Genomic DNA, 56,592 nt, shown 5'->3' with positions numbered 1-56,592 from the left:
CACCGGCTCCCGGGCGTGATCCTGTCGATGCCTTCCTGTTCGACTACAAGGCCGGCTACTGCCAGCATTTCAGCTCTGCCTTCGTGGTGCTGATGCGCAATGCCGGCATTCCGGCGCGGGTGGTCACCGGGTTCGCCGGCGGCACGCGCAACCGGATCGGCGACTACTGGGTGCTGCGGCGGATGGACGCCCACGCCTGGGCCGAAGTGTGGCTGCCGCAACGCGGCTGGGTGCGCATCGACCCGACAGCGGCCGTGGCACCCGAGCGCATGCTGGACACGCTTGACGACCGCCTGCAGGCCGGCGCCGATACCGGGCTGCAGCAGCGCTGGCTGCAGCTGGGCCAGGTCGGCGACTGGATGCGCAGGGGCTGGAACGAACTGGTGCTGTCCTTCGACGCGCGCCGCCAGCAGCAGCTCCTGCAACCGTTCGGGCTGGACGACCTGCAGCCGGGACAGCTGCTGGCTGGCTTCGTGATGGCGGTGTCGCTGGCGCTGGGGTGGATGGCGTGGCTGCTGGCCCGTGGCGAACGCGAGCGCGACCCGCTGCTGCGCGCCTGGCACCGGCTGGGGCAGCGCTATGCGCGGCTGGGGCTGGGCCGCGAACCGCACGAGCCCGCCCTGCACTGGGCGCGGCGGGTCCACGCGCAGCGCCCCGACCCGGCCCTCATCACACTCAGCCAGCGTTTCGCTGATGCACGCTACGCTGGCACTTGTACCGAGCTCGCCCCATTATTGCGGGACCTGCGCAGGCATCGCCCGACTTCCGGAGCCTCCCCATGAATACCAAGTTCCTCCTCACCGCCGTGGCCGCCCTGGCCCTGTCGGCCTGCGCCACGGCCCCCAAGCCGCTGCAGGGACAATTCAGCCTGGTTTCCCCGCGCGACTCGGTTGCCACCCAGCAGGTCGGCACGCCGGTGCGCTGGGGTGGCCGGATCATCGAAACCAAGCCCGGCCAGGGCGAGACCTGCTTCCAGATCATCTCGCGCCCGCTCAACGGCAGTGGCCGCCCGAACACCACCTCCTCCGATGCCAGTGACGGCCGCTTCATCGCCTGCCGCGCCGGCTTCTACGACCCGGCCGTGTTCGAAGCCGGCCGCGACGTGACCTTCATCGGCAAGATCGACGGCTACGCCAACACCCGCATCGGTGATTACGACTACCGTCTGCCGAAGCTGGCGGCCGACGTGATCTACCTGTGGCCGGAGCAGCGCCAGGTCGATGTGGTGCCCTACCCTTACGGACCGTGGGGCCCGGGTCCCTATGGCCCGTACTGGGGCGGTTACCGCGGCTGGGGCTGGTGGTAGTCCAGGCCCGCTACGCATGATGCAGAAGGCCGCCCCATGGGGCGGCCTTTTTTCATCCATGCATGGTGCGGGTCTGCTCGGGGCGATGTTGCATTGCGACGATTTTTATCCACGCATGGCGTGGATCTACTTTATCCACGCCATGCGTGGACGGCTGCGTCAACGCCCCGGCGTACCGAAGTGACCCAGCGGCGCGCCCGCCAGCAGATGCATGTGGATATGGAACACGGTCTGCCCGGCATCTTCGCGGCAGTTCATCACGATGCGGTAGCCGTCCTGCGCGAAGCCTTCCTGCCGCGCGTACTCGGCGGCGGCCAGGGCCAGCTTGCCGATCAGGTGCGCCTGCGACGGCTGCAGGTCATCCAGGGTCGGGATGATCTCGTTCTTCGGAATGAACAGCACGTGCACCGGCGCCTGCGGCGCGATGTCCTTGAACGCCAGCACGTCCTCGTCTTCATAGACGATGGTGGCCGGGATCTCGCGACGGATGATCTTGCTGAAGAGGGTTTCGCTGCTCATGGTCGGCCTCGGCGGGGGTTTTCCCGCATTGTAGGCCGGTAACGCCGGGGCATGCCCGGCATCGACTCAATCGCGCACTTCGCTGCGGGTACCGAACGCGTGCGACAGCGTGCCGCGATCGACGTACTCCAGCTCACCACCGAGGGGCAGGCCCTGGGCCAGTCGACTCGGCCGCACCTGGCGGGCGCGCGCCAGCTGCGCGAGGTAGTGCGCGGTGGCTTCGCCTTCGACGGTGGCGCTGGTGGCGATGATCAGCTCCTGCACTTCCGCTTCGGCCAGACGCTGTTCCAGCTGCTCCAGACCCAGCTCGCGCGGCCCGATGCCATCCAGCGGCGACAGCCGCCCCTGCAGCACGAAGTAGACGCCGCGATAGCCGGTGGCGTTCTCGATCGCCAGGCGGTCAGCCGGTGATTCCACCACGCACAACTGGCTGCGCTCGCGGCTGCCATTGGCGCAGGTCGGGCACAGCTCGGTTTCACTGAAGTCGCGGCACTGCGCACAGTGACCGATGCGTTCGACCGCCTCTGCCAGCGTCCCGGCAAGGCGTTTGCCACCTTCGCGCTCGCGTTCGAGCAGGTGGTAGGCCATGCGTTGTGCCGTCTTCTGGCCTACGCCAGGCAGCACCCGCAGTGCATCGATCAGTTGTTCAAGCAGCGGTGCGGACACGGCGGTGTGTTCTGTAGAGCCGAGCGCGCTCGACTGGAAATTGCGGACAGCCGAGCACGCTCGACGCTGCACGGTGGGTGGCACCCGGCGGTGCGGGTGCCACGCAGGACATCAGAACGGCATCTTCATGCCCGGTGGCAGCTGCATGCCGGCGGTGGCCGAACCCATCTTCGACTTCGACTCGGCGTCGATCTTGTTGGACGCATCGTTGAAGGCGGCGGCGATCAGGTCTTCCAGCATCTCCGGATCGCTGGCCAGCGACGGATCGATGCGCACCTTGCGGCACTCCTTGGCACCGGTCAGGGTGACGCTGACCATGCCGCCACCGGCGCTGCCGGTCACTTCGATCTTGGCGATTTCTTCCTGGGCCTTCTGCAGGTTTTCCTGCATCTTCTGGGCCTGCTGCATCAGTTGGGCGATATTGCCGCGCATGTCGTCTTACTCGTCAAAAGAACGGATGGAATCGGAAACAACCCGGGCGCCGTGCTGCTGGATCAGCAGCTGGACTTCCGGATCGTCCATGAAAATGGCCTCGGCAGCCTGCTGCCGCTCGCCACGCTGGCGGTCGGCACGCTGGTGCAGGGTCTCGGCCGGGACCTGCTCGGTTTCCACGGTTTCGACCACGATCTTCAGCGCGTGGCCGAGGGACTTTTCCAGCACCTCGCCCAGCGCTGCCAGCGCGCGCTCGGAACGCAGGTACTCAAATCCGGGCGAAAGGCCCAGTTTCAAGACCCCCTGCTGGCAACTGATGAAGGCCGCATTGGCTGCAAGCTGTCGCGATGGACCGCTCAGGCCACTGTTGGCAACCAGGTCGAGCCAGTCCTCGGCACAGGCAAGCTCGCTGATGCTGCCCGCCGCAGCGCGGTCGGAAGCGACAACCGCGACGGCCGGGGCGATCGGGATGCCTTCGGCACGGAACGGACGCTCCGGCACGGCAACAGCCTCTGCAACCGGCTGCGGCGCCGGCACTGGCGGCTCGTGCCACGGGGCGACCATGGCCGCGTCGGGCGTCGCCATCTCGGCCGCCAGCGCTTCATCGCGCGCGCCAGCCTCGTCGGTCGCCCACGGCGGCAGGTCGTCCGGCTCGGCGGGTGTCTTGGGCGTGGCTGCCTCGGCAGCCAGCTGCGTCTTCATCGGCAGGGGTGACCCGGGTTCTTCGACCGGAACCGGTTCAGGTTCAGGGGTCGGATCCGGCTCCGGGGTCGGCTCGGGTTCCGGCTCGGGTTCGCGCTGTGGTGCCGGGGTCGGCGTCTGTGCAATAGCCTCTGCCAGCACCGGTGCCGCGGCCTGGGCGACGGCTGCGGCTGCGGCTTCTGGCGCCGCAGCAGCCGCCGGGGCAGCGCCTTCGTGGCTGCCAGCAACGCCGCCCCCGGTCTGGCCCGTACCGGTCGGTGCGCTGCCACCGGAGGATTCCGGAGTGCGCGGCACCGACGGCACCGCAGCCGCTGGGCGGAACGCCAGCATGCGCAGCACGGCCATTTCAAAGCCGGCGCGCGGGCTGGGCGCCAAGGGCAGATCGCGACGACCGTTCAGGGCCATCTGATACCAGAGCTGGACCACTTCCGGGCGCAGGCGCTCGGCGAACACGCTGGCATCCAGTCCTTCGGCAGCGGCGGACGCGCCCGGCACCAGTTGCTGCACCTGGATGCGGTGCAGGCCCTCGGCCAGCGCATCAAGCACGCCGCTCCAATCCGGCGAGAACTCGGCCAGCGCCGCTACCACCTGCAGCAGGCGCGGGCCATCGCCCTCGGCCAGGGCATCGAGCATGGCCGCCACCTGGGTACGGTCGACCGTGCCCAGCATGGTACGCACCACGTCCTCGCGCAGCGCACCGCCGGCGTAGGCAATGGCCTGGTCGAGCAGCGACAGGCCGTCACGCAGGCTGCCGTCGGCGGCCTTGGCCAGCTGCACGATGGCGGTCGGGTCCGACTCGATCTCCTCGGCGGTGAGGATGCGGGTCATCTGCCCCTGGATCTGATCTTCATCCAGGCGCTTGAGGTTGAACTGCAGGCAGCGGCTGAGCACGGTGACCGGCAGCTTCTGCGGGTCGGTGGTGGCCAGCAGGAACTTCACATGCTCCGGCGGCTCTTCCAGCGTCTTCAGCAGCGCATTGAACGCGGCCTTGGACAGCATGTGCACTTCGTCGATCAGGTACACCTTGTACTTGCCACGCGAGGGCATGTACTGGGCGTTCTCGATCACCTCGCGCACATCGTCCACGCCGGTATTGGACGCGGCATCGATTTCCAGCAGGTCGATGTAGCGACCGGCGTCGATGTCCAGGCAGGCCGCACACTGGCCGCAGGGATCGGCACTGGTGCCCTGCTCGCAGTTCAGCGACTTGGCGAAGATGCGCGCGATCGTGGTCTTGCCCACGCCGCGGGTACCGGTAAACAGGAACGCGTGGTGGACCCGGCCGCTGTCCAGCGCATTGCTGAGCGCACGGACCACGTGTTCCTGGCCCACCAGCTCGGCAAAACGCTTCGGACGCCACTTGCGGGCAAGGACGAGATAGGACATCAGGCCACCGTCTTCCATCGGATGTTCCATTGTGCCACGCCTGTCCAGCCCTCTCGCCCTGCAAACCAGTGCTTGTGTCCTGCCGCTGCGCCCGCTAGAATCTGCGCCCCTGCTGAGGCGTTTGCCGATGGCAGGGATCCGGAGAGGTGTCCGAGTGGTTGAAGGAGCACGCCTGGAAAGTGTGTAAGCGTCTAAACCGCGCTTCGGGGGTTCGAATCCCCCTCTCTCCGCCAGATAAATAAAAAAGGCTGCCCCTCGGGCGGCCTTTTTTATTTATCTGGCTGGGGACGCGAAGTGCGCTGCGCGCGCTTCGCCCCCAGACGTTGCTGCGCAACGTCAGGGCCCCTCCCTTCGCCTGCCTCTCCCCGCCCCTGTCGGGGCAGCCCCTCAACAGAGGGGCTTGTTCCTCCAGATACGTCAATTTGCTCTACGCCATGCGTGGAGGCTTCTCGGCGGCTTCCCACGTGCGATATGCCGCCTTCAAACAAAACTGAACGAACCCTGGAAGTTCGCTAAGGTAGGAGCCTTCATACGACGCTCTCTTCACCGCCGCCAGCCATTGGCTATATGCGCCGCTGTGGCTGGCGGTCCCGGTGTATCTGCTGTGGAAGCTGCAGCGCGTGTATGGCGGCAGCAAGGCTGCTGACCGTGCTGCGCTGTTTCGCCATTGGCGGTGTCTACCCGCTCCTGGTCAGCTTGGTGGTGATGTACGCCGTGCTGGCGGGCATTTCGGCCTGAATGTCGCCAATAGCCTTGAGAGACATCAGTGACCGGTATTCAATTGCGCTCCCCTGAAGGAAACCGCCATGGGCCGCCCGGACCTGATCGCAATCGAGCACGACGACTATCATGCGGAACATGTCGGACAGACCGCTGACGGAAAGCAGTTCTTCCTGACGACGCCCTTCGTCCCCAGCTCCACCGGAGGCGGAGGCGGAGGCGAGTACATTGCTCTCTATCTGTTCGATACGGCTGGCAATCTGCTTGAGGCCCGCATCGACGAGCTTGGCCAGCGTGCAACCTTGGACCGGGCAGAGCGCAGGCGTCTCTACGAGGCACGCCTTCTTGAACTGGGCGAAGTCACCTATCAGAGAATCAATGTCGCACCATTCGCTCTGGAGCGCTTCGGCACTACCTTTGGACTCGTGCTGCGACCGCCTTATGACGATGAAGATGTTTGGGCAGTGGAGATGCAACCGGGCAACTACATGGCGTTCTTCGAGCCTTGGGATAGCGGGATCTATGACACCTGATTTACGCGCATGACCCTGATCTTGAGAATAGAGGCCTCGTGAACCTCCGCCTCTACCGCCCCACAGACATCAGCGCCTGCCTGTCGATCTTCGACAGCAACGTGCCCACCTACTTCGCCCCCCAGGAGCGAGGTGACTTCGAGCGCTTCCTGCACGAACACGCCGCACAGTGCGCATTCCAGGTGATCGAGGTCGATGGCCAGGTGGTGGCCTGTGGTGGTCTCTGGAACTGCGGCGAAGGCAGCGTCAGCTTCTGCTGGGGGATGGTTGAACGAGGTCGCCACAGACAGGGGCTGGGACGCGCGCTGGCAGTGGCCCGGCTGCATCAGGCTGACACAGACCCGTCGATCCAGCGCATCACGCTCAGTACCAGCCAGCACACACAGGGCTTCTATGCCGGCCTCGGCTTCCAGGTGGTACGCGTGGTGGCCGACGGCCACGGCGCCGGGATCGACGCCGTGGAGATGGAGCGGGTGCTGTAGCTTCCCGCTCCCGACGGATTCACGCAGGGCGTGGATCTACCGTTGGCATGCGTCAGCTCAGAAGCCGACGCGCAGGTTCAACTGGCCACCAACATCGTTGCGACCGTCGCCATGCTGGCCCTGCACGAACAGCGACAACTGGCTGCTGCGTCCCAGGCCCACGGCTACGCCGACCTGGCTGACCAGCGCATTGCGCGCCATCACGGCACTGTAGGCATCGAACGCATTGCCACCGACGGCGAAGCTCTGCCGGCTCGCTACGTCGGTGTCACCGGACGCGTGCTGCCAGCCCAGCCCGACCGTCAGCTGTGCCGGATAGCGCTCGCCGCTGCCCACATCCCAGCGGCCGCGAACGCCGACGGTGCTGACATTGAGCGTGTCCTTGCCGCCCTCCAGTACCAGCGCCGCGCTACCGCCCTGCTCCACCGCCCGATCGCTGTCCACCCAGTGCTTGGTGAACTGCACGTACGGCTGCAGCTGCGTCCGGCCATGGGTCCAGGTCCAGCTGCCTTCGATCTGGGCGATGGTGACATCCGAGTCCTGGCGGCTGTGCAGGGTCTGTGCCAGCAGCGGCACTTCACGCGTGGTGCGCGTGCGGTAATCGCCGCGCGACACGCTGCCACCGACCGCAAACCCGTTGTTCCACTCGCCCTGTGCATACAGCCCATAGGTATTGCCACGCAGGCGTGCACGCGACTGGCGATCGTACAGCCGCGTATCCAGCCGCTCGCTGCCCGCCGCCGCACCCAGCACCACATGCTCGCCGAGCTTCCAGTCGACGCCGGCCATCAGTGCATTGCGGTTGGCACGGATCTCGTCACCATTGCCATCGCCGTCCTGCTTGAACACCTTGCCGCTACCGGCCAGCCATGCCGAAGCACGCTCGCCCCGCACCGTCGGCAGCTCGCTGCCCAGACGCTGGCGGATGCCCTCTTCCAGGTAGTTGTCGTACAGCAGCACTGCACGGCTGGCCGCATGCACTTCACCGGAGAGCTGGTTGAAGGCGTTGCGCGCGGTGGCGGTGTCGTAGGCCAGCAGCGTGTTGTACAGGCCCAGCGCCGCGCCGGTCTGCGGCAGGCTGTCCAGCGCCGATGCCACGCCCAGCTGGTTGCGGGTCTGCGCCGCCGTGACGAAGGCCGCTGTCTGCTTCACATCGATCTTCAGCTGCGCAGCATTCGGTGTATACACCGGGCTCAGCGAGAGGAAGGCCGAGGTGGTGGTGGGCGGCACGAACTGCCCGCTGACACCGCCGCCTGCGTTGATGATCGTGTACTGCTGGCCTTGCTGGTAGCTGGTGTTCGGGTTGATGGCATTGACCACCACCGATGCACCGCCGATGTTCGCGCTGCCACCCACCTGCACCACGTCGCTGCCGGTAGCGCCCAGGTCGACCGACAGCGTGCTGCCCGGTGCCAGGGTCAGGTTGCCACCCACGGTGATCGTGCCCGCACCGTTGCCACCACTGCTGCCATTGCCCGGGCCGTTGCCCGGCGACAGCACGCCGCCATTGCTCACGGTGACGCCGCCAGCGCTGCCACCGATGGTGCCGGTACCCGACAACGTGGTGCCGCTGCCGATGGTCCATTGGCCTCCGATGGTGCCGGTGACATTCAGGCCACCGCCGGTGACCTGGCCGGTACCGGTGAATCCGCCACTGTTGCCGCCCAGGTTGAGCGGGCCCGGGCCGGCCTGCACGATGCTGCCCGTGCCACTGATGCTGCCACCCAGTGTCGTGGTGCCGCCGGTGTTGACCACCAGGCCACCGTTGTTGGTGATGTTGCCGGTGATCGCGCCGCTGGCGCCGCCGTTGCCGATCTGCACGGTACCGCCAGCGTTGATGGTGGTGCCGCCGGTATAGGTGTTGTTGCCGGTCAGGGTCAGCGTGCCGCTGCCGGCCTGGGTCAACCCGCCGCTGCCACTGACCACGCCGCCAAGCGTGGTGTTGCCACCGACGTTGAACAGCAGGCTGCCGTTGTTGCTGACGTTGCCGGCGATCGCACCACTGGCACCACCATTGCCGACCTGCAGCGTAGCGCCGGTGTTGATGGTGGTACCGCCGGTGTAGGTGTTGTTGCCGGTCAAGGTCAGCGTGCCGGCACCGGCCTGGGTCAGTCCGCCGCTGCCACTGACCACACCACCCAGCGTGGTGTTGCCACCGACGTTGAACACCAGGCTGCCGTTGTTGCCGACGTCGCCGATGATCGCCCCCGTGGCGCCACCATTGCCCACCTGCAGGGTGCCACCGCTGTTGATGGTGGTGCCGCCGGTATAGGTGTTGTTGCCGGTCAGGGTCAGCGTGCCGCTGCCGGCCTGGGTCAGGCCACCGCTGCCGCTGACAGTCCCACCGAGTGTCGTGTTGGCCGACAGGTTGACCACCAGCGCGCCGTTGTTGGTCACGTCGCCGACGATCGCACCGGTCGCGCCGCCATTGCCGATCTGCAGCGTGCTGCCCCCGTTGATGGTGGTGCCACCGGTGTAGGTGTTGTTGCCGGTCAGGGTCAACGTGCCGGTGCCGGTCTGCACCAGCCCACCGCTTCCACCGATGGTGCCGCCGAAGGTGGTGCTGGCATTGCTGCCGCCGGTGGTCAGGGTGGAACCGCCCAGCACCACGTTGCCGCTGGCAACACCGGCCAGGCCACCGATGCTCTGGTTGCCGGCCGCACTGATATCCAGCGTTCCGGCGCCGGCCAGATTCACCGTGCTGGCCGAGGACAGGCTGCCACCGGCCGCGACGGCCAGGGTGCCGCTGTTGATCGTCGTGGTACCGGTGTAGCTGCTGGCACCGCCCAGGGTCACCGTCGCTGCGCCATCCTTCAGCAGGTTGCCGGCGCCGGCGATGTCGCCGTCCAGCGTCAGCGGCGTACCGCCCAGCAGGGTCAGCGTGCCGCTTGCCAGCTGCACGTTGTTGCCCAGGGTCAGCGGCACACTGCCATCCAGCGTGGCATCACCGCCGACGGTCAGCGCGCCGGTGCCCAGGGCACCATTGCTGCCCAGCGACAGACCACCGGCATTGAGCGCCACTCCGCCACCGAAGGTGTTGCTGCCAGTCAGGCCGAGCACGCCCGCACCGTTCTTGACCAGACCACCGGTGCCGCCGATGTCGCCGGCAAACGTGCTGTTGCCCGCTGCGTTGGTGGTCAGCGTGTTGCCGCCAAGGCTGATCGTGCTGCCGGCAACGCCGGACAGCGTACCGATGGCCTGGTTGCCACCGCTGGAGATGTCAAAACCGGTACCGGCGTTGGCCAGGTTCAACGCGCCGGTTGCGGCCAGGCTGCCACCGGCACCGATCGCCAGCGTGCCGGCGTTGATGGTGGTGCCGCCAGTGAAGGTGTTGGTGCCGGTCAATGTCTCGGTACCCGTGCCTGCCTTGATCAGGCCACCGGTGCCGCCGATCGAACCACTGAACACGCCGTTGGTGGAATCACCGATGGTCAACGTGTTCGCACCAAGGTTGACCGTACCATTGCCGATCAGCGTGCCGAACACCTGCGTGCCACTGCCCGCTGAAAGATCGAAGGTGGCACCCGTGGCGAGATTGACGATGCCGCTTGCGCTGAGGCTGGCACCGGCACCGAGGGCGAGCGTACCCGCGTTGATGTTGGTCCCGCCGGTATAGGTGTTGGTGCCGTTCAACGTGAGAGTAGCAACGCCGTCCTTGGTCAGGCTGCCGGTACCCGACAGATCGCCATTGAGCGTGAGATCGTTGCTGCCAAGTACGGTCAGGCCAGCGTTGAGCACCATGTTGTTGGCCAAGGTCACCGCGCTGCTGGAATCAAGCGTGGAAGCGCCGCCGACCGTCAGCGTGCCCGTACCCAGCGCCGTGTTGTTGCCCACCACCAGGCCGCCGGCATTGAGGGTGACGCCGCCACCGAAGGTGCTGGCACCGTTGAGCGTCTGCACGCCGCTGCCATTCTTGACCAGTCCACCGCTGCCGGTGAGGGCGCCGCTGAAGGTCGCGTCGGTGGTGCCTCCCAGGGTCAGGTTGTTGCCGCCCAGCGACACCGTGCTGCCGGCCACGCCCGCCAGCGAACCGATGCCCTGGTTGCCACCGGCGGAGATGTCGAACGTGCCAGTACCGGCCAGGTTCACCGCACCGGTCGGCGACAGGCTTCCGCCCGCGCCGATCGCCAGCGTGCCGCTGTTGATGACCGTACTGCCGGTGAAGGTATTGCTGCCGGTCAGGGTCACCGTTGCCGCGCCGTTCTTGATCAGGCCACCATCGCCGGTGACCGCCCCGCCCAACGTCAATGCATTGCTGCCAAGCAGGTTGAGCGTGGCGCCGGCCAGTAGGCCGATGTCGTTGCCGAGAGTCGCGGCAATGCTGCTGTCCAACGACGCGTTGGCGCCCACGGTCAGCGCGCCGGTACCCAGCGCGGCATTGTTGCCGACCACCAGGCCGCCACCGTTGAGTGCAACCCCACCACCGAAGACGTTGGCGCCGCCCAGGGTCTGGATGCCGGTACCGTTCTTGACCAGCCCGCCGGTACCACCGATCACGCCATCGAAGGTGCCGTTGTCGGTGCCGCCAAAGGTCAGCGTGTTGCCACCCAGCGCCACAGCGCTGCCGGCGACGCCGTTGAGCGCGCCGATCGCCTGGTTGCCTGCGGCCGAGATATCGAAGCCGGTGCCCGGCGCGGACAGCGTAACCGCGCCTGTTGCCGCCAGGCTGCCGCCGGCACCGATCGCCAGCGTGCCCGCATTGATCAGCGTGCCACCGGTGAAGGTGTTGGTACCGGTCAGCGTTTCAGTGCCGGTCCCCTCCTTGATCAGGCCACCGGTGCCGGCGATGGAGCCGCTGAAGACACCGTTGGTCGGTCCGCCGACGGTGATCGAGTTCGCCCCCAGGTTGACCGTGCCATTGCCGGTCAGGGTGCCGAAGGTCTGGGCACCACTGCCCGCAGAGAGATCCAGGATGGCGCCGGTGGCCAGGTTGACGATGCCGCTGGCGGCCAGGCTTGCACCTGCGCCCAGCGCGAGCGTGCCGGCATTGACGTTGGTGCCGCCGGTATAGGTGTTCACGCCGTTCAAGGTGAGCGTGGCAGCGCCGTTCTTGGTCAGGCCGCCGGTGCCGGAGATCACCCCGTTGAGCGTCAGCGCATTGCTGCCCAGCACCGTCAAGCCGGCGTTGAGCGTGATGTTGTTGACCAGCGTCGCTGCCAGGCTGGTGTCGAGCGTCGCCGCACCGCCCACGGTCAGCACACCGCTGCCCAGCGCCGCGTCATTGCCGAGCACCAGGCCACCGGCATTGAGGCTGACGCCGCCGCCGAAGGTGTTGGCAGCGGACAGGGTCTGCACGCCTGCGCCCACCTTGACCAGCCCCCCGCCTCCGCTGATCACGCCGTCGAACACCGCATTGGCTGCCGTACCGAAGGTCAGAGAATTTCCGCCCAGCGAAAGGCTGCTGCCGGTCACGCCCGCGAGCGCACCGATGGCCTGGTTGCCACCGGCACCGGAGATATCCAGACCTGCGCCGAGGCCGCCGAGCGTCACGTTGCCGCCCGCGGCAAGACTGCCCCCCGCCCCCAGTGCCAGCGTGCCCGCATTGACCAGAGTGCCGCCGGTATAGGTATTGGCACCGCTCAGAGTAAGCGTGGCCGTTCCGTTCTTGGTCAGCGCGCCGGCGCCGGACAGCAGCCCCGCCAGGGTCAGCGCGTTGCTGCCCTGTAGCGCCAGCGTGGCGCCCGATGCCAACCCGATGTTGTTGCCGAGGGCGAGCGCGGCACCAGCGTCCAACGATGCATTGCCCCCCACACTCAGCGAGCCGGTACCCAGCGCCCCTGCATTGCCCAGCGTCAGGCTGCCCGCATTGAGCGCCAGTCCACCGCTGAAGGTATTGGCGCTGTTGAGCGTCAGTGCACCGGCGCCGTTCTTGACCAGACCGCCGGTACCGGACACCACACCACCGAGCGTCAGTGCGTTGCTGCCGATCAGCGTCAGTGCCGAGCCTGCGCCAAGGTTGACCGCATTGGTCAGATCAAGCGCAACGCTGCCGTCCAGGCTGGCGTTCGCAGCAACGTTCAGCGCGCCGGTTCCAAGCGCTCCACTGTTGCCCAGCAGCAGGCCGCCACCCGCCAGGCTCAGGCCGCCACCGAAGGTATTGGCACCATTGAGCGTCAACACGCTGGCGCCATTCTTCACCAGGCCACCGTTGCCGGACACCACGCCGCCCAGGGTAATCGCCTGGCTGCCAGGCAACGTCAGCACAGCGCCCGTACCCAGCCCGACGTTGTTGGCGAGATTCAGTGCGGCCGATCCATCCAGCGACACGTTGCCACCGATGTTCAGCGCGCCGGTGCCGGCCGCTGCACTGTTGCCCAGCAGCACGCTGCCCGCATTGAGATTCAGGCCACCGCTGAAGCCATTCGTGCCGTTCAAGGTCAGCTGCGAGGCACCGTTCTTGGTCAGGCTGCCGACACCGGAGATGTCGCCAGTCAGGGTGATGTTGTTGCTGCCGCCCAGTGTCAGCGCGGCACCAAGATTGACCGCGTTGCCCAGATTTAGCGCGGTGGTTCCATCCAGCGTCGCGGCACCGTTGATGCTCAGCGCACCGGTTCCCAGCGCACCGCTGTTGCCCAGCAGCAGACCGCCGGCATTGAGCGCGACGCCGCCGGTGAAGGTGTTTGCACCGGTCAATGTCTGTACGCCGCTGCCGTTCTTTACCAGGCCCCCGCCAACGCCACTGATCACACCGGCGAACGTCTGGTCGGTCGCACTACCAAAGCTGAGCGTGTTGGCGCCCAATGCCACGGTGGTACCTGCCACGCCGGACAGTGCGCCGATGGTCTGGTTGCCAGCCAGGGAAAGATCCAACGCCGCGCCAGCACCGGACAGGCTGACCGCGCCGGTCGCGGCCAGGCTGCCGCCACTGCCCAGCGCCACCGTGCCGGCGGCAACGTTCAAGCCGCCGGTGAAGGTATTGGCGCCGGTCAGCGTCAGCGTCGAAGCGCCGCTCTTTATCAGGCCGCCGTTGCCACCCAGTGCACCTCCCAGCGTCAGCGGCTGGCCACCCAGCACGTTGAGCGAGCCACCCGCGGCAAGATTGATGTTGTTGCCCACGTTCAACGCCGCGCTTGCATCCAGCGTGGCGGCATTGTTGATGTCCAGCAGGCCGGTACCCAGTGCCGTGTTGTTGCCCAGCAGCAGGTTGCCACCATTGACGACGACACCGCCGCCGAATGTGTTGGCGCCATTCAACGTCAGCAGTGCGGCGCCGTTCTTGACCAGGCTGCCGTTGCCGGAAATCACACCGTTGAACACCAACGGCTGCCCGCCCTGCAGCGCCAGCGAACCTCCGGTACCAAGCGAGACGTTGTTGCCCAGCGAAAGCGCGGTTGTGCCATCCAGAGTGACTTCAGCACCGACGCTCAACGTACCTGTACCCAGCGCGTTGCTGTTGCCCAACAGCAGCCCGCCGCCGTTGAGGGCCACGCCGCCGGTAAGCGCGTTGCTGCCCAACAGAGTCTGTATGCCGGTACCCACCTTGATCAAGCCGCCGGTGGTGCCGGTGAAGTTGCCGGCGAAGCTGGTATTGCCGAGCCCGCCGAGGGTCAATGTGCGGGTGCCCAAGTTGACCGTGCCGCCGAGCCCGGCCAGCGATCCCACGGTCTGGTTGGCTGCAGCGGTGAGGTCCAGCGTCGTACCGGTGGCCAGCGTCAACGCACCGGTGGGCGACAGACTGCCACCCGCACCGAGCGCCAGCGCCCCCCCGGTGATCGAAAAACCACCGGTCAGTGAATTCGCGCCGCCCAGAGTCAGCGTGCCCGTACCGCTCTTGATGAAGTTGCCCGCACCCGACAACGACCCATTGAGGGTGACCGCATTGCTGCCGAGCAGATTGAGGTTGCCCCCGCTGTTGACGACGATGTTGTTGGCGAGGTTGAAGGCCCCGCTGGTATCCAGCGATGCGCTGCCGCCTACCGTCAGGCTGCCGCCGCCAAGTGCACCGGCATTGCCAAGCAGCAAGCCACCGGCGTTGAGGTTGACGCCACCGGAGAACAGATTGGCGCCGCCCAGCGTGACCACGCCGGTGTTGCTGACGGTAAGGCCGCCGGCACCGGTAAGCACACCACTCAAACCAAAGGCGTTGGTGCCGCCCAGCGTCAGCCTGCCCGTGTTGAGCGCGAAGGGATTTGCAAGCGTGAGCCCGGCCGTCGATGCTGCGATGGCACCTCCATTCACGTTGAAGATGCCGGTACCGAATGACGCCGCGTTGTTAAAATTGACCAGGCCATCGTTGAGCGTGGCGCCGGTTCCGACCCAGGCACCTTGCAGGTTCCAGGTGCCACTGTTGACGGTCAGCTTCTGGAAGTTGAGGTACTGGTTCCAGCCCAGTGTGGTCACTGCTCCCCCGGTACCGGATCCCGGGCCGGCGGCATCGTTCTGCAACACCAATGTGTTGCTGGCTGCCCCGGCGCCCACACCGGCGTTGACCGTACCGGCTGCCGCCAGCGAGACCGAGATGCCGCCCAGCACATCAATTCCCGCCGAGGCCCCGGCGCCGGTCGCCACACTGGATCCGGAAACGGCAGTAAAAGTATTTCCCAGCGTCGAATCGCCGAGGTGGACGCTGCCGGTGATCGTGCCACTGTTGGTGACTGAATTGCCTGCCGCTGATCCAGCCAATCCGACACGCCCGGTAATTCCCCCGGTATTGCGCAGAACCGTCTGCGCGCCGCCGTAGCTGACAATGGCCGGCGCATCGGCCGTACCAAGCCCGCCCAGCAGGAAATTCATGTTGACGGTGCCGGCGTTGTTGATCGTGGTGACACCGCTTGCGCCATTCTGTACGGACAGCGCGCGACCGCTCGCGCCCAGTAGTGAACCGATATCGATGAAGCCCTGCAGCGTGCCGGTAGCGGTGTTGTCGACGGTAATCGTCTGGCCACTCGCGTTGCCGAGCACCGCACCGGAGGCGGCAAAAATACCGACATTGGTACCGATCGTGCCGTTGTTGGTGAGCTGGATGCCGTTACCGCTCAACGTCATCGAGTTGCCCAGGCCAGCGGTGCTCCCGACATTCGCTCCGGCTGCTACAGTTACCTGGACACCATTGGTGGCGTCCACGAAATTGTTGGTGGTCCCGGTGCAGGTAATTGCCGGGCCCGGCGTGGAGCACGCCGCGAACGCCGAACCACTGGCCAGCGTGGCAGCCAATGCAACGGCCAGCTGATGCATTCTCAATCGCGGCAACCGCACCGCGGCACCCGCATTTCCACCTGGATTCTGGGCGACCTCCGAAGCCACCTGCATCACGCCAAGAGCACGATTGAAAACCAGACGGTAAATGCGGTTCATCGGTAAATCTCCATGAAATGACCGGTGGCACAGCAGGCAGGTTTTTTTGAGGTGATGTCGTCCCGCCCTGCTCCACACCGGGAACAAGACCTGCGGTATCAACCTTGGAAAAAAATCACACGTTCACGTCAGAGCGCTGCAGGAACGGCGTGCCCCTGCACGTCCGTCATCGCGAAAACTCCCCGGTTTCGCTTGACGAATGGCCGCACTGTGCGACCGCCACCGCCAGCACCACGTGAATCCGGCACGTTATTTTCATGATGGCCGTCAAATAATCACGGCAGTCTTCACGACTTTGCCGAATATGCATATTCTCTTGTTTTGGCAAAACGGGAATATCCCTATTCCCGTCGTACCCGTTACCGGCCTCAGCTGCTGGAGAGTTTCATCAGCACCAGGCCGGCGACGATCAATACCGCTGCACCAATCCGCATCGGGCTGACCTGCTCGCCCAGGAATACGATGCCGACCACGAAGGCACCGACCGCGCCGATGCCGGTCCAGATCGTATAAGCGGTGCCCAGCGGCAGGCTGCGCATGGCAACGGCCAGCAGCCAGAAGCTGGCGATCATGCCGATGATGGTGATGATGCTGGGGGTGAGTTTGGTGAAGCCTTCAGACTGCTTCATCGACACGGCCCAGACGATTTCCAGCAGGCCGGCAAACAACAGATAGATCCAGGCCATGACAGCCCTCCGATGGTAGGGCCAGGCCGTCCTGGTCATTGAATCCCGATGTGGGGGAGGTCGTTCCTCCTGCGGCCGGATTCTAGCAACGGCGGCAGCCCCGGGCCGATGCCGCAGCCAACGGGTTACATCGGATTCAGCGCGTGAAGCTGGCGTCAGCACCCATGCCTGCGCTAGAATGCGCGTCTGCCATCGGTAAGCTGATGCGCAGTCCGGCTGTGGTCTCCGGCGCTCGATGCGCTGCTTCCCCTGATCCGTGAATCGGCCGCCTCCGGGCGGCCAACGTCTCTATGGTGGCCCCGTCGGCCCCTCGCGACGCTAGGTCGAAAACTCCGCCAGGGCCGGAAGGCAGCAACGGTATCGATCGACGCGGGCGCCGAGGTCAGCCGGCGGGGCCACCGCCTTTTCAGGCGCTACCCCGGCCCTGATGGATGCCAACCCTGGTTGCCGCCCTTCGCGGCAGGGCCCGGCGCTACCGTGCCTCGGGCGTGCCCTGATGGAACGCCACCCGCCAACCCGTTGCATGCAACCGCCACAGCGAGCTGCGCAGCACCCACCGCTGCGGTTGGCCGTCGACGTGATAGCGACTGCGGTAGCGCACCTGGGCCAGCCCCTCTGCCAGCATCCACACGGCGTACTGGTCCGACTCGATCAGCACCTGCGCACGCTCCAGCGGGATCTCTTCCAGCGCGGCCTCACGGCCGTAGCACTGGCCGGAGCTGCCGATCTCGCTGAAATCCTCATCCAGCAATGCCGCCAGACGCTCATGATCTGCGCGCACCTGCGGGCAATGCAGTGCACGTTCCAGTCGCTCCAGCTCGGCAGCCAACGCCGGCGTTGCGGCGTGGCCAGCGCTGCTCACGGCGGATCCTGCGCCAGAACGTGCGGGGCGGTCGGCGTGGCCAGCACAACACACTGCCCCGGCTGTGCCACCCGGTGCCCGCGCGCGGCGAGGGCCTGGCCATCGGCCACGCTGGCGTAGTGGTACAGCATCATCCGTGCCTGCAGCTCGGCGCTGTACTCGCGTTCCAGGTCATCCACGCCGGTGTGCGAAGGATTGCCATGCAACCCGCAATCGTGGGCGATCAGCTCATTGTCATTGGCAAAGCGCGCCAGCATTTCCGGAATCGGCCGGGTATCGCCGCTCCAGGTCAGCGCGCCCTGCAGCCGCAGGCCATAGGCCGTCTCCGGCCAGTGGTGGCGCACCGGGAACACCTCCAGGCGCACGCCCTCGTGCCAGAACGCATCGCCCACCACGATCAGCTGGAAGGCATCCCAGAAGTTGGCGCCGCCCTCGGCCAGCACGTTCGGGTAATCGCCGATGCGCTTGTGCAGCAGCGGCACCACGGTGGCCGGCACGTACAGGCGCACCTTGCCGCGCCGCTGCGCGCTGAAGAAGGTGTCCACGAACAGACGCTCAAAACCGGCCACGTGGTCCAGGTGTACATGGGTGACGAACAGCGCCTGCGGCATATGCCCGTAGTGCGCCTTGAAGGCAGTCAGGCCTTCACCACCACAGTCGATGGTCAGCCAGGGCCGGCCATCACGCTCGATCACCGACATCGGCGAACCCAGCTCGACCGCCGACGCATTGCCGACGCCGAGGAAACGCAACGACCAGTCCATCAGGTGCCCCGGTTCCAGGCCATGTCATAGGCGCGACGCAGGCGCGCATAGTCTTTTTCCACGTCTTCCACGCTGCGCTCACCGCGCAGCTTGATCAGCGAGCGCAGCAGGCGCTTGAGATTGCGCTCGCGCCAGGCGGTGGCCGGGATGCGGATCACCCCGCGATCGAAGTCGATCAGCCAGCCATGGCCGTTGCCGTCGAACAGGATGTTGTGCGCATTGAGATCGGCATGGTCCAGCCCGGCACGGTGGAAGCGCGCGATCATCCGCCCGGTTTCCTCCCACGGCGCACCGCGCCCGGCCACCAGCGCGCGGTCGGCCAGCGAGCGCACCCCTTCGATCCGTTCCATCAGGATCGCGGCGCGGTAGCGCAGGCCTTCACGCATGTAGAAGGCGGCAATCGGCCTGGGCACCGGCAGTTTCTTCTCGCGCAGCGCGCGCATCAGCCGGAATTCGGCAAAACTGCGGGTCCGGTCCGCCCCCCGCCAGATGTACTGGTCGTGGCTGATCCGGGCCGCCAGCCCTCCGCGCAGGTAGTGCCGCAGCACGCTGGGACCGAACGGCGCATCCACGAACCAGGCACTGCCGCGGCCACCCTCACCCACCGGCCGGGCCTTGCCGGCCCAGTGCTGTGGCGAGAACAGACCGATGTCGGCTTGCCGCAGCCGCTCGCGGTCGAACAGAATGGCCCCGATGCCGCGACCCTCGCGGCATGGCGTCAGCGCTTCATTGGCGTCGAATGCGACCATTCCTTTGAGTCTAACAACACATGGCATCAGCGTCCTCCTCCTTGTGTCTTCTGCGCCTGTCCGCTCTGGGCGATGTGACCCACGTAGTGCCGCTGGTGCGCACCCTGCAGGCCGCGCGCCCGGATACGCCGATCCACTGGATCATCGACAAGGTCGGGCAGAAGCTGCTTGATGGCCTGCCGGGCGTCACCTTCCACGCCTACGACAAGAAGACCGGCATGGCCGGGGTGAAGGAACTGCGCAAGCAGCTGCCGCCCGGGCGTTTCGAGGCGCTGCTGCAGATGCAGGTGGCGTTCCGCGCCAACGTGCTGTCCGCCTTCATTCCCGCCGAGCGCCGCATCGGTTATGACCGCAGCCGCTCCAAGGACCTGCACGGCCTCTTCATCAACGAGCGCATCGCTGATCGCCCGGGCATCCATGTGCTCGATGCCATCGGCAGCTTCTGCGAGCCGCTGGGCCTGCGCCAGACCGATGTCAGCTGGGACCTGGCCGTGCCGCAGGCGGCCTATGACTGGGCCGCCGCGCAATGGCAGGACGATGGCCGCCCGGTGCTGATGATCTCGCCCTGCTCCAGCCACGTGCGCCGCAACTGGTACGCCGACCGCTATGCCGAGGTCGCCAACCATGCCGTCACGCGCGGCTGGCGGATCGTGCTGTGCGGTGGTCGCAGCGAACTGGAGCGCAGCATGGCCGACGCCATCCTGGCCCAGCTGGATGTTCCGGCGCTGGACCTGGTCGGCAAGGACACGCTCAAGCAGTTGCCGGCATTGCTGGCCCGCGCCAACCTGGTGATGACGCCGGACTCGGGCCCGATGCATATCGCCAATGCGATGGGCACCAAAGTGCTGGGCCTGCATGCGGCCAGCAACCCGAACCGCAGCGGCCCGTACTCGGACCGCCGCTACTGCGCGGACCGCTACGACGACGCAGCGCGCAAGTACCTGGGCAAGCAGGCAGCCGACCTCAAGTGGGGCACCAAGATCGAATTCGACGACGTGATGGAACTGATCACCGTCGAGGACGGCATTGCCGCGTTCGAGCGCTACGTGGCCGACCACCTGGGGTGAGCGACGGGCCAAGCGGCTGAGCGGTGTCGGGTGTGTGCGGCCCCTGGTCCGCACCGTCCCGCAGCCCGGTGGCACCATCCACGCATGGCGTGGATCCATTGCATCGGGCTGCCCGGGATTACGCGCGCTGCGTGTAGTCCTGGTAGGACTTCTCTTCCACATAGGCCGAGCCCAGCGCCAGGTTGATCGCCTTCTTGATCCGCGCGCGCTCATCGTTGCGCAGGTACACGCTGCGCGCCAGGTCGATGAACCCTTGATCGAAGGCCTGCGCCTTGTCCTTCAGGCGGATGTCGTCCTCGATCTCCCACAGCTGCTCGTTGACCGCCTTCAGCTCGGCGCGCAGCTTGGCGATGTCCTTCACGGCCGCCGGGTGCGCCATCCACGTGGTTTCCAGCGCGGACAATTCCTTGCGCACGTTGGCCAGCTTGCCTTCGTCACTGATGCGCTCGGACTTGATCTGCAGGATCGAGATCTTGTCCAACAGCTCGCCGAATGAAACGGGGACGAGGATTTCAGCGGTCATCGAGAGAGCTCCAGCAGGTGATGGGATACATGGTAACCCGCCGCATGCGAACGGCATCCACGCATGGCGTGGATCTACTGGAGCATCCGCGGGGAGAGGCCGGCGAAGGGAGGGGCCCATTCGTTGCGCAGCAACGTATGGGGCGAAGCGCGCAGCATCGTCGCATCCCAGCGCCAGATGATCCCACTTGCCCACCGCATCCGTTGATGCAGATCCATCTGGAGGAACAAGCCCCTCTGTTGAGGGGCTGCCCCGACAGGGGCGGGGAGAGGCCGGCAAAGGGAGGGGCCCATTCGTTGCGCAGCAACGTATGGGGCGAAGCGCGCGAAGCGCACTTCGCATACCCGCGCCAGATAAAAAGAAAAAGGGCCGCCTTTCGGCAGCCCTTTTTCTTTTTATCTGGCGGAGAGGGGGGGATTGCGGGGTGCATCCATGCACCCCGCCCTTGCGCGCTGCGCGCTCCAGGGCCAGCCTGCGGCTGTCCGGTTCTGCTCCTGCAGAACCGTCGAACCCCGTCGGGGCTTCTCATCCCCCCGCAGGGTCGGCGCAGATCGTTGCTGCATGCGCGTGCACTGCTCGAACGCGGGCCATGAAAAAAGCCGCCCCATGGGACGGCTTTTTTCTTTATCTGGCGGAGAGGGGGGGATTCGAACCCCCGAGGCGCTATAAACGCCTGCCTGATTTCGAGTCAGGTACATTCAACCGCTCTGCCACCTCTCCAGATGTTCCCCGGCGAACCGGGGACGCGCATCATACGAGGAAGCGCGGCTGACGACAAGTCATTGTGGCCGATGAAGTGAAATTTTCCTGACTGCATGGCTTGCCGGATGTCCGCTTGGCCGTGATGATGCCGTTCTCCCCGGCATTACCCCGCTCCCAGCACCCACCATGATCGAATTCGGACATCTCACCCACCCCGGCCTGCGCCGCGAGCTCAACGAGGACACCTATTACGGTGACGGCGAGCTGGCCCTGTGGCTGGTGGCCGACGGCATGGGCGGGCACGCCTGCGGCGAGGTGGCCAGCGCACTGGCGCGCGAGACCATCGTCCGCGAGATCCGCCGTGGCGCGCCGTTGGCGCAGGCGATCCGCACGGCCGACGAAGAGATCATCCGCGCCTCGCGCCGGCGCAACGACAGCCTGCCGATGGGCACCACCGTGGTCGCTGCACGGGTGCAGGGCAACCGCTACGAAGTGGCCTGGGTTGGTGACAGCCGCGCCTACCTGTGGCGCGACGGCCAGCTTGCCCAGCTCAGCCAGGATCACAGCGTGGTGCAGGAACTGGTCGCACAGGGCAACCTGACCGCCGAGCAGGCACGCGCCCATCCCCACCGCAACGTGGTCACCCAGGCACTGGGCGTCACCGACCCGGCACACCTGAACGTGGCGACCACCAGCGGCGAGCTGCGACCGGGCATGCAGTTGCTGCTGTGCAGTGATGGCCTGACCGAGGAAGTGGATGACCGCGGCATCGCCCGCACCCTCGCCTTCGACGATGCCAGCGCGCAGGAATGCGTGGACAGCCTGGTCGCCACCGCCCTCGACGGCGGCGGCTCGGACAACATCACCGTGATCCTTGTGCGCTGCCACTGAGCAACGGCATCCACGCATGGCGTGGATCTACCGTAGAGCCACGCCATGCGTGGCTGCATTTCACCCGTATCACCACGCCATGCGTGGCTGCCGCGGTCGCTTACGCGCTCGCGGCTTCTTCCACCTTCGGGCCGTCCCACAATGCGTGGCCGGCCTTCTTGCGCAGCCGCTCCAGGCGCGCCGCATGCGCTTCCTGTTCCGACGGCGTGGCCACCACGCGCGGGCGCGGCAGCAGCTTGGACGCATCGAACGCCTGCAACGCCGCAGCGCCACCGGCATCATCATCGCCCAGCCCGAAGCCGATTTCCTCCTGGCCCGAGGTCAGTGCGATGTACACATCGCCGAGGATCTGCGCATCCAGCAGACCGCCATGCAGGGCGCGGTGCGAGTTGTCCACGCCCAGCCGCTTGCACAGCGCATCGAGCGAGTTGCGTTGGCCCGGGAAACGCTCGCGCGCCAGCGCCAGGGTATCGATCACCGTGCAGCGATCGGTGATCTTGCCGTACTGCTCGCCGAGCAGGGACAACTCATTGTCGAGGAAGCCCAGATCGAACGCGGCGTTGTGGATGATCAGCTCGGCGCCATCGATGAAGGCCAGGAACTCCTCCACGACCTGCGCGAACTGCGGCTTGTCGGCCAGGAACTCCAGGGTCAGGCCGGTGACTTCCTGCGCGCCCTGTTCGAATTCGCAGTCGGGCTTCAGGTACTGGTGATAGGTGTTGCCGGTCGGGCGGCGCTTGAACAACTCGACGCAGCCGATTTCGACGACGCGGTTGCCCTTCTTCCACTCCAGGCCGGTGGTTTCGGTATCAAGGATGATCTGACGCATGGGCTCAGTTTACCGGGCTGCCGTCGCGGATCTGGATCGCGGCGTTGCGGGCCAGGGTATCCACGCGCTCATTGTCCGGATCGCCAGAGTGGCCTTTCACCCAGCGCCAGTCGATCTGGTGCCGCAGCGTGGCTGCCTGCAGGCGCTCCCACAGTTCACGGTTCTTCACCGGGTCACCGCCGGCAGTCTTCCAGTTCTTGCGGATCCATCCCGGCAGCCACTGGGTCAGGCCCTGCCGCACGTACTGCGAATCGGTGTAGAGAACGATCTCGCAGGGCTCGGTCAGCGACTCCAGGCCGGAAATGGCTGCCATCAGCTCCATCCGATTGTTGGTGGTATGCGCTTCACCACCGCTCAGTTCGCGCTCGTGCCCCTTGTAGCGCAGCAGCGCCGCCCAGCCGCCGGGGCCGGGATTGCCGAGGCAGGAACCGTCGGTGTGGATTTCGATGGTTTTCAATACAACTCCAGATCAGGTAGCAACGGTGCCGTGCCAGCGCACGGGCAACGGGGTCGGCCCGGGCAGGGCCAGCGTGCGTTTTTCGGCATGGAACAGGCAGGCCGCGCGCAGGGGGGCCCAGCCGCCGCGACGGCGGCTGCCGGCACCCTGCCACATCGGCCCCAGGTAACGCACGTCCTCGCATTCCAGCCCATGGCGCTCAAGCAGCTGGCGGATCCGCTGCGGCGTGCGCACCACCAGCCCGTGCTGGCGCCAGCGCGTGCGGAACGGGCTGAACGGATTGAGGCTGGTCAGCCACAGATGGCCGCCAGGCATCAACACGCGCTCGCATTCGTCCAGCAGATGGTCGGCATCACCGACGGTCACATGCTGCAGCACGATGGCGTTGACGCTCTCGTTGGGCAGCGGCAACGGCAGTGCGCATCGGGTATCGCCAGCGTAGCCAGTGCCCTGGCGATGCAGGCGCAGGCCACGCCCGCCCAGCTGCGCATCCGCCAGCCAGGCGGCGCTGGGGGCGATCCACAACCAGGGCCGGGTCGGCAGCAGCGACAGTTGTGGCAGCAGCAGTTGCCGTTCGAGCACGCGCAAGGCCTCCGCCGGTTCGCTGTCGAACCACGGGGCCTGGCTCGCTTGACGGGTGCTCTGCAGCGCGGGCATGGTCCAATTCTATGCGACTGACTGCCCTGCCCGCATTTGCGGACAACTACATCTGGATGCTGATCGCCGACGACGGTGCTGCCGTGGTCGTCGATCCCGGCGACGCTGCGCCGGTACTGGCGCTTGCCGACCAGGGCGTGCGCGTGGACACCATCCTGCTCACCCATCACCACGACGATCACATCGGCGGGGTACCGGCGCTGCAGGCGCGTTTCCCCGGCGTACGCGTGGTTGCACCGGTCGAAGAGCGCATCCCCATGGCCACCGAGCGGGTCGCCGAAGGTGAACGTGTTCAGGCACTGGGCCGGATGTTCCACGTACTATCCGTCCCCGGGCACACCCGCAGCCACATCGCGTTTCACACCGCTGAACAGCTTTTCAGCGGAGATTCGTTGTTCAGCCTGGGCTGTGGACGCCTGTTCGAAGGTACGCCGTCCCAGCTGCTGGCATCGATGCGCAAGCTGGGTGCCCTGCCCGCGCAACTGCTGCTGTGTTGCGCTCACGAGTACACCGTGTCAAATGCCGTCTTCGCGCGGCATGTCGACCCCGCCAACGCTGCCTTGTTGCAGCGCCAAGAGGAGGCTTTGGCCATGCGCCGCGATGACCGTTCCACCCTGCCAGTATCCCTGGCCGATGAAATTGCCTGTAATCCGTTCCTGCGTACCCACACGGCGGCCATCCGCGCGGCCGTGTCGGCGCACCTGGGGCGCGAGGTCGTGGATGACGTCGACGTCATGGCCGGTCTCCGGCACTGGAAAGACGGCTTCCGCGCATGAGTCGCCGAAGTCTGCCGCTGGCCCTGGGTCTCGTCCTGGGGTTGGCCGGAACTGCCGGCGCACAATCGCTGGGCGCCGGCATCAGCCAGAACCTGACCGCCGCCTCGGCCCTGCCGCTGGATCCGTCGACGCTGCCGGCTGCATCGGTACGCAACGGCCAGGAGATCTTCTCCAGCTTCCGCGACGGCCTGGCTGAACCCACCTGTGACGCCGAGGCCACCAGCCCGCGCTGGCAGAAGCAGTTCGCCCACGCCCCTTCGCGGCTGGCCAACCAGGATGATGACGCGCTGGTGCTGTTCGGCTATGTGGTCGAAGAGCTGCGCAAGGCCAACCTGCCGACCGAATTCGCCCTGATTCCCTTCGTCGAAAGCGGCTACCGGCCCAATGCCCGCAACGGCAGCGGCCCGACCGGCCTGTGGCAGTTCATCGCCACCACCGCACGCAACCATCGCGTGCCGATGAGCAACAACTACGACGGCCGGCTGTCGGCAGTGGAGTCCACCCAGGCCGCCGTGCGCTACCTGAAGACCCTGCATGGCATGTTCGGCGGTGACTGGCGCCTGGCCACCATGGCCTACAACGCCGGCGAGTACCGCGTGCTGCAGTCCATGCGCAAGGCCGGCATGAATGCGCAGAACGCCAAGCCGGCCGGCCTGCCCGGGCTGTCGCCGGTCACCCATGCCTACGTCGAGAAGCTGCATGCCCTGGCCTGCGTGCTGGAAGACGTGGAAGACCAGCCGGGCGTGATGGCCTCGCTGGACCGCACTGTCCCGGTGCTGAAGGACCACACCCTGCCGGCAGGCACCAGCGTCCAGCAGTGGGCCGCACAGCGTGCCCTGGACCCGGCGAAGATCGCCCGCTTGAATCCGGCGCTGGCTGCCGGCAACCGCCCTTCGGGCACCGCACGCGTACTGGCCCCGGTTTCGGCGTCCAACGCGGACGTTGCCGACATCGCCAGCACGGCCGTGGCCACCGCACTGGCCAGCACCGCCAGCGCTGCGCCGAGCCCGCAGGTGGCAAAGGTGGTCGCGTCGGCTGCTGATCGCCCGCGCAACCGCCGCCACACCGTGCGCAACGGCGAATCGGCCTGGACCATCGCCCGTCGCTACGGCATGCCGGTCAAGGCACTGTTGTCGCTGAATGGCTTGAGCGGCAGCAGCGTGCTGAAGCCAGGCGCGGTACTGCGCGTCGAAGACTGAGGGACAGGCCAAGCGCCTCCCCGTGTAGAGCCAAGCCTGTGCTCGGCTTTTTCTTGCCTGCGACCTGTCGGGGTTCATGACAAGCCGAGCATAGGCTCGGCTCTACAGTTCAATCTCCAGCAGCGCTCTCGCACAAAAAAGGCCCGGCAATGCCGGGCCTTTTCGTTCCTGCTCGCCGGAGGCTTACAGGTTCGCTTCGGTGGTCTGCACCAGGAAGCGCTTGCGCATGGCGTCGATGTACGCCTTGGCAGCAGCCATGCCGTCGATCTGGCTCAGCTGGTCCTTCAGCTGCTTCTGCTGCTCGGCGGTCACTTCCTTGATGTCGCCCGGGTTGACCGTGTTCACCGCGAAGACCAGCGCATGGCCGTTGACATCGACCTTGCCATAGCTCGGCTTGCCTTCGGCCGGCAGCGGCGCACTGAAGATCGCGCGGTTGATCTCCGGGGTCGGCACCGGCTGGCTGCGCGGCAGGCCCGGCATCGGGCTCAGCTGCAGCTTCTCGCTGGCGGCCAGCGACTGCAGGGTCGCGCCCGCCTTCAGCTTGGCCAGCAGGGCATCCGCGGCCTTGTCACCGGCCTGGCGCTGGCGGTCGGCACGGATCGCGGCGATCACCTGCTCACGCGCCTTGTCCAGCGGCAGCGCCTGCTCCGGGGTATGCGCGGCCACGCGGATCACCACGCTGTGGTTGCTGCTGCCACCCAGGGCGATCGGATCGCTGGCGGTACCGTCCTGCACCAGGACGTCCGAGAAGGCGGCACGCAGCACGGCCGGATCAGCGGCAATGCCGGTGGCGGTCGTGCGCGTGATCGGGCCCAGCGTCTGCATCGACAGGCCGACCGCTTTGGCGGCTGCAGCCAGGTCGCTCGGACTCTTGTTGATGGCATCGACCAGGCGGCCGGCCAGATCGTTGAAGCCGCGCTCGCCATCAGCCTTCAGCTGCTCGGCAGCCAGGGTGTCACGCACGTCTTCGAACGACTTGCCCTCGCCGCCACGAACCGCAGCAACCTTGATGATGTGGAAGCCGAAGTCGGTCTTGACCGGGCCGATCACTTCACCGGCCTTGGCGGCAAACAGTGCGTCTTCAAACGGCTTGACCATCGCGCCACGTTCGACCCAACCCAGGTCACCGCCCTGCGCCTTGGAACCGGGATCTTCCGAGTTCGCCTTGGCCAGCGCGGCAAAGTCGGCACCGGCGGCCTTTGCTTCGACAGCCAGCTTGGCGGCCTTGGCTTCGGCACCGTCACCGGTGATCAGGATGTGCGCCGCCTGGCGCTGTTCCGGCGTGGTGAACTTGGCCTTCTCGTCTTCATAGCGCTTGCGCAGGGTCGCCTCGTCAGCCGCGGTCGGCGCCGGCAGGTTCGCACCATTGAGCTCGACATATTCCAGCGACACCGATTCGGCCTGGCGGAAATCCTTGCCATGGCTGTCGTACCACTGCTTGATCTGCGCATCGGTCACCGGCGCGGTATCAACCGGAACTTCCGGCAGCGCGGCCAGTTCCACATCGCGGGTCTCGCCCAGCAGCTTCAGCAGACGCTCGGTCTCGGCCTGGGTGACAAAGCCGGAGTTCTGCAGGCCCGACGGGATCACCGACTGCTGCAGGCTCTCGCGCACCAGTTCCTGGAACTGGGTCGGCGTGCGCGGCGGATTGCCACCGGCCAGGGCCAGACGGTAATTGCTCTCGCTGAACTTGCCATCGGCGCCCAGGAAGCCCGGAATGGTGGTGATGTATTCGCGCACAGCGCCGTCGCCAATCACGACACCGGCCTGCTCACCGACCAGGCGCACGACCTGCTCGTCGATCAACTGGTCGAGCACGGCCAGCTTGTTCTCGGTGCTTTCGAACGCGCGCGGGTCGAAGTTCTCGCCCTGCTGCTGGCGTTCGCGCATGCGTTCCTGCTCGAAACGGGTGCGGAAATCCTGTGCGCTGATCTCATGGTGCTGCCACATCATGCGCACCGGCCACCAGGACGGTGCCGAGCGCCACCAGGTCGGCGGTGCCGAAACCTTGGCGACGTTCTGTGCGCCGACGCCACCGAGGTAGCTGTTGTCGATGACGAACAGGAACGGAATCATCAGCAGCCCCAGGATCACGGTAACGATCCAGCCTGAGGTCTTGTCGCGGAGTTTCTGCAGCATGGTGAGGAATCACAAGGCTTGATTGGCGAGCCCGGCAGTGTAACCCGCTTCGCGGCGTGGACCAAAAGCAGTACCGGCGGGGTCTGGCGCCACCCTGGCCAGGCGATCGACACGATCGCGCCCATCAAACGATGAAAACGACGCAAAGAAAAAGCCCCCGACTTGCGTCGAGGGCTCTTAGAGTTGGCGGAGCGGACGGGACTCGAACCCGCGACCTCCGGCGTGACAGGCCAGCATTCTAACCAGCTGAACTACCGCTCCGCGCTTGAAACTTTGCAGGCGCTCAGTATATCCGAAGACTTCCTGAAAACCTACCCCGCTGAACACTTTTTTCAAAGTTTTTTCACGAGGATTTAAGAGTTTTGCAATGGCGGAGCGGACGGGACTCGAACCCGCGACCTCCGGCGTGACAGGCCAGCATTCTAACCAGCTGAACTACCGCTCCGTATTGCAGACCTCTTTGTTTTCTCTGCAACCGGGAGGTTGGAGAGAAAACAAGGCCCCCAGCTTTTCGGCCGGGGGCCTCGTTGAAAATGGCGGAGCGGACGGGACTCGAACCCGCGACCTCCGGCGTGACAGGCCAGCATTCTAACCAGCTGAACTACCGCTCCACATTTCAAACTTACCGCGGTGCTGTGGTGGGTGCTGAGGGTTTCGAACCCCCGACCCTCTCCGTGTAAAGGAGACGCTCTACCGCTGAGCTAAGCACCCCAGCGAGCCGCTTAGTTTACAGCATCCTTCAGGGCCTTACCAGCCTTGAACGACGGATTCTTCGAAGCAGCGATCTTGATGGTGTCGCCGGTCTTCGGGTTGCGGCCGGTGCGGGCAGCACGGTCGCGGACCTGGAAGGTACCGAAGCCAACCAGGGTGACCGCATCGCCGTCCTTCAGCGCCTTGGTGACGGCAGCAACGACGGCATCGACAGCGCGGCTGGACTCGGCCTTGGTCAGGTCGGCAGCTTCAGCAACGGCATCGATCAATTCGGTCTTGTTCATTCTTTACAACTCCTTTGGCGGTGGGTTCCGCGTATTCGACAGGGAAGCAACCGCACGACGTCTGCATGCGGTTGCCATGTGGAAACGGTTCGCCGAATTCAGTGAGCGCTGACTGCGATCACTCATTCGCGAGTGCTGCTTTTATACCAGCGGCCCTACCCCCACGCAAGCTGGAAAGCCAGCAACGACGCGGGTTTCAAGCATTTCGACAGGACGCATCAATGCTTGACGCGGGCGTTTCCACTCGGTTTGGCCTTGCTGCGCACCGTGACGCGCTGCGCACTCTTGCGCGTCTTCTTCGGCGCCAGCGGACGTTCCAGCGCCAGATCAAGCACTTCCTCGATGTACTTCACCGGCACGATCTCCAGATCGCGGGTGACGTTGGCCGGAATGTCGGCAAGATCCTTGCGGTTCTCATCGGGGATGATCACCGTGCGGATTCCGCCGCGCAGTGCCGCCAGCAACTTTTCCTTCAGGCCGCCGATCGCGGTGACGCGACCACGCAGGGTGATTTCGCCGGTCATCGCCACATCGGCGCGCACGGCCACCTTGGTCAGCATCGACACCAGCGAGGTGACCATTGCCGCACCGGCACTGGGGCCATCCTTCGGCGTCGCACCATCGGGTACGTGCAGATGCACGTCGTGCTTCTGCAGGAACTCCGGATCGATACCGAAGCCGACCGCACGCGAACGCACCACCGACAACGCCGCCGACGCCGATTCCTTCATCACGTTGCCGAGCTGGCCGGTCAGGATCAGCTGGCCCTTGCCCGGTACCAGCGTCGATTCGATCTGCAGCAGATCGCCACCGACTTCGGTCCACGCCAGGCCGGTGACCAGGCCGATCTCGTTCTCTTCTTCGGCACGGCCGAAGTCGAAGCGACGCACGCCCAGGTACTTGTCCAGGTTCTTGCTCGACACGCTCACCAGCGCCTTGGACTTGCGCGCGCCCTTCTTCGCCTTCGCCACCGGCTGCGGCCCACCCAGCGCGATCTCCTTCACCACCTTGCGGCAGATCTTGGCGATCTCGCGTTCCAGGTTGCGCACGCCGGATTCGCGCGTGTAGTAGCGCACGATGTCCTGGATCGCATCGCTGCCGATCTCCAGCTCTTCCGGCTTCAGGCCATTGGCCTTGATCTGCTTGGGAGCCAGGTAACGGGTGGCGATGTTGAGCTTCTCATCCTCGGTGTAACCGGGGATGCGGATGACTTCCATGCGGTCCAGCAGCGGGCCCGGGATGTTGAGCGAGTTGGAGGTCGCCACGAACATCACTTCGGACAGGTCCAGGTCCACTTCCAGGTAGTGGTCGTTGAACGCGTTGTTCTGCTCGGGGTCGAGCACTTCCAGCAGCGCCGAGGACGGATCGCCGCGGAAGTCCATCGACATCTTGTCGATCTCGTCCAGCACGAACAGCGGGTTCTTGCTGCCGACCTTGTTGAGGTTCTGCACGATGCGGCCCGGCATCGAACCGACATAGGTACGACGGTGGCCACGGATCTCGGCTTCGTCGCGCACGCCGCCCAGCGACATGCGCACGAACTTGCGGTTGGTGGCCTTGGCGATGGACTGGCCCAGCGAGGTCTTGCCCACGCCCGGCGGCCCGACCAGACACAGGATCGGGCCCTTCATCTGCTTCACCCGCGACTGCACCGCCAGGTATTCAAGGATGCGTTCCTTGACCTTCTCCAGGCCGTAGTGATCGGCATCGAGAGTGTCCTGCGCGGCCTTCAGGTCCTTGCGCACCTTGCTGCGCTTCTTCCACGGCACGCCCAGCAGCCACTCCAGGTAATTGCGCACGACCGCCGCTTCGGCGGACATCGGCGACATCTGCTTGAGCTTGTTGAGCTCGTTGCGTGCCTTGGTTTCCACCGGCTTGGGCATGCCCGCTTCGGCGATCTTGCGGGCCAGCTCTTCCAGTTCGCCCGGCGCGTCGTCGAGGTCACCCAGTTCCTTCTGGATGGCCTTCATCTGTTCGTTGAGGTAGTACTCGCGCTGGCTCTTCTCCATCTGCGACTTCACGCGGCCGCGGATGCGCTTTTCCATCTGCTGCACGTCGATCTCGCCATCAACCAGACCGACCAGCATCTCCAGGCGTTCACCCACGGCCAGCGTTTCCAGCAGCCGCTGCTTGTCCGACAAGCGCACGCTGATGTGCGCGGCGATGGTGTCGGCCAGGCGGGTCGGCTCATCGATGCCGGCCAGGGTCTGCAGCAGCTCCGGCGGCAGCTTTCGGTTGGTCTTGACGTACTGCTCGAACAGCGACATCAGCGAGCGGGCGATGGCCTCGATCTCGCGCGGCTCGCGTGCGTCGGTGGCCTCGATTTCGACGGCCTGCCCGTGCAGCGAGCCATCACGTTCGCTGACGCTGGTCACCTGCACGCGCGACAGGCCTTCAACCAGCACCTTGATGGTGCCGTCGGGCAGCTTCAGCAGCTGCAGCACCTGCGCCAGGGTGCCGACCTGGTAGAGGTCAGCGGCCTGCGGGTCATCGGTTTCGGCCGACTTCTGCGCCAGCAGCAGGATGCGCTTGTCCGCTTCCATTGCCTGTTCCAGCGCATGCATGGACTTGTCGCGGCCGACGAACAGCGGGATGACCATGTGCGGGAATACCACTACGTCGCGCAGCGGCAGGACCGGCAGGTCGAGGGTCTCACTTGGGGAACGGGCCATGGGGGCTCCAGGGAAGGGGAAAACCGTCTCCGGAAGGGCATCTTCCGGAGACAAAAAAAGCCGATGGCCCCGTTATGGGGCCATCGGCTTTCAGATGCAAGACGTTCCGAGAAAATTCTTTCTATTCAACAAGTTGAAAGAATCACTCGGCGCCAGCGGCCTTCTGTTCAGGGGCCGGTGGGGTCTGGTAGATCAGGTACGGCTCGGACTTGTGCTCGATCACCGATTCATCCACGACAACCTTGCTGACGTTTTCCTGCGACGGCAGGTCGTACATGGTGTCCAGCAGGACCGATTCGACGATGGTACGCAGGCCACGGGCGCCGGTCTTGCGCTTGAGCGCCTTCTTGGCGATGGCCGACAACGCGTCCGGACGGAACTCCAGCTCGACGTTCTCCATCTCGAACAGCTTCTTGAACTGCTTGGTGATGGCGTTCTTCGGCTCGGTCAGGATGCGGATCAGGGCCGGCTCGTCCAGCTCCTCCAGGGTCGCGACCACCGGCAGGCGGCCCACGAACTCGGGAATCAGGCCGAACTTGATCAGGTCTTCCGGCTCGACTTCGGCCAGCACCTTGCCCACTTCCTGCTTGCGCTCGCTGCTCTTCACCTTGGCGCCGAAACCAATGCCGCCGGCGTCGTTGGAACGCTGCTGGATCACCTTGTCCAGGCCGGCGAACGCGCCGCCGCAGATGAACAGGATGTTCTTGGTGTCCACCTGCAGGAATTCCTGCTGCGGATGCTTGCGGCCACCCTGCGGCGGAACGCTGGCCACGGTGCCTTCGATCAGCTTCAACAGGGCCTGCTGCACGCCTTCGCCGGACACATCGCGGGTGATCGACGGGTTCTCGCTCTTGCGCGAGATCTTGTCGATTTCATCGATGTAGACGATGCCCTGCTGTGCCTTCTCGACGTCGTAGTCGCACTTCTGCAGCAGCTTCTGGATGATGTTCTCCACGTCTTCGCCCACGTAACCGGCTTCGGTCAGCGTGGTGGCGTCGGCCATGGTGAACGGCACGTTGAGCAGGCGGGCCAGGGTCTCGGCCAGCAGGGTCTTGCCCGAACCGGTCGGACCGACCAGCAGGATGTTCGACTTCGCCAGCTCGACTTCGTCGTTCTTCTGGCGGCTCTCGATGCGCTTGTAGTGGTTGTACACGGCCACGGCCAACGTCCGCTTCGCGCGGTTCTGGCCGATCACGTACTGGTCGAGCACCTCGAGGATCTCGCGCGGCTTGGGCAGCGAACTGCGTGCCGACTGCGCTTTTTCCTCAAGCTCCTCACGGATGATGTCGTTGCACAGCTCCACGCACTCATCGCAGATGAACACGCTCGGACCGGCAATCAGCTTGCGCACTTCATGCTGGCTCTTGCCGCAGAAAGAGCAGTAGAGGATCTTGCCGGTGTCCGTGGAACGACCTTGGCGGTCTTCGCTCATGCTTCGCTTACCCAGTTACGCCACCCGCTGAACGGGGGTTCGATTCGAGAATAACACAGGGCCGGAAGGACATCAGTCCACCCGACCCTGCAGGAACGGGGCCTGCCATGGCCCCGTGAGTGCCGGTCAGCCGGCCTGGATCGACTCTTCCGGACGACGCTCCAGGACCTGGTCGACCAAGCCGTAGGCGACCGCGTCGACCGCGCTCTTGAAGTTGTCGCGCTCGGTATCGCGCGCGATGGTCTCCAGCGACTGGCCGGTGTGCTTGGCCAGCACTTCGTTCAGGCGCGCACGCAGGGTCAGGATCTCGCGAGCGTGGATGTCGATGTCGGTGGCCTGGCCCTGGAAGCCACCCAGCGGCTGGTGGATCATCACCCGCGAGTTCGGCAGCGCATAGCGCTTGCCCGCTGCACCGGAAGCCAGCAGCAGCGCGCCCATCGAGGCGGCCTGGCCGACGCAGATGGTGCTCACGTCCGGCTTGATGTACTGCATGGTGTCGTAGATCGCCATGCCGGCGGTGACCACGCCACCCGGCGAGTTGATGTAGATGCTGATGTCCTTTTCCGGGTTTTCCGCTTCCAGGAACAGCAGCTGCGCCACCACCACGTTGGCCATATGATCGTCGATCGGGCCAACCAGGAAGATCAGGCGCTCCTTCAACAGGCGCGAATAGATGTCGTAGGCACGCTCGCCGCGGCTGGTCTGCTCGACCACCATGGGAACCATGTTCAGGGCTTTGGTTCGGTTGTCCATTTCGTGAGGTACCTATCTTGGGGGGAAACACCCCCGCGCCAGGGCTGGCGCGGGGTATCCGGCAATCGGCCAGGGATTACTGGCGGATCGCGTCCTGGAACGACAGCTTTTCTTCAGTGTGCTGGGCGCGCTCGGCGATCCAGTCGATCACCTGCTCTTCCATCACGCGGTTCTGCAGGCCAGACATCAGCTGGGGGTCGTTGCGGTACATCTCAATGACCTGCTCCGGCTCTTCGTAGGTCGAAGCGATCAGACGCATCGTTTCATTCAGACGCTTCGGCTCCAGGCGCAGGTCGTTGCTGCGGGCCACTTCGCCGACCACCAGGCCGACCAGCACGCGCTTGGCAGCAGCGTCCTTGAAGCCTTCGTGGGCGTCGGCCGGGATCTCGCCCGGGTTGCGGCCGCTGCGGCGGATCTGCTCGACCTGCTGGGCCAGCATGGCGCGGGCTTCGTTCTCGACCAGGCGCGGCGGCATTTCCACCGATGCGTAGGCCGCGATCAGCTGCTCGCCGACTTCACGACGCAGGCGGTTCATCAGCGCGCCCTTCAGCTCGCGCTCGAGGTTGGCACGGATGTCGCTGCGGAACTGCTCGACGTCGCCGCCCTTCACGCCGAAGCTCTTGATGAAGGCTTCATCGACCGCCGGCACGACCGGTTCGGAGACGTCGGTGACCTTGACGGTGACCTGCACGGTCTTGCCCGCCAGCGCCGGCACGCGCCAGTCAGCCGGGAACTCGACGTCCAAGGTCTTCTCTTCGTCCTTGGCCAGGCCGACCAGGCCCTGCTCGATGGTCTCGAACATCATGCCCTGACCGAGCACGATGCTGCCCTTCTCGGTGCCTTCCGCCGGCAGGCGCTCGTCACCGGCCTGCGACCAGGTTTCCAGTGCGACCAGGTCGCCGTCCTGCGCGGCACGGGTGACCGGCGACCAGCTGCGACGCTGGGTCTTCAGGTTCTCGATCATCTGGTCGATGTCGGCATCGGTGATCTCGGCGGTGTGGCGCACGACGGTCAGCTTGCTGACGTCGATGTCACCGAAGTCCGGCACCACTTCGACGGTGGCCACGAAGGAGAACTCGCCCTCGTCACCCTTGTCGATGCGCGGGCTGCCGACGATGCGCAGGTCGTGCTCGCGCACGGCGGCATCGAAGGTCTCGCGCAGCAGGCCATCCAGCGCCTCGCCACGGACCTGCGCGCCGAAGCGCTGCTCGATCACCTTGGCCGGCACCTTGCCCGGACGGAAACCCTTGATGCGGGTGGTGCGGGCGATTTCGCCCAGGCGGCCGTTGATGTGGCTCTGCAGACGGTCTTCCGGCAGCGAGAAGCTCAGGCGGCGTTCCAGGTTGCCGATGGTTTCGATCGAAGCTTGCATGTTGACTCCTGCCACCGGTGGCGCCCTGGCCCCCGGCTCGATGATGGATGAAACGGTTGTAAGGACACGACGTCGATGACGCGCCTGCTTGCCGCAGCCCTTTAGTTTCGCCCAATTCGGGCGGCGCCGCCAGCATGGCGGGGCGCAGGGGTTGACGCGGGATGCCCGACTGGGCGGGGGACGGGCCGGCCTGGTGCGAAAGGGGGGACTCGAACCCCCACGCCTTGCGGCACTGGAACCTAAATCCAGGGCGTCTACCAATTCCGCCACTTTCGCGTGGCCGGCTCAGGTGTTCATTGTTGCAGGCGGGGGCGGAAAGCGGAAGGCTTCCACAAAACTGAATACGCCATTTGATGGAGAAAGCGGCCCGGGCGGCGGGTGCCGAGCCGGGCCACCGGATCAATGCGCGGGCTGCACCTGCCCCGACGCCGCACCGTCGCTGCCCACCGCAGCATCGCGCTGGCGGGCCTCAAGCGTCGCGCCGTCTTCAGAGTGCTTCATCTCAGCCGCATCCGCAGACCCCCCCTCCTCCGCCGCCTGGGCCGGACGCATCGCCATCGCGGCGTCGACAGGTTTCGCGGGAACATGCTCGACATCCGCAGCACGCTCCACCGTCTGCGCGTGATCCGGTGCGGCCCCGGCAGTGGCGGCGTCGTCCGCCCTGCAGCCCGACAGGGCGATCACCGCCACGCTGGACAGCATCAGACCCACAGCTCTGTTAATGGCCATCAAAGCACTCCTCATGCATGCGCCTTCGGCGCGGAACACCTATTGGGAGCGATGCCGACGGCAACCGGTGAGAAGCAGCTCACAGCATTGAACATGCTGATGACGCATTTGACGCTGATTTCAGCCGTGCTTCAGTAGATCCACGCCCTGCGTGGATGAATCCATCAATGCGTGCGGCATCCACCCATGACGCGGATCCACAGACGCTGCCGAAGGTAAGAAAAAAGCCACTTGGCGGACCAAGTGGCTTTCGTCTGGTGGGCTGTCAAGGATTCGAACCTTGGACCTATTGATTAAGAGTCAACTGCTCTACCAACTGAGCTAACAGCCCGAAATCGGGGGCGAATTATGACCCGATCCGCGAGGGCGTTGCAAGTACTTTCTTCAACGTCGTTGAAACAAGCACTGCAACCGGCGATCCATCGCGAAGGGTTACATCTGAAGAGAAAAGCCACCGGGCGTACCCGATGGCTTCTGTCTTGGTGGGCTGTCAAGGATTCGAACCTTGGACCTATTGATTAAGAGTCAACTGCTCTACCAACTGAGCTAACAGCCCTTGAAACTCAGACGCACATTGTAGCGTGCACTCTGTTTATTGCAATACCGTTTCGGCGTTGCCGATGCGGTTGAATCAGTGGGGTGGCTGAGGGGATTCGAACCCCCGACCACCGGAATCACAATCCGGTACTCTAACCAACTGAGCTACAGCCACCACTGAAACTTTCGCTTCACCGTCGATGCTGCCGACGTTGACGCTTGATACGTTGCCCGAGGACTGTCACCGAAGTTCAGGTCCGCCGAAGCGAGTCCGACATTCTGGTGGAGTCGACAGGCTTTTGCAAGCACTTCTTCACATCCGCCGGCTACGTTCCGGTGTCGCACCAACCAATGGCGCGCCCGACAGGAATCGAACCTGTAACCGCCGGCTCGGAAGTCTGCCTGACTCTGGATGCGAATCAAAGACTTGCTTTGCCTTCATTTCTGGAGCAGGCACTTGCACAGCAAGGGCTCGGTGGCGAGGTTTCTGGAGGCTCTGCGCCTGCGACGGCGACCATCGGGCCCCTACCCATCCAACCGAACGGCGGCGGCTGCATGCTTGCCTTGGCCAGGCTATTGGTGCGCCGCCTTCTCCTGCATCCACTCGGTAGGCAGTTCTGCGATGTCCCTCGTTACCGATTCACCTTCGAGCCCGCGCAGCTTCGCGCGCCGGGTCTCCGGGTGCATCGACTTGCCGCGGCGGCGGCTCGGGCGGCGCAGGATTGGCGCCATGGAGATCAGCAACTCAGGGAAGGCGGCCAGGGATGGCCTTGCAGGCGCCGTCGACCGGGGCGGTGCGGTTCGCGTCAGGGTCATGGATCACGGGCGCAAGGACGGCGGCGGCTCTTCGATGCCGAGCAAGCGAAGCACCTGCGGAATGCTGGGCACCTGATCCTCTTCCGCCCACGCCTCGACCAGCTCTACCCGCAGTTGCAGCATCTTGGCCAACTGCGTGTCGTTGTTCAGGCCCAACTTGGCGCGCAACGCGCGCTTGCTCAGGCGCTTGTCCAAGAAGGTTCGAACCACTGCAGCCGGCGGCGCGGCAAAGGCTTCCGGCTTGAGCAGCTCGAGAAATTGCCTACGGGCCGGAGGGATTCCCTTGGAGCGCCACTCGCTCACCGAAGGCGACTTGATTTGGCAAATACGGGCCACCTCGGCGGTGCCACCCAAGCGATCGATGATCTCGGAAGCAGTAAGGTTTCCCATGCGGAAAGATTAGGACCAGCTAATTATTCAGTCAACAGCCAGTCCTAATCCAACTGCAATTAGCCTTTCCTAATGACTACTCTCGCCGAACGACTCACTCTCGCCATCAAGCACGCCAAGATCACCAAAGCGGAACTTGCTCGCCGGGTCGGAATTTCCGCCCCCAGTGTCAACGGTTGGTTCAGCGGCAAAGCCAAGTTCCTGCGAGGGGAGAACCTGTTGGCAGCGGCCAAAGGTTTGGGCGTAAGCGAGACCTGGTTAGCCACAGGCAAAGGACAGATGCTGTTGGGCACAGACCCTGCGGAATGGATCTCGCCAGTCCGAGAGATTGAGACGCCACCCGGCTATGCTCGCTTCGACGTGTTTGAAGGGAGTGCGGGGATGGGAGCAGGGATGGTCAACCAGGACTACCCGGAGGTAGTGAAGAGCATCGAGGTCGCCGAATGGGAGGTGCGCAGGAAGCTCGGCTACCTGCCCCAGCCTGGCCGCATCCAGCTCATCACTGGCCGGGGGCCCTCCATGCGTCCGAAGCTGGAGGACGGCGACATTGTGTGGATCGACACGAGCTGTGACTACTTCGACGGCGACGACTACTACCTCATCAACATCGGTGGCCAGACGCAGATCAAGATGCTGCAGAGGCGCGGCGATGGGCTGTACGTGGTCAGCGTCAACACTGACTTCCCAGCCTATCGACCTGATCCCGGCGAGGTAAGCATCCTAGGCAAGGCGCTGATCCACGCAGGCCTTCGGAAGTTCTAGGCTGTGCTTGAAGCAGCGCAACAAAATAGCCCTGCTCTAGCCGAGCTTTTTTGTGTCTTCATCGAAGCATGCAGTGAGTCCTCATCCCTAACGTAGAGCTTCACATCCTCAGCATTGCATTGATCGCCAACGACGCATACATCTGGCGAACTCGATCCACGAGAAGCTCTTCTTGAACGTCCAAAGTTTCCGAACCGAATGCGCGACTTCCTTGAAGGAGCGCTGTTGTTCGCCGGCCTGATGGCCGCGCCAGTAGAGTTCATCGCCGTCGAGAACTCGAAGCCGCATGGCTTTGCAATGAGCGCGCTGGGCCGGCCGACGCAGACCGTGCAGCCCTAAGACTTCGGCAGTCCCTTCACCAAGGGTGCAACGCTCTGGCTGAAGAACCTGCCGGCGCTGGTGGCCAGCCACACGAAAGTGCAGTTGATCGAGCCGCACGGAAAGACTGACACGGCAGGCGGCCCCGTCGCCGCCGAGCAAGTGCGCGCCTGGGCGGACACCCTGATGCTCGAGCTTTAATCAGCTCACGGGGCCGCTGGGAGTACCGTCATGCGGACGACTTCACGCCGGGTGGCTGGGCAGAGGCCAACGCGGAACAGGTCTACTACGGCCCACAGCGCGACCTGGTGATCCGCGCACTGTTCGACAAGCCGCGCGTGCCGCAGCCGGAAAAGGAACACGTGCTGCAGAACCGCACCTGCACCAGATGCGGCGACCCCGAAGACTGGGCAGGACCGGACTGCGTGCCGCTTGTGCACGGGGTCGATCCGCGCGCCCGGCCCCCCTTCGATCCGCGCTGGCTGGTCCAGCCGCTGCAGTGGCTGCGCGACGCCGGCCCGATTGCTCTGAACCGTTTCGACCGGGAACACCGGTCCAATCAAGCCGCCTTCCTGCTGGAAAAGCTGGAAGCCCACATTACGGAGTGCGAAAAGCCATGACTCAGAAGCAGATCAGCCATCCCGAAGGCCTGCCCAACTGCGCCGTCGGCCACCGCGCGCGCCACATCCACGACGAGCGGCGGGCGAGCGCCGGTGGTGGTCACTTGGTCGAATGCTGCTGTAGGTCGACCAGCAGGAAGGCAGACGCCGATGCAGCACTGGCCGAGTGTCGGCGGATCAACCGGCCCGCGCGAAGCCCGCGCGCCGTGCCGACCGCGCCCAGCAACGTCTTGCAGTTCAGCTGGGTCTTGCCGAGCTGCCACCGCCGAAGCGAGTTCAAGGAGGCATGCCGTGATCGGTGAAGCTCTCCAGTTCCGCGACTTGCAGGAGCTGTGTCGGCCCGGGAAGCGCCCACGGCTTGCCACCGTGGAGCGCTGGGCTCGCTCTCGTGGGGTGAAGATTCAGTACGACGGAGAGGGCGGCGTATGGACAACCACCGCCGCCCTCAACGAGGCGCTGGGGCTTGCAGCACCCGCGCAAACCCACGAGACCTACGTTGCGACAGATCTCCTTTAGGACCAGCCACCCAATATGGTTCTGGCTAGCACCCGACCTTGCGATTCGTCATAGACGATTGTCGCCACAGAAGCGGAAGTGACCAGCTCGATGCCATGAAGGCAATCGGCCTTGTTCTGATATCCCTCGCCGCTTGTCGCGATGATGCGCCCGTTATCAGCGCGCAGTCTCCATCGCCAATCGCCAGCAGCCTGTGCAAGCAAAGAAAGCCCGCCTTCCCGATAAACCTCGAACCTCACTCCCTGTTCCTCCTGGTTACCGAGCACTGAGCATGACACCACCCGGCCGGCCGAGAAAGGCCCCTCCCAACCTGCCCGCCCATATCGACTACAGCCTGGTGCCACCCGGCATCTACTGGGATCGAACCGGTCGTGGCAGGTGGTGCGTGCAGGATCCGCACCCGGAGGGTCGCGGCTTCAAGAGAAAGACGGTGGCCGGACCGGCCGCCCGCCTTTCCGACCTGCATGCCATCGCTGAGGGCCGGCGCGGCGAGGCCCAGCGCGGCACTATTGCGTACGTCATCGATCAGCATGCCAAAAGCTTGGCGTCCTCCCAGCTGCAGCCCTCGACGCAGCAGCACTACCGCGACTATGCCAAGGCCATAAAGTCCTACCCGTTGAAGAACGGAACAGTCCTAGGCGCTGCGGTGGTGGATCGCCTCTCTCCTGGCTTCATACGGCGGCTGATCGACGTGATCGCGCAGGGGCGGCCGGGCCTCAAACCCGGCGAACCAGCTATCCCCGGCTATCCGACGAAGGCGGACCACTGGTTGCGCTACCTGCGCCGTGTGTTTGGTTGGGCGCGAGAGCGTGATCACGTCAGCACCAACCCGGCCACCGGCATCAAGCAAGTGAAGGAAAAGAGCGCCCACCGCATGCCGACCGTGGATGTGTTCCGCCGCGTCCAAGCCTATGCAAAGGAATGCAGCGCGCGCGGAGCACGGGCGAAGGGTGCCGTGCCGGCATACCTGTGGGCGGCGATGGAGCTGGCATATCAGCCACGTCTGCGCGGCATCGAGGTGCTGACACTGACCGACGCGCACGTAGACGGCGAGGTACTGCGCACGAATCGCCGCAAAGGCAGCCGCGACAACCTGGTGCGCAAGGGCGCTGAAACCGAGGACGCCATCGCAATGCTGCAGGCGCGGCGCGCTGCGATATGGAAGAAGAGCGGGGGGGGGTGATTCCAATCCGGGCCGACAGCCGCTATCTGTTCGTCAGCGAGGACGGTGAGCGGTTGACCGAGGATGGTTGGCAAACCGCATGGGGGCGAATGATGCGAAACGCGGTTAGGGAAGGGGTCTTAAAACAAGAGGATCGTTTTGGACTACACAGTCTGAAACACGGGGGAGTGACAGACACCAGAGGTGACAAGAAAAAAGCTAGCGGGCATAAGACAGACGCAATGCTGAGTCTTTACGACCATTCACTCCCTACCGTCGATGAGTCTGGAAGTGAGCCGTAACGAAGAGCGCGCTATCCCCTGGCTACACCTTCCAACTGCCTCGAGAAGTGTATGGAGAGCTTCGTAACGAGCGTCCATTGCCCCGCTTGGGAGAGGACCGCATATCGAGCATGCTGCCAATTCGGAAGCAGGGCAATTGGTATGGACTGAATCTTGTCTAGCAAGACGAAGGACTCTTCCAAATCTCCTGCCGCCGGAAGATACACAATCGACGTCAGCCGCTGTCGCTTGGCTGCATTCGCTCTATGTTCAATTTGCGACTCTTGAATCCCACGGCTCCGCTGCAGGTCCACCCACCTCGACACCTTCATGACGGGCGCAACGCTGACCATCACATCATCGTGTCTTACATTGTCCGAGGACATGTCACAGGTGTTCGACAACAGCATGACCCTCGCGGTTGCCTGTTGAACCGATCCGTCTGGTGAGAACGCGTAATGGTTAACACCGGCCAGTAAGTCACCCTGAAGAATGAAGTCGAAAGGGATCTCAGAATAGAAAGGAAAATTCTGATCCAGCCTCGACAACTGCTCATAAAGCTGCGCTAGGCCGCGCTCCGAGAGGCCATCAGGCAAGTAGCGAATAGCCTCATCAAAGGGAGTAGGCATTCTTTAATCAAGATAGTCCAGATAGTCGGATGATCCCAAACGCATCTCAGGGGGAAGGTCCTCCTGAACGCTCGACAGATCCAATGCAAGCCTCTGGAAATGCTCGACGGTCGGCACCCACTGATTAGCGCTCACAGATCCGGTCGGAATGGCTCCCACGAACTTAGCGCCGGCCACGTAGAAAGAAGGATGAATCGCCGGCGCTGCCCCCTCTACTCCGTAAAGACCTGTCGATGCAGCGGTGGCACACGCGCCAAAAACACTCGCGATGGTGAGAGACGCCACGATCGGGTTGAAAGTACTTTCAGTAGCTGTAGCTGTCCTACGCATAAATAGGCCCCATAGCTTCCCGTGCTTCGGTGGATAGCATTTCGAAGAATAATTTCTTCTCGTGCGCGTGCGCCGCGTCGACCTGAACCATTAAAGCCTCTATATCGCGCGCCTGGCTGAAACTCCTTATGCAGTCGATATCCAGTATTAAGCCCTGACCATTCTCAGATCGACCCGGAACGACAACTGGATTCATAACCTGGATGATAGAAACATCATCGCCATCTTTAAAATCAACTCTAAGCTGACACCCCTCCGCGCGAACCCGGCGACCGCCTAGCTCCAGTTTCCCATTGAGCACATTTGCCACGTCTACCGGTGCTCCAGGAAAGAAGTTTGTGTACTTAACAGAACACCGCGAAACCTTCGTTATGAGGCTTGAAGACAAAACCGACGAAAAAACCTCGACGATGCGTGGGCGTAATTGTTCCCAACCACGATAAGGGCCAGCGACACCGACCCCAACCGCTCTCTCAGACACATTGACATTCACGCCATCAGAAAAGACTAGCTGACTCATCACACCACCGAACGCGGCTTCCAAGCCCGGAGGCAGCGGAAAAGGCAACTCGGGAGATGGGGCTGCAGAAGGGGCGATCAGCGTCGGGAATGCCTCAGCCAAAGACTTCGCAAGAATGTCACGCAAACGAGAGACAGAAGACTCAAAACGCATTTCACAGACAAAGTCAATGATTGGCGCATCTGTGAGCCTGACAATTTCTTTCAGCTGCTCGGTCACGGGCAAGGATCCGTTCCTTGAAAAGGCGGTAGGCGGTGCGTTCAGCGGCTTGGCAAGCTTAGCCCATGAGACCGGTGAAAAGGATGCAAAGTTCCCCCTCAATTGGGGAGAAATTTGTGGACTGCTTCACGCACCGGCTCGCAAGCCATTGATTTCAATGGCGCGCCCGACAGGAATCGAACCTGTAACCGCCGGCTTAGAAGGCCGGTGCTCTATCCAGTTGAGCTACGGGCGCCCGAACCGGAACGGCGTCCAATCCGACGTGACGTGGATTGGTCGGGGTAGAGGGATTCGAACCCCCGACATCCTGCTCCCAAAGCAGGCGCGCTACCAGACTGCGCTATACCCCGGTGTTGCAATCCCCTCGGGCGTGGACCCGGGGAGCTGACCATTGTGGCCAAGCGTCGTGCGAACTGTCAACGCGCAATCCCCGCCCTGCCCGGCCATGACCGCAGATTGCGCAGCCATCGGCTATGCTCGCAGCCATCGGCCGGATGGCCGAATCGCCCCCTTTTCGCACGGAGACCTCGCATGCGCAGCGGCAACCCGGCTCTTTCCGAGTCGACCTTCCTCGATCTGGCCAGTGGCTCGGTGGTAACCAGCCCCGGCCAGGCAATGACCCTCAATGGCACCGTCAACAAGACCGGCTTCCTGCTGCTGCTGACCGTGCTGACGGCAGCGTTCGCCTGGAACCAGACCGTGGACGACTACGGCCAGGTGATGGCCGGCGCCAAGCTGTACGCCATGGGCGGCGCGATCGGCGGCCTGGTGCTGGCCCTGATCACCGTCTTCAAGAAGGAATGGTCGCCGGTCACCGCGCCGCTGTATGCGCTGGTGGAGGGCCTGTTCCTGGGCGCCATCTCGGCCGTGTTCAACATGAAGTTCCCCGGCATCGTGTTCCAGGCGGTGCTGCTGACCTTCGGCACCTTGTTCGCACTGCTGTTCGCCTACCGCAGCGGCCTGATCAAGGCCACCGAAAACTTCAAGCTCGGCGTGGTCGCCGCCACCGGCGGCATCGCCCTGCTGTACCTGGCGTCGTTCGTGCTTGGCTTCTTCAACATCAACGTGCCGGTGATCCATGACGCCAGCTGGCTGGGCATCGCCTTCAGTCTGTTCGTGGTGGTCGTTGCCGCGCTGAACCTGGTGCTGGATTTCGACTTCATCGAAACCGGCGTGGCCCAGCGCGCGCCGAAGTACATGGAATGGTATGGCGCATTCGGCCTGATGGTGACCCTGGTCTGGCTGTATGTGGAGTTCCTGCGCCTGCTGTCGAAGATCCAGCAGCGCTGATCCAATCCGTGCCGTAAACGACAAGGCCGCGGTCCGTCTGGATCGCGGCCTTTTTTGTAGCGTCGAGCGCGCTCGACTTCCGCGGAACCACACCCCATGGCAGATACCTCCCCTCCCCGCTTCCACAGCTATCGCCCGGCCGACGGCCATCGCCTGCCGCACGATCCGTTCAACGCCATCATCGGCCCGCGCCCCATCGGCTGGATCTCCAGTCGTGATGCCGACAGCAATGTGAACCTGGCGCCCTACAGCTTCTTCAACGCCTTCAACTACACGCCGCCGATCATTGGTTTCAGCAGCCAGGGGCGCAAGGACTCGCTGCGCAACATCGAAGCCACCGGCGAGTTCGTCTGGAACCTCGCCACATTCGATCTGGCCCAGGCAATGAACGAAAGCTGCCGCGCCGTCGCGCCCGAAGTGGACGAGTTCGCATTGGCGGGGCTGACACCCCTGGCCTCGGAGCAGGTTGCACCGCCGCGCGTGGCGCAGAGCCCGGTCAGCATGGAGTGCCGCTGCACGCAGATCGTACGCCTGCGCGACGCGGCCGGTAACGACACCAATGGCTGGCTGGTACTGGGAGAAGTGGTCGCCGTGCATATCGATACGCGGCTGCTCGTCGACGGCATCTACGACACTGCAGCGAGCGACACCATCCTGCGTGGCGGCGGACCGGCCGACTATTTCCGGATCACCGCCGAGCAACGCTTCCGCATGCAGCGGCCCGCCTGAGCCCTCATCCCGCCGCCCCACGGGACAGCAGCAACGGCAACGATGAGGCCAGCATGGCAACGCCGGAAGCCGTCAACAGACCCAGCACGATCTGCCGGAAACGCGCTTCACTGATGCCGACATACAGCTTCGCCCCCAGCAGCGTTGGCACCAGCATTGCCGGCGCGACGATGGCGAAGTACGGCAGCATCTGCCGGGTCACCATGCCGGTACCGACATAGGTGGCCATGGTCACTGCCAGCATCGCCAGGTTGAAGTTCTGGATGACCGCGCGCTGCTCGTCCTTGCCGAAGCCACGCAGCGTGCTCCACAGCGTCGGCACCGGTCCGGCGAAGCCGCCGATGCCACTGAGCACACCGCCGGCCATGCCGGCCAGCGCGTCGCCAAACCTGCCGCCAACGGTGACCGGTGGCAACGAACGCGCCATCAGCATCACCGGGCACCATAGCGCCAGGAATCCTCCCAGCAGCGCCTTGAACCAGACCATGTCCAGCTGTGGCAGCACCAGCACGCCCAACGGAATGCCCGCCAACCCGCCGAGCACGAACGGCAGCAGCAAGCGCAGGTTGAAGCCACGGCGCACGGTGAACACCGCCAGCAACTGGCCGACCAGCGCGCCGAACACCGACAGCGTCGCCGCAAGCCGGGGATCCAGCCCCCACGCCCAGAACGACATCGCGACCATGCCGAACGCGAAACCCGACAGGCCCTGCACGAACCCCGCGACGATCGCACCCAGCGCGACCAGCAGATACACCGACTCCATCCCCACTCCTCACCGCTGCCGCGCGACTACCCTGCCGCACCCGACGCTGCAGCGTAATGCGCGGCCAGGTGATCGACCAGCGCGCGCACCTTCGGCGCCAGTGCACGCGCATGCGGATACAGCGCGAAATAGCAGCGTGTGCCACCGTGCCAGCTGGGCAGCACGCGGATCAACCGACCGGCGCGCAGGTCTTCCTGCACCGTGAGCGCGGTGAACAGACTGATGCCCATCCCGGCCAGCACGGCCGCATACAGTGCCGGTGTGGCGTCCACGCGCAGTCGTTGACCGACTTCCACGTTGACGATGGCACCACGCGGCCCGTGCAGCTGCCACGGCGTCATCGCCGCAACCGGGTTGAATGCCAACAGCGTGTGGCTGTGCAGATCGGCCACCTGTCGAGGCAGTCCGTGCCGGGCGAGGTAGGCCGGTGCCGCAACCAGGATGCGCGGGCATCGCGCCAGTTCACGGGCGACCAGTTGGCTGTCAGGCAAGGACGGTGCGATGCGCAGGGCCAGATCGAAGCCACCGCCGACCACATCGACCAGCTGATCGTCGGCCGACAGTTCCAGTGCCACCTGCGGATAGCGCGCCAGGAAGCCAGGCAACCAATGCGGCAACTCCTGGCTGGCGACCACCTGCGGCACGCTGACCCGCACGCGCCCGCTGGGCTGGGCCTGGCCGGCCCGCGCGCGGTCATCGGCGGCCTCCAGCCGGTCAAGCAGCGCCACCGCCTCGCGGTAGTAGTCGCGCCCGGCCTCGGTCAGCGACAACCGCCGGCTGTTGCGATCCAGCAGCCGCACCTGCAGGTGCTCTTCAAGTTGACGCAACTGCCGCGACATCGCCGAATGGGTGGTATCCAGCCGCTCGGCGGCGGCAGTGAAACTGCCTGCATCGACGATCGCGCGCAAAGCTCGCAGGGCGGCGAAATGATCCATCGGGCGGTGACTCCAGTCGGCGGGGCCCGCTCGCTGCGGACCCCGCCAGCTTATCAAGCGTCGTCGCCAGCCTTGCGCACCGGCAGGGCCAGAATCGCCGAGGTGGTCATGACATCGCCAAAGGCATCCTCGATCTGTGCCAGCGACGCTTCATGCAATGCACGATGGCCGATGCTCCCGCCATTGGCCAGATCCAGATCGCGGCTGGCAGAGGCATCGGAGGCGACGATCACCCGATAGCCGCGCGGCGCTGCAGCGGCATCGCGTGCAGCACCGGCAACGCAGGCGTGGGTCTGCAGGCCGGTGACGATCAGGGTGTCGATACCGGCATCCTTCAGCGCCTTGTCCAATACCGCTGCCGAGGCACCGGCGAACACGCTGACGTTGTCCTTCTGCACCACGGTCTCGCCCTTGCGCGGCTGCATGTCACGGTGGAAGGCGGCGTTGACGCTGCCCTCTGCGAACAGCGGCGCGCCGGCCGGCAACACGTGCTGCACATGGATCACGCGGATGCCGTTGGCATCGGCAAAGTCGACCACGCGGCGCGTCTGCCGCAGGGCCGCCACGCCATCGGGAATGACCATGCGACCACCGGCGAAACCGGCGGCGGCGCTGGCATCGAAATACTCGTTCTGGAAATCGATCACCAGCACGGCCGTCTTCGCTGCGTCGAGCGAGGTGGCAGCCGGGGCGCCGGCCATATGGCGGATGGTGGGATGGGACGACTCGGCGGCGGCCGCCGGGATGGTGGCCGCCATGCCGATCAGGCTGGCCAGGCCGAAAGCAGCGAGGTTCATGGTCAAGCTCCTGTGCGAGGGAAAGTCGGCACAGGATGCGGAGCATTGAACGCACGAACCAGCCACATCGGAGCACATGATCTGTGCGAAATGTGCACAGATAAATTTCTGTGGAGGCGGTAAAACGCAACGGGGCGCCCGAAGGCGCCCCGCTGTGGATCCGACCGGAGTCGAGCCGTCGCTTACAGGCGGCTGGCGATCGCCTTGGCGAAGCCCATCGTGTTGCCGGTGCCGCCGAGGTCGCCGGTCAGCGAATCCTTGGCTTCCAGCGTGGCCACGATGGCCTTGCGCAGGCGCTCGGCGTTTTCCGGCTGGCCGACATGGTCCAGCATCTGTGCCGCTGCCAGCAGCAGTGCGCACGGATTGGCCTTGCCCTGGCCGGCGATGTCCGGCGCGGTGCCGTGCACGGCTTCGAAGATCGCCGCGTCCTTGCCGATGTTGGCGCCCGGAGCCAGGCCCAGGCCACCGACCAGACCCGCGCACAGGTCGGAAATGATGTCGCCGAACAGGTTGGTGGTGACGATGATGTCGAACTGTTCCGGACGCATCACCAACTGCATGCAGGCGTTGTCGACGATCATTTCCTGGAACTCGATGTCCGGGTACTGCGCGGCGACTTCACGGGCCACGGCCAGGAACAGGCCCGAGGTCGACTTGATGATGTTGGCCTTGTGCACGGCGGTGACCTTCTTGCGGCCGGTGCTCTTGGCCAGCTCGAAGGCGTAACGCACGATACGCTCGGAGCCCTTGCGGGTGATGCGGGTGCCGGAGAAGGCGGTCTCGCCGTCGGCCGACACTTCCTGGCCTTCGGCCAGGTACGCACCTTCGGTGTTCTCACGAACGGTGATCAGGTCGACGTTCTCGAAACGCGACTTGGTGTTCGGGAAGGTGTGGGCCGGACGCACGTTGGCGTACAGGTCGAAGTGGCGGCGCAGGCTGACGTTGATCGAGGTGAAGCCGCCACCGACCGGCGTGGTCAGCGGGCTCTTCAGCGCGACCTTGTTGCGCGCGATCGATTCCAGGGTCACCGCCGGCATCAGATCGCCGTGCTTCTCCAGGGCCACCAGGCCGGCATCGGCGTCCTCGTACTCCAGGCCAGTCTTGAGCTGGTCGAGTACGAACAGGGTAGCGTCCATGATTTCCGGGCCAATGCCGTCGCCGCGGATGACCGTAATTTTCTGCGTCATTGATCGATGTTCCGAACAGGGGGAAAAACGCCGTCCGGACGTGCCCGGAAACGCCGGCGCAAAGGAAGTTTCACCCGCAATTATGCCTGAGCCGGGGCCGAGGTCCCAAATAGACCATGGTCCCAGTCCCGGCTCAGGCAGAATTGCCCGCGCATTCCACCTCTACCCCCGCCTGTCGGCGCGCCCCTTCAACAAGAAGGGGCTCCTGGGCTGTTGGATCGCGGGGAAGGCCCCGATGTACGTCATCGGTAGCGCCGGGCCATGCCCGGTGGCCTTTCGTTCAGGTGCCCGCCGGGCATGGCCCGGCGCTACCTCAATGCTCGTGCGCTTCGGGGGCGGCGGCGCCACCTTCCAGCTGGTCGAGGAAGTCCACGGCGCGGCGCAGGTGCGGGATCACGATCGAGCCGCCGACCACCAGGCCGACCGAGAAGGTCTCGAAGAACTCTTCACGGGTGACGCCGGCGTCCTTGCACTGGGCCACGTGGTAGCTGATGCAGTCGTCGCAGCGCAGCACCATCGAGGCCACCAGGCCCAGCAGCTCCTTGGTCTTCACGTCCAGCGCGCCGGCCTGGTAGGTCTGCGTGTCCAGCGCGAAGAAGCGGCGCACCACCTGGTTCGGCTCACCCAGGATGCGTTCATTCATGCGCTTGCGGAAATCGGTGAACTCTGCGATCCGGTCCTTGCTGCCGTCGTCGGCCGCGCTCATGCCTGACCCTGCCCGGCCAGCAGCGGCTCGAGCTTGCCTTCACGATGCAGGGCCATCATGTCGTCGTAGCCGCCCACATGGACGTCGCCCACGAAGATCTGCGGCACGCTGGTACGGCGGGTCTTGGCCATCATCTTCTCGCGCTCGACCGGGTCCAGGTCGATGCGGACCTCGGTCCATTGCTGGCCCTTGCTCTTGAGGAAGTTCTTGGCGGCCACGCAGTACGGGCAGACGGCGGTGGAATAGATGGTGATGGCGGGGGTAGCGCCGGCGGACTGGGCTGTCACGGGAAACTCCACGATGGATCGACGGTCCATATATGGTACCGGTGCGCTGGAATTTCCACGCCACGCCCGCAACACTGTGGATTGATTAACGAATGGTTGCCCCCTGCCCTGCCACGCTGGGCAGACTCTGCCCGAGGACCGACCGCTTGCGACCCCTGCTGCTCACCGCTGCCCTGACCCTGGCCCTGGCCGCCCCGCTGGCGCAGGCCCAGGAGAAGCTGCCGGACATCGGCTCCTCGGCGGGCGAACTGCTGACCCCGGCCCGCCAGGCCGAGTACGGCGCGATGATGCTGCGCGAGCTGCGCAATTACGGCTACCTGCTGGACGATCCGCTGGTCAACGACTGGCTGCAGACCATGGGCACCCGCCTCGGTTCCAACAGCGACCAGCCGCGCCAGCCCTACACGTTCTTCGTGATGAAGGACCGCCAGATCAATGCCTTCGCCACCCTCGGCGGTTACATCGGCGTCAATGCCGGCCTGGTGCTGACGGCCGAGCGCGAGGACGAGGTGGCGGCGGTGCTGTCGCACGAAATCGCCCACGTCACCCAGCAGCACGTGCTGCGCGGGGTCGAGCGCGCCCAGCGTGACCAGATCCCGATCCTGCTGGGCATGCTGGCGGCGGTGGTTGCCGCCCAGGCCAGCAACAGCTCCTCCTCGGGCAACGCCACCATGGCGGCGATCAGCTCGGGCATGGGCCTGATGCAGCAACGGCAGATCGACTACACCCGCTCCAATGAATCGGAGGCCGACCGGCTGGGCATCCGCACGCTGTCGCGCAGCGGCTACGACGTGGACGCGATGGCCGGCTTCTTCGAGCGTATGTCCTCGGCGATGCGCGGCAACGACGGCGGTTACAGCGTTCCCGACTTCCTGCGCACGCACCCGGTCAACACCACCCGCATCAGCGAGGCCAAGGCCCGCGCCGAACAGATGAAGAAGGACACGGTGCTGCTGACCACGCGCACGCCCAGCGGCGAGCGCAGGGAACGGGTGGATCCGGCCGACCCGACCCTGGGCGATCCGCTGCTGCGCGGCATCAACCCGCTGTTGCCCGGCAGCGTGCTGCGGGTGCCGATCGGCCAGCTCAGCCGCGGCGCCAGTGGCGATTTCAACTGGGCCCGCGAACGCCTGCGCGTACTCAGCGCCGACAGCCCGGCCGAACTGCAGCGTGAGTACGCCGATCTTGCGCGGCGGCAGAAGGATGGCCTGGACGACGCCCAGCGTTACGGCCAGGCACTGGCCAGCATGCGCGGTGGCCGCAGCGGCGCCAGCGAGGCCCGGCAGACGTTGACCGAGCTGTTGAAGACCCACCCGGACAGCCTCTGGGTCGCCCTGGCCCTGGCCGAGGCGGAATCCCGCACCGGCCAGTCCGCCCAGGCCAATGCGCGCTTCGAGCAGCTGCTGCACGAACACCCCAACAGCCGGCCGGTGGCCCTGACCTATGCCGAAATCCTGAATGAGCAGGGCGGCCAGGCCGCGGGTCAGCGCGCGCAGGCGATGCTGCGTCCGCTGCTGTCGCAAAGCGGTAACGATCCGGTCTTCCAGCAGCGCTACGCCCGCGCCAGTGAACTGGCCGGTGACAGTGTCCGCGCCAGCGAGGCCTATGCCGAGGCAGCGTTCCTGGGCGGGCGACCCGAACAGGCCCTGATGCAGCTGCAGGCACTCAAGCGCAACCCCGCCCTGGACTATGTCGGCCGGGCCCGGGTGGATGCGCGGATCGAGTCGATCACCCCCACCGTACTCGAGCTGCGCCGGCAGGGTGTACAGGACCCGGACCTGGACCGCCGCTGAGCACGGCATGACCGGCAGATGGCAGCAATGCCAGATGCCGGCCAGGTAGTCACAAACATGTCATCAAACCGTAGTCTACTGGCACCACTCCAGTAACTGAGCCCTACGGTGCCCTCGTGCAGAAACGCATCCTGATCGTCGATGACGAGCCCGCGATCCGCGAAATGGTCGCGTTCGCCCTTCGCAAGGGCGATTACGAACCTGTCCACGCCGGTGACGCCCGCGAGGCCCAGACCGCCATCGCCGACCGCGTCCCCGACCTGATCCTGCTGGACTGGATGCTGCCCGGCACCAGCGGCCTGGACCTGGCCCGGCGCTGGCGCAAGGAAACCCTGACCCGCGAAGTGCCGATCATCATGCTGACCGCGCGCGGCGAAGAGAACGACCGCGTCGGCGGCCTCGAAGCCGGTGTGGACGACTACGTGGTCAAGCCGTTTTCGGCGCGCGAACTGCTGGCCCGTATCCGCGCGGTCATGCGCCGCGCCCGCGACGATGACGAGGACGGCAGCGTGGCGGTGGGCTCGATCCGCATCGACGGCGCCGCCCATCGCGTGTTCGCCAACGACCAGCCGGTGCCGATCGGCCCGACCGAATACCGCCTGCTGCACTTCTTCATGACCCACCCCGAGCGCGTGTATACCCGTGCGCAGCTGCTGGACCACGTGTGGGGCGGCAGCGTGTATGTGGAAGAACGCACCATCGACGTGCATATCCGCCGCCTGCGCAAGACGCTGGAACCGTTCAACGCCGAGAACATGGTGCAGACCGTGCGCGGCGCCGGTTACCGCTTCTCCACCGCAACCTGAGCCTCGTCGTGCCGGCGCCGTGCACCCCACGGTGCCGGCGTCGGCAACTCTGCTATAACCCTCGGTTCACCTGCGTGAACCGCCGCAACCCACGACGAGACCGCAATGCCCCGCCACATCCGCTCTGCCTGGTTGAAGACACTGGCCACCGTGGCCACCGTGTTGCTGTTGGCCGGTCTGGTCGGATGGTTCACTGGCCACCTGTGGCTCTGCATCGCGCTGGCGGCACTGGCGACGCTGGTCTGGCATTACTGGCGGCTGCGCCGCGTGCTGCGCCGGCTGACCGCGCGCCAGCGCTGGGATACCGCCGCCGAGGGCACCGGCGTCTGGAATGAGCTGGACCGCCTGCTGTACCGCAACCAGGTCGAGATGCGCGTGCGCAAGCGACGCCTGCTGGACATGCTGCGCAGCTATCGCGCCGCCGCCGCCGCGCTGCCCGACGCCGTGGTGGTGCTGGACCGCAACAGCCAGCGCGTGCAGTGGTTCAACGAAGCGGCCACGGCCCTGCTCGGCCTGCACCATCCCGGCGATCTGGGTGAGGCCCTGGTCGAACGCCTGCAGCCGATGCCGCTGGCCCACTGGCTGGCCGGTGGCCGCAATGCCGAACCGATCCTGGACGTGCCCTCGCCGGTCGATCCTGCGATCCGCCTGAACCTGCGCCTGATTCCCTATTCGTCCGACTACTGGCTGCTGATCGCCCGTGATGTCAGCAAGCTGCTGCGCCTGGAACAGGTGCGCCGTGACTTCGTGGCCAACGTTTCACACGAACTGCGCACCCCGCTCACCGTGGTCCACGGCTACCTCGACATGATGGACCCGGAGGATTTCCCGGGAACCGGACCGATGCTGGAAGAGATGCGCAAGCAGAGCCAGCGCATGGCCCAGCTGGTGGAGGACCTGTTGACCCTGTCGCGGCTGGAATCGCAGGAACACAGCGAAGCCGAGACGGTGGCGATGCAACCCATGCTGGCCACCCTGCGCCGCGAAGCCGAGGCGCACAGCCAGGGCCGCCACCAGATCAGCATCGACGACCTGGCCGGCGTGGACCTGCAGGGCTCGACCAAGGAACTGCACAGCGCCTTCTCCAACCTGGTCACCAACGCGGTGCGCTACACCCCGGCCGGTGGCCGCATCGCGGTGGAGTTCCGCCGCGAGGGCGATGGTGTGGTGCTGGCGGTGCGTGACACCGGCTACGGTATTCCCGCCACGCACCTGCCGCGCCTGACCGAACGGTTCTACCGTGTCTCCAGCAGCCGCTCGCGCGAAAGCGGCGGCACCGGCCTGGGCCTGTCGATCGTCAAGCACATCCTCGGTCTGCACCACGCACGCCTGGAAATCGACAGCGAGGTCGGCAAGGGCTCGGTGTTCGCCTGCCATTTCGATGCCGACCACGTGCGACCGCGTGAGTCCGCCCCCCTGACCTCCTTCGAAGAATGACGCCATGAGCAGCCTCGGATCCCTCCCCCTCCCCGTGAGCACGGACAGCGATCCGTTGCGCGACCCGGCGCTGTACATCAACCGCGAACTGTCGCAGCTGGATTTCAACTTCCGCGTGCTGGCGCAGGCGATGGACCCGCAGGTGCCGCTGCTGGAGCGCCTGCGCTTCATGTGCATCTCCTGCACCAACCTGGACGAATTCTTCGAGATCCGTGCCGCTGCGGTCCGTCATGCGCAGGAGTTCGGCCTGCCGCCGGCCCCGGACGGCATGAGCCCGCAGGCCATTCTCAATGCCATCCACGAGCGCGCCGCCGAGCTGGTGGACCAGCAGTACCGCTGCTGGAACCAGACGCTGCGCCCGGCGCTGATGGAGGCCGGCATCGGCGTGCTCGGCCGCAACTCCTGGACCCACCGCCAGAAGCGCTGGCTGCGTGCCTATTTCCGCAACGAGATCATGCCGGTGCTGTCGCCGCTGGGCCTGGATCCGGTGCATCCGTTCCCGAAGATCCTCAACAAGTCGCTGAACATCGTGGTGGTGCTGAAGGGCACCGATGCGTTCGGCCGCAGCGGCCACCTGGCCATCGTGCGCGCACCGCGTTCGCTGCCGCGGATCATCCAGCTGCCGGAAAAACTCGGCGGCCCGCAGAACTTCGTGTTCCTGTCCTCGGTGCTGTCCACCTTCGTGGACGAGTTGTTCCCGGGCCTGGAAGTGCTGGGCGCCTACCAGTTCCGTGTCACCCGCAACTCCGAGCTGGTGGTGGACGAGGAGGAAGTGGAAAACCTGGCGCTGGCACTGCGTGACGAGCTGGTGGACCGTGGCTACCGTCCTGCGGTGCGGCTGGAAATCGCCCACGACATGCCGCGCGACATCGTCCGCACCCTGCTGCAGAACTTCGGCCTGACCGAGAACGCGGTGTACCGCATCGATGGACCGGTCAACCTCAACCGCATCATCCAGCTGTACGACCTGATCGCGCAGCCGGACCTGAAGTATCCGCCGATGACCCCGCGCACCCTGCGCGACAGCGACGGCATCTTCGAGACCACCGCGCGCAAGGACCTGCTGCTGCACCACCCCTTCGACGCGTTCGGTGCAGTGCTGGACCTGATCCGCCAGGCCGCGCTGGATCCGAACGTGCTGGCGATCAAGCAGACCCTGTATCGCACCGGCAAGGACTCCTTGATCGTCGATGCCCTGATCCAGGCGGCACGTGCCGGCAAGGACGTAACCGTGGTGGTCGAGCTGCGCGCGCGGTTCGATGAAGAAGCCAACCTCGGCTTGGCCGATCGACTGCAGGAAGCCGGCGTGCAGGTGGTGTATGGCGTGGTCGGCTACAAGACCCACGCCAAGATGCTGCTGATCGTGCGCCGCGAAGGCCGCAAGCTGCGCCGCTACGTTCACCTGGGCACCGGCAACTACCACAGCGGCACCGCCCGCGCGTACACCGACCTGAGCCTGATCACCGCCGACGCCGACATCGGCAACGACGTTCACCTGCTGTTCCAGCAGTTGTCCGGGCTGGCCTCGAAGATGAAGCTCAAGCGCCTGCTGCAGTCGCCCTTCACCCTGCACACCGGAATCCTGGCGAGGATCGAGCGCGAGACGCGCATCGCTGCCGCCGGGCGACCAGCGCGGATCATCGCCAAGATGAACGCCCTCAACGAAGCGCAGGTGATCCGAGCGCTGTACGCCGCCTCGCAGGCGGGGGTGCAGATCGACCTGATCATCCGCGGCGCCTGCACCCTGCGCCCGGGCGTACCCGGCGTGTCGGACAACATCCGCGTGCGCTCGATCGTCGGCCGCTTCCTGGAACACAGCCGGGTCTACTGGTTCGGCAACGACGGCGCACCGGAGCTTTACTGCGCAAGCGCCGACTGGCTGGAACGCAACCTGCTGCGCCGGGTGGAAACCTGCTTCCCGATCCTCGACCCGGAACTGGCCAAGCGGGTCTATCGCGAAGTGTTGCAGAACTACCTGGACGACAACCTCAACGCCTGGGAGCTGGATGCCGAGGGCATCTACCACAAGCGCGCGCCGGCCCACGACGAAGCGCCGCATTCGGCACAGATGGCGTTGATGCAGGGGCTCTGACCCGGTAGCTGCCGACCTTGGTCGGCACGTTTGGAATCATCCACGCATGGCGTGGATCTACCGTGTCGACCAAGGTCGACACCTACCAACAGCCGCAGCGACCTGTCGAAGGTCGACAGATGCAGGGTCTTTGATCCGGTAGATGCCGACCTTGGTTGGCACGTTTGAATTCATCCACGCATGGCGTGGATCTACCGTGTCGACCAAGGTCGACACCTACCGACAGCCACGCGAACCTGCCGAAGGCGGGGTGGGTCCGGTTGCGGGGGCGTGAGCGCCATGGATGGCGCGACCGAGCTTACAGGGACGTACTTGCAGCGGCCCCCGCCCCCCGCCCCCCCCCCCCAACCCCCCGCTACCCCGCCGTTGGCGT

At 65.2% G+C, this 56,592-nt stretch carries 49 protein-coding genes, 12 tRNA genes and 1 other RNA gene (1 of these 62 only partly in view); 21 read left to right on the top strand and 41 right to left on the bottom strand.

Going from position 1 to position 56,592, the window contains the following annotated elements:
• Both AC13GI_RS09750 and AC13GI_RS09745 read left to right on the top strand, forming a co-directional pair.
• Nucleotides 1–782, top strand: the 3' portion of a protein-coding gene (locus AC13GI_RS09750; RefSeq protein WP_482996153.1) for a transglutaminase TgpA family protein. Its footprint begins 1,168 nt before the window's first position; only the last 782 of its 1,950 coding nucleotides appear in the window; its start codon lies off the left edge, out of view; the stop codon is at nt 780–782.
• Nucleotides 779–1,306 (top strand): Slp family lipoprotein, encoded by a 528-nt coding sequence (locus tag AC13GI_RS09745; RefSeq protein ID WP_089239146.1) that lies wholly within the window; start codon nt 779–781, stop codon nt 1,304–1,306. The genes AC13GI_RS09750 and AC13GI_RS09745 overlap by 4 nt, the downstream gene beginning before the upstream one ends.
• Nucleotides 1,307–1,465: 159 nt before the next feature.
• Here the strand turns inward: AC13GI_RS09745 and AC13GI_RS09740 are convergent, their stop codons facing one another.
• The 4 genes from AC13GI_RS09740 to dnaX form a co-directional block, all read right to left on the bottom strand.
• Nucleotides 1,466–1,825: a histidine triad nucleotide-binding protein gene (locus AC13GI_RS09740; RefSeq protein ID WP_089239144.1), complete on the bottom strand. Its 360-nt coding sequence runs from the start codon at nt 1,823–1,825 to the stop codon at nt 1,466–1,468.
• Between the two features lie 66 nt (nt 1,826–1,891).
• Entirely contained in the window at nt 1,892–2,491 is a 600-nt protein-coding gene (recR, locus tag AC13GI_RS09735; RefSeq protein ID WP_089239142.1) for a recombination mediator RecR, read from the bottom strand.
• A 111-nt stretch (nt 2,492–2,602) separates the two neighbouring features.
• The gene (locus AC13GI_RS09730) at nt 2,603–2,923 is read right to left on the bottom strand and encodes a YbaB/EbfC family nucleoid-associated protein (RefSeq protein WP_025879376.1); all 321 of its coding nucleotides are present in this window, start codon (nt 2,921–2,923) and stop codon (nt 2,603–2,605) included.
• Nucleotides 2,924–2,929: 6 nt separating this feature from the next.
• Nucleotides 2,930–5,029 carry a DNA polymerase III subunit gamma/tau gene (gene dnaX, locus AC13GI_RS09725; RefSeq protein WP_482996208.1) on the bottom strand — a complete coding sequence of 700 codons (2,100 nt, stop codon included), beginning with the start codon at nt 5,027–5,029 and terminating at the stop codon, nt 2,930–2,932.
• Between the two features lie 122 nt (nt 5,030–5,151).
• Between dnaX and AC13GI_RS09720 the strand changes: the two genes are divergently transcribed.
• The 3 genes from AC13GI_RS09720 (at nt 5,152) to AC13GI_RS09710 (ending at nt 6,746) form a co-directional block, all read left to right on the top strand.
• A tRNA-Ser gene (locus tag AC13GI_RS09720) sits at nt 5,152–5,244 on the top strand.
• 573 nt (nt 5,245–5,817) lie between these two features.
• Nucleotides 5,818–6,264: a hypothetical protein gene (locus AC13GI_RS09715; RefSeq protein ID WP_482996152.1), complete on the top strand. Its 447-nt coding sequence runs from the start codon at nt 5,818–5,820 to the stop codon at nt 6,262–6,264.
• 38 nt (nt 6,265–6,302) lie between these two features.
• The gene (locus AC13GI_RS09710) at nt 6,303–6,746 is read left to right on the top strand and encodes a GNAT family N-acetyltransferase (protein WP_482996151.1); all 444 of its coding nucleotides are present in this window, start codon (nt 6,303–6,305) and stop codon (nt 6,744–6,746) included.
• Between the two features lie 57 nt (nt 6,747–6,803).
• On the opposite strand, the gene AC13GI_RS09705 is transcribed toward AC13GI_RS09710, so the two are convergent.
• On the bottom strand, nt 6,804–16,040 hold the full coding sequence (locus AC13GI_RS09705) for an autotransporter-associated beta strand repeat-containing protein (RefSeq protein ID WP_482996150.1): 9,237 nt from the start codon (nt 16,038–16,040) through the stop codon (nt 6,804–6,806).
• Nucleotides 16,041–16,408: 368 nt separating this feature from the next.
• The gene (gene sugE, locus AC13GI_RS09700) at nt 16,409–16,726 is read right to left on the bottom strand and encodes a quaternary ammonium compound efflux SMR transporter SugE (protein WP_099819189.1); all 318 of its coding nucleotides are present in this window, start codon (nt 16,724–16,726) and stop codon (nt 16,409–16,411) included.
• A 299-nt stretch (nt 16,727–17,025) separates the two neighbouring features.
• On the opposite strand from sugE, the gene ffs reads away from it, so the two are divergent.
• Nucleotides 17,026–17,122, top strand: an RNA gene (gene ffs / locus AC13GI_RS09695) — signal recognition particle sRNA small type.
• A 76-nt stretch (nt 17,123–17,198) separates the two neighbouring features.
• On the opposite strand, the gene AC13GI_RS09690 is transcribed toward ffs, so the two are convergent.
• Genes AC13GI_RS09690 through AC13GI_RS09680 form a run of 3 tightly spaced genes read right to left on the bottom strand, consistent with a single transcriptional unit; the run spans nt 17,199 to nt 19,101 of the window.
• Nucleotides 17,199–17,588, bottom strand: a complete 390-nt coding sequence (locus AC13GI_RS09690; protein ID WP_482996149.1) for a nuclear transport factor 2 family protein — start codon at nt 17,586–17,588, stop codon at nt 17,199–17,201.
• Entirely contained in the window at nt 17,585–18,352 is a 768-nt protein-coding gene (locus AC13GI_RS09685; RefSeq protein WP_100463386.1) for an MBL fold metallo-hydrolase, read from the bottom strand. Before AC13GI_RS09685 ends, AC13GI_RS09690 begins: the two co-directional genes overlap by 4 nt.
• Nucleotides 18,352–19,101 (bottom strand): 3-deoxy-D-manno-octulosonic acid kinase, encoded by a 750-nt coding sequence (locus AC13GI_RS09680; protein WP_089239126.1) that lies wholly within the window; start codon nt 19,099–19,101, stop codon nt 18,352–18,354. The genes AC13GI_RS09685 and AC13GI_RS09680 overlap by 1 nt, the downstream gene beginning before the upstream one ends.
• Before the next feature lie 20 nt (nt 19,102–19,121).
• Here AC13GI_RS09680 and AC13GI_RS09675 point away from each other — a divergent pair, with 20 nt between their 5' ends.
• Nucleotides 19,122–20,168 carry a glycosyltransferase family 9 protein gene (locus AC13GI_RS09675; protein ID WP_099819185.1) on the top strand — a complete coding sequence of 349 codons (1,047 nt, stop codon included), beginning with the start codon at nt 19,122–19,124 and terminating at the stop codon, nt 20,166–20,168.
• A gap of 118 nt (nt 20,169–20,286) precedes the next feature.
• Here AC13GI_RS09675 and AC13GI_RS09670 read toward each other — a convergent pair whose 3' ends face one another.
• Both AC13GI_RS09670 and AC13GI_RS09665 read right to left on the bottom strand, forming a co-directional pair.
• Nucleotides 20,287–20,691, bottom strand: a complete 405-nt coding sequence (locus tag AC13GI_RS09670) for a DUF6165 family protein (RefSeq protein WP_032977378.1) — start codon at nt 20,689–20,691, stop codon at nt 20,287–20,289.
• Between the two features lie 629 nt (nt 20,692–21,320).
• Nucleotides 21,321–21,411: transfer RNA gene (locus AC13GI_RS09665), tRNA-Ser, on the bottom strand.
• A 168-nt stretch (nt 21,412–21,579) separates the two neighbouring features.
• On the opposite strand from AC13GI_RS09665, the gene AC13GI_RS09660 reads away from it, so the two are divergent.
• Entirely contained in the window at nt 21,580–22,284 is a 705-nt protein-coding gene (locus AC13GI_RS09660) for a PP2C family protein-serine/threonine phosphatase (protein WP_099819184.1), read from the top strand.
• Nucleotides 22,285–22,384: 100 nt separating this feature from the next.
• Here the strand turns inward: AC13GI_RS09660 and dnaQ are convergent, their stop codons facing one another.
• Genes dnaQ through AC13GI_RS09645 form a run of 3 tightly spaced genes read right to left on the bottom strand, consistent with a single transcriptional unit; the run spans nt 22,385 to nt 24,227 of the window.
• Nucleotides 22,385–23,113 (bottom strand): DNA polymerase III subunit epsilon, encoded by a 729-nt coding sequence (gene dnaQ, locus AC13GI_RS09655; RefSeq protein ID WP_100463376.1) that lies wholly within the window; start codon nt 23,111–23,113, stop codon nt 22,385–22,387.
• A gap of 4 nt (nt 23,114–23,117) precedes the next feature.
• Nucleotides 23,118–23,570, bottom strand: coding sequence for a ribonuclease HI (gene rnhA / locus AC13GI_RS09650; protein ID WP_025878155.1), 453 nt, complete (start codon nt 23,568–23,570; stop codon nt 23,118–23,120).
• 12 nt (nt 23,571–23,582) lie between these two features.
• Nucleotides 23,583–24,227, bottom strand: coding sequence for a class I SAM-dependent methyltransferase (locus AC13GI_RS09645; protein ID WP_099819182.1), 645 nt, complete (start codon nt 24,225–24,227; stop codon nt 23,583–23,585).
• 11 nt (nt 24,228–24,238) lie between these two features.
• Between AC13GI_RS09645 and gloB the strand changes: the two genes are divergently transcribed.
• Nucleotides 24,239–25,003 carry a hydroxyacylglutathione hydrolase gene (gene gloB, locus AC13GI_RS09640; protein WP_482996148.1) on the top strand — a complete coding sequence of 255 codons (765 nt, stop codon included), beginning with the start codon at nt 24,239–24,241 and terminating at the stop codon, nt 25,001–25,003.
• Nucleotides 25,000–26,202, top strand: a complete 1,203-nt coding sequence (locus tag AC13GI_RS09635) for a lytic transglycosylase domain-containing protein (RefSeq protein ID WP_482996147.1) — start codon at nt 25,000–25,002, stop codon at nt 26,200–26,202. The genes gloB and AC13GI_RS09635 overlap by 4 nt, the downstream gene beginning before the upstream one ends.
• A gap of 183 nt (nt 26,203–26,385) precedes the next feature.
• On the opposite strand, the gene AC13GI_RS09630 is transcribed toward AC13GI_RS09635, so the two are convergent.
• The 16 genes from AC13GI_RS09630 to AC13GI_RS09555 form a co-directional block, all read right to left on the bottom strand.
• Nucleotides 26,386–28,341: a peptidyl-prolyl cis-trans isomerase gene (locus AC13GI_RS09630; protein ID WP_482996146.1), complete on the bottom strand. Its 1,956-nt coding sequence runs from the start codon at nt 28,339–28,341 to the stop codon at nt 26,386–26,388.
• Nucleotides 28,342–28,525: 184 nt separating this feature from the next.
• A tRNA-Asp gene (locus tag AC13GI_RS09625) sits at nt 28,526–28,602 on the bottom strand.
• Nucleotides 28,603–28,709: 107 nt separating this feature from the next.
• Nucleotides 28,710–28,786, bottom strand: a tRNA-Asp gene (locus AC13GI_RS09620).
• An 89-nt stretch (nt 28,787–28,875) separates the two neighbouring features.
• Nucleotides 28,876–28,952, bottom strand: a tRNA-Asp gene (locus AC13GI_RS09615).
• A gap of 25 nt (nt 28,953–28,977) precedes the next feature.
• A tRNA-Val gene (locus AC13GI_RS09610) sits at nt 28,978–29,052 on the bottom strand.
• An 11-nt stretch (nt 29,053–29,063) separates the two neighbouring features.
• Nucleotides 29,064–29,336, bottom strand: coding sequence for an HU family DNA-binding protein (locus AC13GI_RS09605; RefSeq protein ID WP_004146343.1), 273 nt, complete (start codon nt 29,334–29,336; stop codon nt 29,064–29,066).
• Nucleotides 29,337–29,554: 218 nt separating this feature from the next.
• A complete protein-coding gene (gene lon / locus AC13GI_RS09600) occupies nt 29,555–32,008 on the bottom strand; it encodes an endopeptidase La (RefSeq protein WP_099819178.1) in 2,454 nt (817 codons plus the stop codon).
• Nucleotides 32,009–32,150: 142 nt separating this feature from the next.
• Complete coding sequence (gene clpX / locus AC13GI_RS09595; RefSeq protein WP_099819177.1) at nt 32,151–33,440, bottom strand: ATP-dependent Clp protease ATP-binding subunit ClpX; 1,290 nt, start codon at nt 33,438–33,440, stop codon at nt 32,151–32,153.
• A gap of 126 nt (nt 33,441–33,566) precedes the next feature.
• A complete protein-coding gene (gene clpP, locus AC13GI_RS09590) occupies nt 33,567–34,193 on the bottom strand; it encodes an ATP-dependent Clp endopeptidase proteolytic subunit ClpP (protein ID WP_025878142.1) in 627 nt (208 codons plus the stop codon).
• Between the two features lie 76 nt (nt 34,194–34,269).
• Nucleotides 34,270–35,565 (bottom strand): trigger factor, encoded by a 1,296-nt coding sequence (gene tig / locus AC13GI_RS09585; protein WP_482996145.1) that lies wholly within the window; start codon nt 35,563–35,565, stop codon nt 34,270–34,272.
• A gap of 191 nt (nt 35,566–35,756) precedes the next feature.
• A tRNA-Leu gene (locus AC13GI_RS09580) sits at nt 35,757–35,841 on the bottom strand.
• A gap of 123 nt (nt 35,842–35,964) precedes the next feature.
• Complete coding sequence (locus AC13GI_RS09575) at nt 35,965–36,294, bottom strand: hypothetical protein (RefSeq protein ID WP_482996144.1); 330 nt, start codon at nt 36,292–36,294, stop codon at nt 35,965–35,967.
• Nucleotides 36,295–36,549: 255 nt separating this feature from the next.
• Nucleotides 36,550–36,625, bottom strand: a tRNA-Lys gene (locus AC13GI_RS09570).
• Between the two features lie 149 nt (nt 36,626–36,774).
• Nucleotides 36,775–36,850, bottom strand: a tRNA-Lys gene (locus AC13GI_RS09565).
• Nucleotides 36,851–36,929: 79 nt separating this feature from the next.
• Nucleotides 36,930–37,006: transfer RNA gene (locus tag AC13GI_RS09560), tRNA-His, on the bottom strand.
• Nucleotides 37,007–37,650: 644 nt separating this feature from the next.
• The gene (locus AC13GI_RS09555) at nt 37,651–38,037 is read right to left on the bottom strand and encodes a hypothetical protein (RefSeq protein WP_482996143.1); all 387 of its coding nucleotides are present in this window, start codon (nt 38,035–38,037) and stop codon (nt 37,651–37,653) included.
• A 72-nt stretch (nt 38,038–38,109) separates the two neighbouring features.
• Between AC13GI_RS09555 and AC13GI_RS09550 the strand changes: the two genes are divergently transcribed.
• The 4 genes from AC13GI_RS09550 to AC13GI_RS09535 all read left to right on the top strand — a co-directional run bounded on the left by AC13GI_RS09550 (nt 38,110) and on the right by AC13GI_RS09535 (nt 40,039).
• Complete coding sequence (locus AC13GI_RS09550; RefSeq protein ID WP_482996142.1) at nt 38,110–38,799, top strand: LexA family transcriptional regulator; 690 nt, start codon at nt 38,110–38,112, stop codon at nt 38,797–38,799.
• 198 nt (nt 38,800–38,997) lie between these two features.
• Nucleotides 38,998–39,138, top strand: a complete 141-nt coding sequence (locus AC13GI_RS09545; RefSeq protein WP_482996141.1) for a hypothetical protein — start codon at nt 38,998–39,000, stop codon at nt 39,136–39,138.
• Between the two features lie 287 nt (nt 39,139–39,425).
• Nucleotides 39,426–39,737: a hypothetical protein gene (locus AC13GI_RS09540; RefSeq protein WP_482996140.1), complete on the top strand. Its 312-nt coding sequence runs from the start codon at nt 39,426–39,428 to the stop codon at nt 39,735–39,737.
• Nucleotides 39,734–40,039: a hypothetical protein gene (locus tag AC13GI_RS09535; RefSeq protein WP_482996139.1), complete on the top strand. Its 306-nt coding sequence runs from the start codon at nt 39,734–39,736 to the stop codon at nt 40,037–40,039. Before AC13GI_RS09540 ends, AC13GI_RS09535 begins: the two co-directional genes overlap by 4 nt.
• 210 nt (nt 40,040–40,249) lie before the next feature.
• Here AC13GI_RS09535 and AC13GI_RS09530 read toward each other — a convergent pair whose 3' ends face one another.
• Entirely contained in the window at nt 40,250–40,492 is a 243-nt protein-coding gene (locus AC13GI_RS09530; protein ID WP_482996138.1) for a YegP family protein, read from the bottom strand.
• 32 nt (nt 40,493–40,524) lie between these two features.
• On the opposite strand from AC13GI_RS09530, the gene AC13GI_RS09525 reads away from it, so the two are divergent.
• A complete protein-coding gene (locus AC13GI_RS09525) occupies nt 40,525–41,436 on the top strand; it encodes an integrase (RefSeq protein WP_482996137.1) in 912 nt (303 codons plus the stop codon).
• Between the two features lie 292 nt (nt 41,437–41,728).
• On the opposite strand, the gene AC13GI_RS09520 is transcribed toward AC13GI_RS09525, so the two are convergent.
• The 4 genes from AC13GI_RS09520 to AC13GI_RS09505 all read right to left on the bottom strand — a co-directional run bounded on the left by AC13GI_RS09520 (nt 41,729) and on the right by AC13GI_RS09505 (nt 43,744).
• Entirely contained in the window at nt 41,729–42,325 is a 597-nt protein-coding gene (locus AC13GI_RS09520) for a hypothetical protein (RefSeq protein ID WP_482996136.1), read from the bottom strand.
• Between the two features lie 322 nt (nt 42,326–42,647).
• Entirely contained in the window at nt 42,648–43,394 is a 747-nt protein-coding gene (locus AC13GI_RS09515; protein WP_482996135.1) for a TIGR04255 family protein, read from the bottom strand.
• A 158-nt stretch (nt 43,395–43,552) separates the two neighbouring features.
• Nucleotides 43,553–43,629: transfer RNA gene (locus tag AC13GI_RS09510), tRNA-Arg, on the bottom strand.
• Nucleotides 43,630–43,667: 38 nt separating this feature from the next.
• Nucleotides 43,668–43,744 (bottom strand) — tRNA-Pro (locus AC13GI_RS09505).
• Nucleotides 43,745–43,925: 181 nt separating this feature from the next.
• Between AC13GI_RS09505 and AC13GI_RS09500 the strand changes: the two genes are divergently transcribed.
• Entirely contained in the window at nt 43,926–44,684 is a 759-nt protein-coding gene (locus tag AC13GI_RS09500) for a Bax inhibitor-1/YccA family protein (RefSeq protein WP_346577954.1), read from the top strand.
• A 96-nt stretch (nt 44,685–44,780) separates the two neighbouring features.
• Nucleotides 44,781–45,413, top strand: a complete 633-nt coding sequence (locus AC13GI_RS09495; RefSeq protein WP_380652865.1) for a flavin reductase family protein — start codon at nt 44,781–44,783, stop codon at nt 45,411–45,413.
• A gap of 4 nt (nt 45,414–45,417) precedes the next feature.
• Here AC13GI_RS09495 and AC13GI_RS09490 read toward each other — a convergent pair whose 3' ends face one another.
• The 6 genes from AC13GI_RS09490 to grxC all read right to left on the bottom strand — a co-directional run bounded on the left by AC13GI_RS09490 (nt 45,418) and on the right by grxC (nt 50,091).
• Nucleotides 45,418–46,179 carry a sulfite exporter TauE/SafE family protein gene (locus AC13GI_RS09490; protein WP_180163726.1) on the bottom strand — a complete coding sequence of 254 codons (762 nt, stop codon included), beginning with the start codon at nt 46,177–46,179 and terminating at the stop codon, nt 45,418–45,420.
• A gap of 26 nt (nt 46,180–46,205) precedes the next feature.
• Nucleotides 46,206–47,114 carry a LysR family transcriptional regulator gene (locus tag AC13GI_RS09485; protein WP_482996134.1) on the bottom strand — a complete coding sequence of 303 codons (909 nt, stop codon included), beginning with the start codon at nt 47,112–47,114 and terminating at the stop codon, nt 46,206–46,208.
• Between the two features lie 53 nt (nt 47,115–47,167).
• The gene (locus AC13GI_RS09480) at nt 47,168–47,911 is read right to left on the bottom strand and encodes a cysteine hydrolase family protein (protein WP_482996133.1); all 744 of its coding nucleotides are present in this window, start codon (nt 47,909–47,911) and stop codon (nt 47,168–47,170) included.
• A gap of 182 nt (nt 47,912–48,093) precedes the next feature.
• Nucleotides 48,094–49,098 (bottom strand): isocitrate dehydrogenase, encoded by a 1,005-nt coding sequence (locus tag AC13GI_RS09475; RefSeq protein WP_099819170.1) that lies wholly within the window; start codon nt 49,096–49,098, stop codon nt 48,094–48,096.
• Between the two features lie 313 nt (nt 49,099–49,411).
• Complete coding sequence (locus AC13GI_RS09470) at nt 49,412–49,804, bottom strand: carboxymuconolactone decarboxylase family protein (protein WP_046986956.1); 393 nt, start codon at nt 49,802–49,804, stop codon at nt 49,412–49,414.
• Entirely contained in the window at nt 49,801–50,091 is a 291-nt protein-coding gene (gene grxC / locus AC13GI_RS09465; RefSeq protein ID WP_025878124.1) for a glutaredoxin 3, read from the bottom strand. The genes AC13GI_RS09470 and grxC overlap by 4 nt, the downstream gene beginning before the upstream one ends.
• A gap of 146 nt (nt 50,092–50,237) precedes the next feature.
• Between grxC and AC13GI_RS09460 the strand changes: the two genes are divergently transcribed.
• The 4 genes from AC13GI_RS09460 to ppk1 all read left to right on the top strand — a co-directional run bounded on the left by AC13GI_RS09460 (nt 50,238) and on the right by ppk1 (nt 56,219).
• Nucleotides 50,238–51,884, top strand: coding sequence for a M48 family metalloprotease (locus tag AC13GI_RS09460; protein ID WP_482996132.1), 1,647 nt, complete (start codon nt 50,238–50,240; stop codon nt 51,882–51,884).
• A gap of 116 nt (nt 51,885–52,000) precedes the next feature.
• Entirely contained in the window at nt 52,001–52,690 is a 690-nt protein-coding gene (gene phoB, locus AC13GI_RS09455) for a phosphate regulon transcriptional regulator PhoB (protein WP_089239076.1), read from the top strand.
• Between the two features lie 105 nt (nt 52,691–52,795).
• Nucleotides 52,796–54,127 carry a phosphate regulon sensor histidine kinase PhoR gene (gene phoR / locus AC13GI_RS09450; protein ID WP_025878120.1) on the top strand — a complete coding sequence of 444 codons (1,332 nt, stop codon included), beginning with the start codon at nt 52,796–52,798 and terminating at the stop codon, nt 54,125–54,127.
• 4 nt (nt 54,128–54,131) lie between these two features.
• Entirely contained in the window at nt 54,132–56,219 is a 2,088-nt protein-coding gene (gene ppk1, locus AC13GI_RS09445; RefSeq protein ID WP_482996131.1) for a polyphosphate kinase 1, read from the top strand.
• The last annotated feature ends 373 nt before the right edge of the window (nt 56,220–56,592 follow it).

The sequence above is a fragment of the Stenotrophomonas sp. 82F1 genome (assembly GCF_056861525.1).
This window is presented reverse-complemented; position numbering and strand designations above follow the sequence as displayed.

Bases quoted from the DNA above. Each gene is read 5' to 3' on its own strand.
- AC13GI_RS09745 (WP_089239146.1), top strand. From the start codon at position 779: ATGAATACCAAGTTCCTCCTCACCGCCGTGGCCGCCCTGGCCCTGTCG.
- AC13GI_RS09740 (WP_089239144.1), bottom strand. From the start codon at position 1,825: ATGAGCAGCGAAACCCTCTTCAGCAAGATCATCCGTCGCGAGATCCCG.
- AC13GI_RS09730 (WP_025879376.1), bottom strand. From the start codon at position 2,923: ATGCGCGGCAATATCGCCCAACTGATGCAGCAGGCCCAGAAGATGCAG.
- dnaX (WP_482996208.1), bottom strand. From the start codon at position 5,029: ATGGAAGACGGTGGCCTGATGTCCTATCTCGTCCTTGCCCGCAAGTGG.
- AC13GI_RS09715 (WP_482996152.1), top strand. From the start codon at position 5,818: ATGGGCCGCCCGGACCTGATCGCAATCGAGCACGACGACTATCATGCG.
- AC13GI_RS09705 (WP_482996150.1), bottom strand. From the start codon at position 16,040: ATGAACCGCATTTACCGTCTGGTTTTCAATCGTGCTCTTGGCGTGATG.
- sugE (WP_099819189.1), bottom strand. From the start codon at position 16,726: ATGGCCTGGATCTATCTGTTGTTTGCCGGCCTGCTGGAAATCGTCTGG.
- AC13GI_RS09685 (WP_100463386.1), bottom strand. From the start codon at position 18,352: ATGGACTGGTCGTTGCGTTTCCTCGGCGTCGGCAATGCGTCGGCGGTC.
- AC13GI_RS09680 (WP_089239126.1), bottom strand. From the start codon at position 19,101: ATGGTCGCATTCGACGCCAATGAAGCGCTGACGCCATGCCGCGAGGGT.
- AC13GI_RS09675 (WP_099819185.1), top strand. From the start codon at position 19,122: ATGGCATCAGCGTCCTCCTCCTTGTGTCTTCTGCGCCTGTCCGCTCTG.
- AC13GI_RS09670 (WP_032977378.1), bottom strand. From the start codon at position 20,691: ATGACCGCTGAAATCCTCGTCCCCGTTTCATTCGGCGAGCTGTTGGAC.
- AC13GI_RS09660 (WP_099819184.1), top strand. From the start codon at position 21,580: ATGATCGAATTCGGACATCTCACCCACCCCGGCCTGCGCCGCGAGCTC.
- dnaQ (WP_100463376.1), bottom strand. From the start codon at position 23,113: ATGCGTCAGATCATCCTTGATACCGAAACCACCGGCCTGGAGTGGAAG.
- AC13GI_RS09645 (WP_099819182.1), bottom strand. From the start codon at position 24,227: ATGCCCGCGCTGCAGAGCACCCGTCAAGCGAGCCAGGCCCCGTGGTTC.
- gloB (WP_482996148.1), top strand. From the start codon at position 24,239: ATGCGACTGACTGCCCTGCCCGCATTTGCGGACAACTACATCTGGATG.
- AC13GI_RS09635 (WP_482996147.1), top strand. From the start codon at position 25,000: ATGAGTCGCCGAAGTCTGCCGCTGGCCCTGGGTCTCGTCCTGGGGTTG.
- AC13GI_RS09630 (WP_482996146.1), bottom strand. From the start codon at position 28,341: ATGCTGCAGAAACTCCGCGACAAGACCTCAGGCTGGATCGTTACCGTG.
- AC13GI_RS09605 (WP_004146343.1), bottom strand. From the start codon at position 29,336: ATGAACAAGACCGAATTGATCGATGCCGTTGCTGAAGCTGCCGACCTG.
- lon (WP_099819178.1), bottom strand. From the start codon at position 32,008: ATGGCCCGTTCCCCAAGTGAGACCCTCGACCTGCCGGTCCTGCCGCTG.
- clpX (WP_099819177.1), bottom strand. From the start codon at position 33,440: ATGAGCGAAGACCGCCAAGGTCGTTCCACGGACACCGGCAAGATCCTC.
- clpP (WP_025878142.1), bottom strand. From the start codon at position 34,193: ATGGACAACCGAACCAAAGCCCTGAACATGGTTCCCATGGTGGTCGAG.
- tig (WP_482996145.1), bottom strand. From the start codon at position 35,565: ATGCAAGCTTCGATCGAAACCATCGGCAACCTGGAACGCCGCCTGAGC.
- AC13GI_RS09575 (WP_482996144.1), bottom strand. From the start codon at position 36,294: ATGGCCATTAACAGAGCTGTGGGTCTGATGCTGTCCAGCGTGGCGGTG.
- AC13GI_RS09555 (WP_482996143.1), bottom strand. From the start codon at position 38,037: ATGGGAAACCTTACTGCTTCCGAGATCATCGATCGCTTGGGTGGCACC.
- AC13GI_RS09550 (WP_482996142.1), top strand. From the start codon at position 38,110: ATGACTACTCTCGCCGAACGACTCACTCTCGCCATCAAGCACGCCAAG.
- AC13GI_RS09545 (WP_482996141.1), top strand. From the start codon at position 38,998: ATGCGCGACTTCCTTGAAGGAGCGCTGTTGTTCGCCGGCCTGATGGCC.
- AC13GI_RS09535 (WP_482996139.1), top strand. From the start codon at position 39,734: ATGACTCAGAAGCAGATCAGCCATCCCGAAGGCCTGCCCAACTGCGCC.
- AC13GI_RS09525 (WP_482996137.1), top strand. From the start codon at position 40,525: ATGACACCACCCGGCCGGCCGAGAAAGGCCCCTCCCAACCTGCCCGCC.
- AC13GI_RS09520 (WP_482996136.1), bottom strand. From the start codon at position 42,325: ATGCCTACTCCCTTTGATGAGGCTATTCGCTACTTGCCTGATGGCCTC.
- AC13GI_RS09500 (WP_346577954.1), top strand. From the start codon at position 43,926: ATGCGCAGCGGCAACCCGGCTCTTTCCGAGTCGACCTTCCTCGATCTG.
- AC13GI_RS09495 (WP_380652865.1), top strand. From the start codon at position 44,781: ATGGCAGATACCTCCCCTCCCCGCTTCCACAGCTATCGCCCGGCCGAC.
- AC13GI_RS09490 (WP_180163726.1), bottom strand. From the start codon at position 46,179: ATGGAGTCGGTGTATCTGCTGGTCGCGCTGGGTGCGATCGTCGCGGGG.
- AC13GI_RS09485 (WP_482996134.1), bottom strand. From the start codon at position 47,114: ATGGATCATTTCGCCGCCCTGCGAGCTTTGCGCGCGATCGTCGATGCA.
- AC13GI_RS09480 (WP_482996133.1), bottom strand. From the start codon at position 47,911: ATGAACCTCGCTGCTTTCGGCCTGGCCAGCCTGATCGGCATGGCGGCC.
- AC13GI_RS09475 (WP_099819170.1), bottom strand. From the start codon at position 49,098: ATGACGCAGAAAATTACGGTCATCCGCGGCGACGGCATTGGCCCGGAA.
- AC13GI_RS09470 (WP_046986956.1), bottom strand. From the start codon at position 49,804: ATGAGCGCGGCCGACGACGGCAGCAAGGACCGGATCGCAGAGTTCACC.
- phoR (WP_025878120.1), top strand. From the start codon at position 52,796: ATGCCCCGCCACATCCGCTCTGCCTGGTTGAAGACACTGGCCACCGTG.
- ppk1 (WP_482996131.1), top strand. From the start codon at position 54,132: ATGAGCAGCCTCGGATCCCTCCCCCTCCCCGTGAGCACGGACAGCGAT.